The 41345-nt window shown below is 50.4% G+C and carries 36 protein-coding genes, 5 tRNA genes, 1 other RNA gene and 1 pseudogene; 26 read left to right on the top strand and 17 right to left on the bottom strand.

The features are described from left to right. From AUK29_05200 to AUK29_05180, 5 genes and pseudogenes are all read left to right on the top strand, one after another. A pseudogene (locus tag AUK29_05200) lies at nucleotides 1–533 on the top strand (hypothetical protein). Next, nucleotides 530–1261, top strand: coding sequence for a 1-(5-phosphoribosyl)-5-[(5-phosphoribosylamino)methylideneamino]imidazole-4-carboxamide isomerase (locus AUK29_05195; GenBank protein OIP64253.1), 732 nt, complete (start codon nucleotides 530–532; stop codon nucleotides 1259–1261). Before AUK29_05200 ends, AUK29_05195 begins: the two are co-directional and overlap by 4 nt. 4 nt (nucleotides 1262–1265) lie before the next feature. Continuing rightward, nucleotides 1266–2030 carry an imidazole glycerol phosphate synthase subunit HisF gene (locus AUK29_05190; protein OIP64252.1) on the top strand — a complete coding sequence of 255 codons (765 nt, stop codon included), beginning with the start codon at nucleotides 1266–1268 and terminating at the stop codon, nucleotides 2028–2030. Between the two features lie 397 nt (nucleotides 2031–2427). Further along, the gene (locus tag AUK29_05185) at nucleotides 2428–2625 is read left to right on the top strand and encodes a hypothetical protein (protein ID OIP64251.1); all 198 of its coding nucleotides are present in this window, start codon (nucleotides 2428–2430) and stop codon (nucleotides 2623–2625) included. A 180-nt stretch (nucleotides 2626–2805) separates the two neighbouring features. Continuing rightward, complete coding sequence (locus AUK29_05180) at nucleotides 2806–3717, top strand: hypothetical protein (protein OIP64250.1); 912 nt, start codon at nucleotides 2806–2808, stop codon at nucleotides 3715–3717. A 10-nt stretch (nucleotides 3718–3727) separates the two neighbouring features. Here AUK29_05180 and AUK29_05175 read toward each other — a convergent pair whose 3' ends face one another. Both AUK29_05175 and AUK29_05170 read right to left on the bottom strand, forming a co-directional pair. After that, nucleotides 3728–5170 carry a hypothetical protein gene (locus AUK29_05175; protein ID OIP64249.1) on the bottom strand — a complete coding sequence of 481 codons (1443 nt, stop codon included), beginning with the start codon at nucleotides 5168–5170 and terminating at the stop codon, nucleotides 3728–3730. After that, nucleotides 5167–7101 (bottom strand): hypothetical protein, encoded by a 1935-nt coding sequence (locus AUK29_05170; GenBank protein ID OIP64248.1) that lies wholly within the window; start codon nucleotides 7099–7101, stop codon nucleotides 5167–5169. Before AUK29_05170 ends, AUK29_05175 begins: the two co-directional genes overlap by 4 nt. Before the next feature lie 251 nt (nucleotides 7102–7352). Here AUK29_05170 and AUK29_05165 point away from each other — a divergent pair, with 251 nt between their 5' ends. Continuing rightward, nucleotides 7353–7715, top strand: a complete 363-nt coding sequence (locus AUK29_05165; protein OIP64247.1) for a hypothetical protein — start codon at nucleotides 7353–7355, stop codon at nucleotides 7713–7715. A gap of 93 nt (nucleotides 7716–7808) precedes the next feature. Here AUK29_05165 and AUK29_05160 read toward each other — a convergent pair whose 3' ends face one another. The 15 genes from AUK29_05160 to AUK29_05090 all read right to left on the bottom strand — a co-directional run bounded on the left by AUK29_05160 (nucleotide 7809) and on the right by AUK29_05090 (nucleotide 22763). Further along, nucleotides 7809–8435: a hypothetical protein gene (locus tag AUK29_05160; GenBank protein ID OIP64246.1), complete on the bottom strand. Its 627-nt coding sequence runs from the start codon at nucleotides 8433–8435 to the stop codon at nucleotides 7809–7811. A gap of 281 nt (nucleotides 8436–8716) precedes the next feature. Further along, nucleotides 8717–9937, bottom strand: coding sequence for a hypothetical protein (locus tag AUK29_05155; protein ID OIP64245.1), 1221 nt, complete (start codon nucleotides 9935–9937; stop codon nucleotides 8717–8719). Next, nucleotides 9934–12306 (bottom strand): hypothetical protein, encoded by a 2373-nt coding sequence (locus AUK29_05150; protein OIP64244.1) that lies wholly within the window; start codon nucleotides 12304–12306, stop codon nucleotides 9934–9936. The genes AUK29_05155 and AUK29_05150 overlap by 4 nt, the downstream gene beginning before the upstream one ends. Before the next feature lie 3 nt (nucleotides 12307–12309). Beyond that, a complete protein-coding gene (locus AUK29_05145) occupies nucleotides 12310–12972 on the bottom strand; it encodes a hypothetical protein (protein OIP64243.1) in 663 nt (220 codons plus the stop codon). 61 nt (nucleotides 12973–13033) lie between these two features. Beyond that, nucleotides 13034–13450, bottom strand: a complete 417-nt coding sequence (locus tag AUK29_05140) for a hypothetical protein (GenBank protein ID OIP64259.1) — start codon at nucleotides 13448–13450, stop codon at nucleotides 13034–13036. A gap of 70 nt (nucleotides 13451–13520) precedes the next feature. Continuing rightward, complete coding sequence (locus AUK29_05135) at nucleotides 13521–14387, bottom strand: hypothetical protein (GenBank protein ID OIP64242.1); 867 nt, start codon at nucleotides 14385–14387, stop codon at nucleotides 13521–13523. Beyond that, the gene (locus AUK29_05130) at nucleotides 14323–15135 is read right to left on the bottom strand and encodes a hypothetical protein (protein ID OIP64241.1); all 813 of its coding nucleotides are present in this window, start codon (nucleotides 15133–15135) and stop codon (nucleotides 14323–14325) included. Before AUK29_05130 ends, AUK29_05135 begins: the two co-directional genes overlap by 65 nt. Before the next feature lie 372 nt (nucleotides 15136–15507). After that, nucleotides 15508–16170, bottom strand: coding sequence for a 16S rRNA (guanine(527)-N(7))-methyltransferase RsmG (locus tag AUK29_05125; GenBank protein OIP64240.1), 663 nt, complete (start codon nucleotides 16168–16170; stop codon nucleotides 15508–15510). Beyond that, on the bottom strand, nucleotides 16163–18046 hold the full coding sequence (locus AUK29_05120; protein ID OIP64258.1) for a tRNA uridine-5-carboxymethylaminomethyl(34) synthesis enzyme MnmG: 1884 nt from the start codon (nucleotides 18044–18046) through the stop codon (nucleotides 16163–16165). Before AUK29_05120 ends, AUK29_05125 begins: the two co-directional genes overlap by 8 nt. A 99-nt stretch (nucleotides 18047–18145) precedes the next feature. Continuing rightward, nucleotides 18146–19537 carry a tRNA uridine-5-carboxymethylaminomethyl(34) synthesis GTPase MnmE gene (locus tag AUK29_05115; protein OIP64257.1) on the bottom strand — a complete coding sequence of 464 codons (1392 nt, stop codon included), beginning with the start codon at nucleotides 19535–19537 and terminating at the stop codon, nucleotides 18146–18148. Nucleotides 19538–19638: 101 nt separating this feature from the next. Then, complete coding sequence (locus AUK29_05110; protein OIP64239.1) at nucleotides 19639–20358, bottom strand: hypothetical protein; 720 nt, start codon at nucleotides 20356–20358, stop codon at nucleotides 19639–19641. A gap of 31 nt (nucleotides 20359–20389) precedes the next feature. After that, complete coding sequence (locus AUK29_05105; GenBank protein OIP64238.1) at nucleotides 20390–21964, bottom strand: hypothetical protein; 1575 nt, start codon at nucleotides 21962–21964, stop codon at nucleotides 20390–20392. A gap of 47 nt (nucleotides 21965–22011) precedes the next feature. Then, the gene (locus AUK29_05100) at nucleotides 22012–22251 is read right to left on the bottom strand and encodes a membrane protein insertion efficiency factor YidD (GenBank protein OIP64237.1); all 240 of its coding nucleotides are present in this window, start codon (nucleotides 22249–22251) and stop codon (nucleotides 22012–22014) included. Nucleotides 22252–22265: 14 nt separating this feature from the next. Then, entirely contained in the window at nucleotides 22266–22604 is a 339-nt protein-coding gene (locus tag AUK29_05095; GenBank protein ID OIP64236.1) for a ribonuclease P protein component, read from the bottom strand. A 24-nt stretch (nucleotides 22605–22628) separates the two neighbouring features. Continuing rightward, the gene (locus AUK29_05090; protein OIP64235.1) at nucleotides 22629–22763 is read right to left on the bottom strand and encodes a 50S ribosomal protein L34; all 135 of its coding nucleotides are present in this window, start codon (nucleotides 22761–22763) and stop codon (nucleotides 22629–22631) included. Nucleotides 22764–23396: 633 nt separating this feature from the next. Here AUK29_05090 and AUK29_05085 point away from each other — a divergent pair. The 20 genes from AUK29_05085 to porA all read left to right on the top strand — a co-directional run bounded on the left by AUK29_05085 (nucleotide 23397) and on the right by porA (nucleotide 41316). After that, nucleotides 23397–24755, top strand: coding sequence for a chromosomal replication initiation protein DnaA (locus tag AUK29_05085; GenBank protein ID OIP64234.1), 1359 nt, complete (start codon nucleotides 23397–23399; stop codon nucleotides 24753–24755). Nucleotides 24756–24771: 16 nt separating this feature from the next. Continuing rightward, a complete protein-coding gene (locus AUK29_05080) occupies nucleotides 24772–25890 on the top strand; it encodes a DNA polymerase III subunit beta (protein ID OIP64233.1) in 1119 nt (372 codons plus the stop codon). A 216-nt stretch (nucleotides 25891–26106) separates the two neighbouring features. Then, complete coding sequence (locus AUK29_05075; protein ID OIP64232.1) at nucleotides 26107–27234, top strand: hypothetical protein; 1128 nt, start codon at nucleotides 26107–26109, stop codon at nucleotides 27232–27234. A 95-nt stretch (nucleotides 27235–27329) separates the two neighbouring features. Next, complete coding sequence (locus AUK29_05070) at nucleotides 27330–29735, top strand: DNA gyrase subunit B (GenBank protein OIP64231.1); 2406 nt, start codon at nucleotides 27330–27332, stop codon at nucleotides 29733–29735. 54 nt (nucleotides 29736–29789) lie between these two features. Continuing rightward, complete coding sequence (locus AUK29_05065; protein OIP64230.1) at nucleotides 29790–32240, top strand: DNA gyrase subunit A; 2451 nt, start codon at nucleotides 29790–29792, stop codon at nucleotides 32238–32240. Next, nucleotides 32218–33036: a hypothetical protein gene (locus AUK29_05060; GenBank protein ID OIP64229.1), complete on the top strand. Its 819-nt coding sequence runs from the start codon at nucleotides 32218–32220 to the stop codon at nucleotides 33034–33036. The genes AUK29_05065 and AUK29_05060 overlap by 23 nt, the downstream gene beginning before the upstream one ends. 176 nt (nucleotides 33037–33212) lie before the next feature. Then, on the top strand, nucleotides 33213–34517 hold the full coding sequence (locus AUK29_05055; protein OIP64228.1) for a serine--tRNA ligase: 1305 nt from the start codon (nucleotides 33213–33215) through the stop codon (nucleotides 34515–34517). A gap of 8 nt (nucleotides 34518–34525) precedes the next feature. Beyond that, nucleotides 34526–34611 (top strand) — tRNA-Ser (locus AUK29_05050). Between the two features lie 77 nt (nucleotides 34612–34688). Next, nucleotides 34689–34783, top strand: a tRNA-Ser gene (locus tag AUK29_05045). Between the two features lie 76 nt (nucleotides 34784–34859). Then, a tRNA-Arg gene (locus tag AUK29_05040) sits at nucleotides 34860–34936 on the top strand. Between the two features lie 269 nt (nucleotides 34937–35205). Beyond that, nucleotides 35206–35709 carry a tRNA-specific adenosine deaminase gene (locus tag AUK29_05035; protein ID OIP64227.1) on the top strand — a complete coding sequence of 168 codons (504 nt, stop codon included), beginning with the start codon at nucleotides 35206–35208 and terminating at the stop codon, nucleotides 35707–35709. A gap of 38 nt (nucleotides 35710–35747) precedes the next feature. Beyond that, nucleotides 35748–35837: transfer RNA gene (locus AUK29_05030), tRNA-Ser, on the top strand. 281 nt (nucleotides 35838–36118) lie between these two features. After that, nucleotides 36119–36206 (top strand) — tRNA-Ser (locus AUK29_05025). A 27-nt stretch (nucleotides 36207–36233) separates the two neighbouring features. Continuing rightward, nucleotides 36234–36434: signal recognition particle sRNA large type (gene ffs / locus AUK29_05020), an RNA gene on the top strand. A 27-nt stretch (nucleotides 36435–36461) separates the two neighbouring features. After that, nucleotides 36462–38114, top strand: a complete 1653-nt coding sequence (locus AUK29_05015) for a DNA polymerase III, subunit gamma and tau (protein ID OIP64226.1) — start codon at nucleotides 36462–36464, stop codon at nucleotides 38112–38114. Nucleotides 38115–38128: 14 nt separating this feature from the next. Then, complete coding sequence (locus tag AUK29_05010; GenBank protein OIP64225.1) at nucleotides 38129–38452, top strand: YbaB/EbfC family nucleoid-associated protein; 324 nt, start codon at nucleotides 38129–38131, stop codon at nucleotides 38450–38452. Between the two features lie 105 nt (nucleotides 38453–38557). Then, the gene (locus tag AUK29_05005) at nucleotides 38558–39154 is read left to right on the top strand and encodes a recombination protein RecR (GenBank protein ID OIP64256.1); all 597 of its coding nucleotides are present in this window, start codon (nucleotides 38558–38560) and stop codon (nucleotides 39152–39154) included. Between the two features lie 83 nt (nucleotides 39155–39237). Next, nucleotides 39238–39801: a pyruvate synthase gene (locus tag AUK29_05000; GenBank protein OIP64255.1), complete on the top strand. Its 564-nt coding sequence runs from the start codon at nucleotides 39238–39240 to the stop codon at nucleotides 39799–39801. Beyond that, nucleotides 39798–40088 (top strand): ferredoxin, encoded by a 291-nt coding sequence (locus tag AUK29_04995; GenBank protein ID OIP64224.1) that lies wholly within the window; start codon nucleotides 39798–39800, stop codon nucleotides 40086–40088. Before AUK29_05000 ends, AUK29_04995 begins: the two co-directional genes overlap by 4 nt. Nucleotides 40089–40134: 46 nt before the next feature. Then, on the top strand, nucleotides 40135–41316 hold the full coding sequence (gene porA / locus AUK29_04990; protein ID OIP64254.1) for a pyruvate ferredoxin oxidoreductase: 1182 nt from the start codon (nucleotides 40135–40137) through the stop codon (nucleotides 41314–41316). The last annotated feature ends 29 nt before the right edge of the window (nucleotides 41317–41345 follow it).

Below are 41345 nucleotides of genomic sequence, written 5' to 3'. Positions count from 1 at the left end.
CCAAAGGGGTCGGGTTTTTATATGTTCGTACGGGCACGAGCCTCTCCCCACTGCTTTTAGGCGGAGGGCAGGAACGAGGGCTCCGTTCTGGTACCGAAAACCTTCCTGGCATCGCCGGACTGGCCAAGGCCCTTGAGACCGCTAAGACGGGAATTCAAAAAGAGGCGGTTGATCTCGCAAAACTCCGGGACTCCCTGTGGGATGCGCTTTTCCATTCCCTGGACGGCCTTCACCTCAACGGACATGCGACGTCAAGGCTTCCCGGCACACTGAACCTCTCGATCGATGGGGTTAAAAGTTCGGATCTGATTCCCTTGCTGAATCAAAAGGGGATCTTTGTCTCGGCGTCGGCCGCCTGTACCACGTCAAGCATCCGCCCCTCTCATGTGCTTTCGGCCATGGGTGTTTCGCTTCGCCACGCCGCGGGGACGCTGAGAATATCCCTTGGCCGCTCAACCCGGGAAGAGGATCTCCCCTATATCGTGAATGCCCTATCTTCCTCTGTAAACCAGTTGCGAAGGAGCCGAACATGATCGTGATTCCGGCCATTGACCTCAAGAACGGTAAATGTGTCCGCCTGGTCCAGGGGAACATGGATCAGGAGACGGTTTATTCGGACAACCCTTTACAGATGGCCAGGCGCTGGGAGAAGCTCGGCGCCGAGCTTCTGCATCTGGTGGACCTCGACGGAGCGGTTGAAGGGACGCCTAAAAATCTGGATCTGATCCAGGAAATGGTCAAGGGGCTTTTCATGCCGGTCGAGGTGGGAGGGGGCATCCGCAGCCTGGAGACGATCGACTCTTATATCCGTGCGGGCGCCATGCGTGTGGTGATCGGAACACGCGCCGTGGAAGATCCTGATTTTCTCACCGAGGCCTGCCGGAGATTTCCCGGAAAGATCCTCGCAGGCATCGATGCCAGGAACGGATACGTGGCCGTACACGGATGGACAAAGGTCACCGAACGGCCGGCCACGGATCTTGCCCGAGAGATCCAGGGACAGGGGGTCTCAGCCGTGATTTTTACGGACATTCATCGTGACGGGATGCAGACCGGCCCGAACATCGAAAGCACCCGGGCCCTCGCCGAGTCCATTTCCATCCCGGTCATCGCCTCCGGGGGGATCTCCTCTCTTGAGGACGTCCGGGCCTTAATGCGGATTGAGCCCTGCGGGGTCATCGGCGCCATTACAGGAAGGGCGCTCTACACCGGCGCTCTGGATTTGAGAGAGGCCATGGCCTTGACCAAGAGAGGAGGATAGACCCGTGCTGGCTAAACGCATCATCCCATGTCTCGATGTCAAAGAGGGCCGGGTGGTCAAGGGAATCAAATTCTTAGGCCTTAAGGACGCGGGAGATCCTGTGGAAACAGCCCGCCTGTATGACAAACAGGGGGCCGACGAGCTGGCGTTCCTCGACATCACGGCCTCCCATGAAAAAAGGGGGATCATCCTCGACGTGGTCGCGCGTACCGCCGAGGAGGTCTTTATGCCGTTAACCGTAGGCGGCGGAATCTCAACGCTGGATCATATCCGAGCGCTTTTAAACGCCGGGGCCGACAAGGTCTCGATCAATACAGCCGCTGTAAAACGTCCGGAATTCATCCGCGAGGCCTCCAAGCGTTTCGGCAGTCAATGTATCGTCGTGGCCATTGATGCCAAGAGGGTTACGGATACTCCTGCGGCATGGGAGATCTACACCCACGGCGGGAGAAATCCCACGGGAATCGATGCCCTGGAGTGGGCAGGCAAGATGGAGGCCATGGGGGCCGGGGAATTCCTGGTCACCAGTATGGACCGGGACGGGACAAGAGACGGATACGATAATGAACTGAACCGGGCCATCGCAGAGAGGACCGGAATCCCGCTCATCGCTTCGGGCGGAGTGGGCGCCCTTGAGCATCTCTACGACGGAATCAAAGAGGGGATGGCCGATGCCGTACTCGCCGCTTCGATCTTTCATTACCGTGAATATACAGTAAGAGCGGTCAAGGAATATCTTCGATCCCGGGGGGTTGCAGTAAGACTTTGAAGAGGATCCATCCCTGACCGACGAGTCTAAGTGGTCCTGTTCGTAAATATGGTGACGTACCGAGAGGGTCGTAGGGCGGTCTCATCAAGGCGCGCGACTCAGCGCGTACCCCTCTGGTACGCCGCAAGGAGCGGAACTTTGATCCGACCGCCCTACGACCCTCGAATGCCACCGTATTTACGAATAGGGCCACTAAGGGAGTCTTCAACCATCATCCCGTCAAAGCGGAGGCATCCATGAAATACCGTTTGTGGCTGATCCTGTTCCTGTTGATCATGATTGCGGCCTGCTGCCTGAAACCGAACGTTCCCTGTATCCCGATCTTGTAACCTGCCGGATTCTTCAGACAGGAAACCATCTTGTCTCCCTGGGGAGGGGTTGGTCTGTTCGGGCCTGCATGCAAAATGAGCAGGCGTACGGCTTCATCCTGCCTAAAAAAAAACATGATTTCACTTGCAAACAGAAAACATTATGGTATATTAATGAAAATAATTACAAAGAACTACCCTTCAATTTAAAACTTCAGGGCGGTGTTTTAAATTTCAAGAACATCTGCCTTGTAAAAAAACGCTATGTTTTTCATTACTTGGGCTAAGAGGCCCTCTTGGGTTTTTAGATACGGCATGCAGCATGGATCCATCAGGCATCTTTCCACTGCGGGACGCAGGAACCATGATTCAGGACGAAAAAAACATCTCTCTGGTACTCAATGGTTTATATGGAAGAGAACCGATTCTCAGACAAACCGTTGCACTCTGCCAAAGGAGGGGTCGACATGGGGAATACCATTCTTTTCGTGGACGATGAAGCGGTCATCTTAAAAGCCCTGCAGGCGGTTTTTTCTCGAGAAGGATTCCAGACCCTCACCGCCTTAAGCGGTGAGGATGCCATCAAGATCCTTTCCCGGGAAGATGTGGATGTCGTAGTTTCCGATGAAAGGATGCCCGGCATATCCGGGATAGAACTCCTTTCCATGGTCAAGGAGAAATACCCTGATAAAATCCGCATTGTCCTGACCGCTTACGCCGAACTGAACACCATCCTCTCGGCCATCAACCAAGTGGAGGCACACCGGTTGATCATCAAACCTTATAAAAATGAGGACTTTGTACAAACCGTAAGAACCCTGCTGGAAAGAAAAAAAACCTGCCAGGAAAAAGAAAATGCCTTAAAGCGCGCTGAACGCGAGGCGGCTTTTGCCTTCCAGGCCGCCAAAATCATGTGCAACAGGCAATTATCCGAGCATGAAAAATACACTCAAATCGTCGACATCCTTAAAAACTATATCCGCGCCTCAACCCTTTCCCTGATGCTTCTCAATCCCGAGAGAAACGAGATCGTGGTCAAGGCCGCGACCAATAAAAAAATTGTCGGCTTAAGGCGCCCCCTCAGCGACCATTCCATCTCTTCATGGGTCGCTCGAGAGGGGCGGGCTTATCTATGCAATGGAACCGTTGATCAGGATCAACCATCGGCTTTTGTCCCGCACGACCAGACCTTGACGCGTTATCAAACCAAGGCCTTTCTTTGTATTCCGGTAAAAGATGATACCAGGACCGTCGGCGTCTTTAACGTCACAGACCATGAGGAAGGAACCATCTCATCTTCTACGGAAAAAACCGTGTCCCACCTGATGAGATGGGTCGGCGCGATGATCCAGACTGCAAGTTCGAGTGGATCTGGTTGAGAGGTCCTGTTCAGGAAAGTCCGGCGGTCTCTTCTGCTGAGAGGCTTGAGGTAATGGAGGAGATGAACCGGTTTTTATTCTTGTCGTAATTTGCCAGGTTTAAAATCCTCTGTGTTTCGATCTGGTTCCCCTCTTGATCATAAAGGATTCTGACCTTAGGCCGGAGGGCGTTCCTTGGATGGATCTCGTGAACCACTCCGATCTCACCGGTATCGAGTCTGACATAGTCCCCTACAGGGTAGAGGTTGGATATCCTGGCAAATACGTTAAACAGGAAAGGATCGATCTGCATCACAGACATCCTCCGCAGGGTCTCTTCTTTAGAGACTTCGGTCCTGTAGGCCCGGTTCGTTCGGAGGGCATCAAAAATATCCGCTATGGAAGTCATTCTTGAATACAGGTGGGGACTGCCCTCTTTGTGAATAAGTGGATATCCGCCACCTCCGTTATACCACATATGATGTTCAAAGGCCACAATGGGGACCATATCCGGCATCCCCGGGACCTTCATCAGCATGCCGGCGCCATGGACCGGATGTTCCTTGATGACGGCAAACTCTTCATCCGTGAGTTCTCCTTCTTTCTGCAGGATCTCCAGGGGAATCAAAAGCTTGCCGGTATCGTGAAGCAGGGCGGCCAATCCTAATTCTCTGAGCTGCTGCGGTGTAAAGCCGAGGATCCGGCCCATGGCCAGGGTCAAGGTGGATACATTTAAAATATGCGTATAGGTATATTCGTCGTGCTTTTTTATCCGGGCGACAATCGGGACAGCATCATCCTCCAAGATCATTCCGCTCAGAATATTCTCAATGATCTCCTTGGCCAGATCGAACTCGATCAGATTCTTCTCTCGAGCCTGTGAAACCAGCGCCTGGGAGGATGCCAGGAACTCTTTAACCACGCTGACCCCGTCGAGGTCAAGGCAGGCGCCGCTTTGACCAAAATCCGCAACCGATGCCTCAAATTTGAACCTGCCCGACAGGATATGGGGCCATTCCCCCTGCCGGAGCCGGTTCTCCGGGCGTTTATCCTGCTCTTTCTCCTTGCCGGCAGAAAACACTGAAAAGAATTGAATGATTTCATGTTCATCAACACCGGAGAGAAAAACGATCTTTTCAATCCCCCGTTCCTGCACCAGCCGGTTCAGCCCCGGTATGGAACCTTCTATGTGGCGCAGTTGTTTTCCAAGGACCATCAGGTCGTTTCCCAAAAAACCCACGGTCACCCGGTCGGTCTCGGAAAGCAGCTCCCTCAGAATCTCAAGCAGCCTATGGGTTCCATCCTTAATCAGGGGATGGTTGGACGGATACAGGGTGAAGGAACGGCAGAGCGAGGAGAAGGCCTTCCCGAGATTCTCCGCAGGCTCTGAAGAAAAAGGGCTCTGCCCGGCTGCCTTTTGAGAGGCATCGACGCCTGCATCCTGTATGGTCATGGTTTTAGCCGTCGAGCTCATGTCAACCCTTTCAGGACCTGACAGCATATCTCTTGAACCCTTTTGTCCCTGTCCTCAAGCCCATCCTGCAGGACCTTTCTCGATTTCGGTGTGCCGATCCGCTTGAGCGCCTGTGCCGCGATGGTCCGAAGACGGGGTTCTGCCAGGTTATTCCGATTCAGGAGGATCTTGCGGATAGGATGAACCGCACGGTCACTCCCAAAAGACGATAGGGTATAAATAACCTCACGCTGGATCCTATAGTCCCTGCTGTATAAAAGCGGCACGAGATCCTCGATGCGGGAGGGATCCCCTATCTTGCCGAGAATCATGACCAGGTTGCGCACCAGAAACCAGCGGTCGTCACTTAAGGATGGAATAATGGCCGGAAGGGCATCCTGTCCGATATCAACAAGGAGGAGGGAAAGCCTTTTCCTTCCTGCAATACTGCGCTCTTCTCCAAGCTGTCGAACTAAAAAAACCGGCAGTCCCTGTCTGCAGTAGGAAAATATTTTTTTCAGCATCGAGAGATCATCACTCCCCATGTTCCCGATCTCGCGAATCAGGGGGGCGATCCAAGCGCTTTCTTCGTCTAAAGCAAGCGCTGCATCCATCTTTTTCTTTTTTAAAGGGGGAATCTGAACACCCTGATGAAAAACGGATTCAAGGGTCTTTAAAATCTGCTTCATATCCCGTTTTCGGGCGTATTCAGAAAGACAAGACCGAAGTTCGGCGAGGGGGCCGTCTATCAGGTCCTCGCGGGTCTCTTCTAAAATAAGGTCACAGAGCATCTCTCTTCGGATTTGTTTAAGAACGCCCGGATGGAGCGATGACTGAACCTCATGCAGATAGTCCATGCCGATGCTCTCCCTCAGGTCTTCAAGATGATACGCATGAAGATGATCGAGGACCTGATGATATTCATGCGACATGAATTGATCTTCCGATCCGGAAAGAATAAATTTTCTGATTTGTTCCCAGACCTCCGGGGAATAGACGGCAGAGGATTTCTTTTTGGCGTATTGATCGGCAATGCTTAGAAGGGACCCTTCTCTGGTTTTGTCTTTCAAAACATTTTGAAAGGTCGTGGAAATTCTGTTGTCTATCTTTCCTTTAAGGACCACTGCGCCGGCCAGGACATGGAGAAGCATCTCATCCGAATAATTCACCAAGGCCTCCTCCATGCCGCCGTTTGAACCTGAAGATGCAGGTTCTCCGGAAAGGGCCAGGCCGGCAAGGTTCTTTGAGAAGGTCTCCTGTTCTGAAGAAGGCAGTCTGCTGAATATCTCTTGTTGAATTTTAGACATGGTTTTCGAGATGTCGGGGGTCCCTTCCGCAGATGAACCTTCAAGGCTTTTCTGGATCCGGGTTCGAAATATCCTGTATTGGGAAGGATCTTGAAAGGATCCCGCCATTTTTCTTAGTGCGCCTTCATTGACTTCTTGCCCCTGTCTTATCAGGGCCATCCAGAGATCCGTGTGACTCTGATCGGGCGCTGCCGAGGGTTCCTGTTCCAATATCTTCCGGTAATCGACCATGGTCAGAGAAATTTTAGAGATGCCGGCCTCCTGCAAGGACTCCCGAATGCTCTGATCTCCTGAAATGGCCTGCTGTGCCCTGGACAAACACCTTAAAAACAGACCCAGGTCGTTCTGCGTGAGGCCGGAATCTATCTTGACGGTCAGGATCCCTTGCTGATGAAGCCTTCCGGCAAGATCCGTATCAAGCCGGTGTTCCTTTTCATCTTCCGTAAAGACGATGAGTTCCTCCTCGGAGACCCCGAAATAAACAGAACCTCGATCCTTTAAAAGGTCTTCTATTTTTTTATACGTTCGCTCGAGTGCCGGACCTCTTGCCGGATGCCCCTTCGGATAAAGGGCAAATATCCTCAGACAGGCGGAGGTCTCCCTTAAAAATCCCTGAATCTCATCAAGATACAACTGTTCATTCATGGTCGGTTTGTACACAGCGGATCTCTCCTGTTATTTAAAATTATAACATCCCTTCTTTGTTTTGTGCATTTTTTTACCGGGCTGCAAAAATCAACTTCATGATGAAATCTCCTTCACAAAGAAAGATATTGTGATCAAAAGAAAAATATGATACGTTTTGATTCCAAATGGCCTTTTAGGAGAGACATTTAGACCAGACGTCTTGCGATATCCATTGACTTATCTCTTATGGGAAAATTAAGCATTTTTTTATGAACCGAGAAAAAGAAAAGAGACGAACGCCTCGAGCTCCGGTTTCGATCCGGATTGATTATTCCACTGTTGAACAGTTTTTATGGAACTTTGCCGGCAACATCAACGAAGGCGGCCTATTTTTAGAATCCAGCAACCCTCTGGATATCGGCACCGTCGTTCAATTAAAATTTCATCTCCCCAACCTGGATTTACCCATTGAGACCACAGGCGAGGTGGTGTGGGTAGGAAAGAACCGGGAACAGGCCTTTGGAGAAGAGGCGGGTACAGAGAAGGAGGGGATGGGAATCCAGTTCAAAGACCTTGATGAGTCTTCCAAGGCCGCCATAAATCTCCTGGTCAAAGAACTCCGAAAAAAGTGACTCCCGTTTCTTAAAAAAATTCTTGTCCGATCTTTGTATTTCCGGCGCCACCCCGTGGAAATAACGCGCTTGGGGATGGCGCCGGAAAAATTCTTATCTTCTTCGTCTTGCAGCCAGCCAGACTATGAGCCCGGATCCGAACAGAACCACGGATGACGGTTCGGGAACAGCCGCCATATTTGGCGCCCCAGGTGTCCCGTAATTTCCAACCCCGTAGGTTATTCCGATGTCTCGGGCGCTGATCCAATTGGCCCCATCATGGTTATCTCCGATACCGGTAAAGCAGATGGATGCGCCGGTATCTGAGGGGAACCCTGTACCGGGTCCGTATGTGACACTGTTGATTGGAACACCGTTCGGATCCAGGATGGAGAGGGTATCTCCTGAATTGCCGAGACTGAAACTAACCGTATAATCCACGGGCACGCCTCCATTGCTACTGAGGTCGTTGTTTCGCCCAAACACAAGGTAACCTCCTGATCCGATCGCCAGGGGCGCAGTAATTATTTTTGAAGCTCCGCCATCGTCAATGAAATATCCCTGGAGATCAAGAGCGGCGCCGGAATTGAACACCTCAAACCATTCGCCGGAGGTATCCGATACAATCGATGGATCATACATAATTTCATTAATGATAAGGTCTGCGGAGGCAGGATAAATCCGGACCAGCAGCAAGCAAAACACAAGCGCACAGATCTGTCTTTTCAGAGAACCGTTCATAAGCATACTCCTCTTTGTTGGTTAAATTGGATGGATTACGCCCTATTGCGTCTTTGTATTCCCTTCTCCGGTGATCCTCGGGAACAAGGCAGGCAGATTCATTTTAGAAGGAGGAATGCAAGAAGATTATGCAATGTCATGAGAAGGATATTTCAGGAGATTCTAAAACAGAAAACAGGAAGAACAAAAACCTTGATCACCTCCTTTCTGAATGATCTTGATGCCGGCAACGTCCTTAATGGGTATAGTAACCAATTGTATTAAAAGGTCGCGAGATTTTTTCAACTTTTTTTCCTGACCGACTCCTGTAAAAGTCCCTTGAGAATTTTGAAATGATGGATCTCCGGATTCAATGCGCTCGAAGGTTTTTGAAGAAGTCGAGCATACTCATTTAACATGCGCTCGGCCATATTGGAAGACGAAAGCTCTTCGGCGTTTTTTAAGGCGGCCTTGGAAAAAGCGGCCCGTTTCTCCGGCGAAGAGAGAAGAAGAAGGATCTTTTCAGAAAACGCATCTGAATCCTCTGCCGCTAAAAATCCGTTCACGCCGTCTTCGACGATATCTCGAACGCCGGGGGCATCCACAGCCACTACCGGCGTTCCCGCCGCCATGGATTCCAGAAGCACGAGTCCCTGGGTTTCCGTTAAAGAGGAAAAAACAAAGAGGTCGCCTCCTGCATAGGCTTTGACCAATTCTTCAGGATTCATCTTTCCGTGAAAGATGACCCGATGGAGGATCCCAAACTGATCGGCTGCTTTTCTCAAATCTGTCTCAAGATCCCCAAGGCCTGCAATAAAAAAAATGAGGTTTTTGCGAATCCTCATGGCTTTGGCCACAGACTTGAAAAGAAACTCGAGATTTTTTTCTTTGGCCAACCGCCCGATATGGACCAGGATCATGTCATCCTCTTTTATGCCGAAGGTTTCTCTCAGCCATTGCCTGTCCGGATTCCGATACAAAGAAAGATCTATGCCCGTAGGAATGACCTCGATCCTTGTCTTGACCTCCCTGGAGATGAGCATCGTCCGGATATCATCACTCGGGGCCACAATGAGATCGCAGAGATTACAGAAAGAGGTGCATACATTGATGATCCATCGTTTGACCAGATCCGCGTCTATAGGGGCATAGTGAGAATACATTTCATACTGGGTGTGATAGGTCAGAACGATAGGGATCCCCCGATTCTTTCCCAGATGCATCCCCATCTCGCCTAAAAAAAAGGGATGCTGGACATGGACCAGATCCGGATTGAACTTTTCAAATATGGAGCGGACCTTGAAAGAAAAGGGAAGGGGAAGGGAAAAGTCCGTCTGGTTGAACCGGGGAATAGCGGCTACGCGGGTGATCCACGGCTCCTGATCTTTGTGCCCCTCAAAACTTGGGGCAAAGATATGGACCTGATGACCTCGGCCTATATACTCCCGGACAAAGGTCTCGATCGATCGGGTCACCCCCCCCACAAAAGGCCTGAACGTGTTTGTAAAGATGGCTATCTTCATGGTTTTTTCCCAACGCCTGCTGTTTTGACCTGCACCTTATGGGTCTTTGAAGAAAGAAAGAGCACATTTCCCCGAATTTCAACGGGGCCGGCATCCCCTTCGGCCCTTTGGATCTCAAATGGAAAATTCCATTCAAAACAGGCAGGGGCTTTCCGGAACCTCTCCTGAATCTCCAGAGAAACATCTCCACCGTGGAATTCGATCCTGAAATCCATGGGTCCAAAATAGGTTGGCGCCTGTTCCACCTGAATCACGGCGCCTTTCCAGGTCCATTCCCGTGGAAGGATGGGGGTCAAGACGATCCGGTCATCCTCTTCAAACAATAGAAGGTTTCGAATAAGAAGCAGCATTTCGGCAGCGGCCCAGCCGTGATGCCCGTCTCCCATGCACCCTCCCCCGGTCAGGGGATGGACCGCCTCGGGCCAGGTGAAGGTCGTGGTGGCGATCTTTAAAAGATAATCAATCAGAGGCCAGGCCTCCCGGCTCCTCCGGTAGATATAACATTGGGCGATCTGCGCCGTCAAATAGGGGTTCACACCCGAGTGGATCATATTCTGAAAAAAGCCGTCCTCAAAAAAGCTGTGCTGACGCAGATAATCCACCGTATTGACGATCCACTCGTCATCCGGTTTTAATAAACGGAGGGGATAAAGGGCCGATATGGATCCGATGGCGCCTGCATCCATTCTGCGATACGGAGAGGCCGGAAGGGTCTTTTTCCCGATCCGGTTCTCAACCATTTTCAATGACCTTTGTAAATCCTGCCAGAAATCCATGTAGATCTTTTTAAAAACCTCATGGTCTTTGTCTTCACCGAGAACGCGGGAGGCCTCCATACCGTCCCGGATTCCGGCTAAAGACCAGAAGTCGTCCCAGTAAAAATAATCATTGGGGCCCAAATGCTCTGCAGAAAACCCTGCAGGAAGCAATCCCTGTTCAGGCCCTGTTTTTTTATGAGTCTTCCTGCGCTTTCGTTTGATCCAAAAAATCCCTCTTCGAAGAGACGGATAGACGTCCCGGATCAGCTCTTGGTCCCCATAGAGTCTATAATGCTCCCATATCGTCCAGATGGCCTCGCCATTCCCGTCCCATTCACCATTTTGAGACATAAAGAACCCGTCCACTCTCTGCCGGCCGGGATAGGTTGCGAGTTTTTGCCGCGCGGCATCCCCGTAACCAAGTTTGTCCAGGGCATGGATCATAAATGCGGCGTCTCTGAACCAGAAGCGATGATAGGTTAAGGGTCCCGGCGTGATCTCATCCCCGTCATCAAAGAGGTGGAGGAAGCATTTATTGGCCTTAAAACATTCTTCAATCTTTGAGTCTGGAATGGAGATACACATGCCTCTTGATAAAATATTTTTCCACTTAAGGATGTTTTCATTTTTATTTTTTTTCGTATCGACTTTCTGAAGGACTTGCATCAGCTCTTGCGAATATCTAACCGGTTTTGTCGTACATATCGTCGAATATTCCTTTATCTCTCCTGGGTTCAACGAAAAAGAGTATTCGGACAGGGCCGTCGCCATGCCGGCTTCACATTCCAGGGATCGGCATAACTCGATGTCTGGGAGGACAATGGATACATCTCCCACCCTCTGATCCGAGCAGGTCACCCGATCGGGTTTCTGTTGCAAAACCTGCGCCATGGCATGGTTGACCTCCCATAGCCCCTCGTCATGGTATTGAAGGCGCCGAATCAGACTCAGCCCTTCCGGATTATAAGGCCGAATAGACCAGTAGGCCTTGACATCAGCCCGTTCGTTTAAGATGTTCTGGATCCGGATCTTTTCTATGAGGACCTCTTCCCCATGGATGAGATCCCCCCATGCCTCAAAACGGACACGAAGACCCTCCTCGGTAAACGTCGTGATCACGATGGGCAATGCCTCCCGAAGAGACTGCTTCACATGACCCAGACGGGATGGAGCGATCAGGCGTCCATTTCTGTACAGCCAAAAATCCAAAGACCAACCATCAAACCAGGGGGTCACGAGGCCCCTCGGATCCACAATAGGCTCCCTTTTCCCTCCTATGGCTCCTACGGCCGTCCAATTCCTGTGGGTCTGATTCACGTGGGTAAGATTCATGGCCCGGGGAATGAAGCTCCTGCTTTTTGGATCAAACTGCCGGACAATCCAGTATGGCCAGATCCAATCCAGGTTGATCTGGATGGAATGAAAATTCATAAAACCGCGCAGGTGCATCTTGACGCCGGAGGGGAGCATCTCCATGGGGAAGGCCACCTCTGACGAGTGCCCTACTTTTTCCATGGCATAAAGAAAATGGAGCGCTCCTTTCATGCGCAGCCGGGAGACGATTCGTTCAAGCAGAAACCGTTTGATACTCATAACCGGCCCTATGATCATGCATCAAATTTTCGATAGAAGATGGAGGTGTTCTTCTGCAAGGCGGTTCAACCGGATCAGGTCTTGTTCGACTTTCTGCCGGATGGACTCCATGGCCTCTGCGTCCGCATCACTTGGCACATGAACCGGCTCCCCAAAGACGATCACTGCACGGGTAAAGGGAAGAGGAATGGTATAGCGGTCCCACCTCTTCTTCATGATGACCCTCCAGCCAGAGGCGATCCCCACCCCAATAATCATATGCCCTGTTAGCTTGGCCAGGATCACCACTCCGTGTTTGACTTTGTGGTATGGCCCCATGGGGCCGTCGACAACGATCCCCGCGTGGCAACCTTTTTGAATTTCCCTGACCATCCAGTCCAAGACAGATTGATTTCCTCTTCTCCCCGGAATGATGCTGGGGTGGTACCCGAAAATTCTCATGATTTCGGCAATGAGATCCCCTCTCGGGGATTGCGTGGTAAATATACAGATCTCGTGACCTTGTAACCGAGGAAAAAGGAGGAGATAATCCCCATGAAACAAACAAAAAAGGATCTTTTTTCCCCCTGACAGGTATTCTCGGATTCGATCCTCTCCGATGGTCCGAATCCTTGCGGTCTTGTAGAGAATAAGAATGGCCATACTAAAGAGGCGGGAAACCAGCCGACGAAGGAACCGCTCCATACTCACCTCGGATCCCTGTTGTGGACTTAAAAAACAACGGGTTTTCTGGGGGTCAATGGCCTTACTCTCCGGTCTTGGCCTTCTCTTGATGAATGGGGGTTATCTTGAGTTCCGGCTTTTTATCGTGTTTAACGGCCGCCCCCATGTCGCACTTCCCGTCAAACGTCACCCCGTCTTCAATCACGATGATCGGGGTCTGGATATTACCCTGTACAACCGCAGGAGCGAGAAACTCTGCCCTTTCCTTGACAAAGATATTCCCTTTAATCTTCCCCCGTGAAATGAGCCGTCCGACCCTGATCTCAGCATGGATCTCCGCATCCTCGCCGATGATGAGGGTATCCTTTGCCATGATCTCCCCCTCCACATGCCCGTCTATCTTGACCGTTCCGTCATAGGTGAGAACACCCTTAAAGGAGGTTTCTTTTCCTAAAATAGTATTAATATCGCCTGAAATAGGAGGATAAACGGTTTTTATTTTGTTTCTTAGCCCTTTCCTCAATCTTTTTTCTATTTTGGCTCTAATATTCATAAAACCTCCCTGAATTTCAGATCGACACGGATCCTCGGAGCATGGAAATCAGCCGCTCCCGTTCCTTCTTGGAATAGTATTCAATCACGATTTTCCCTTTTTCCTTCCGGTCAACAATCTGCACCTTGGTGCCGAGAGACCGCCTCAGTTCATCCTCAACGGCCGTAAGATGAATCTCTTTTGCCTTGGTTTTCGGCCTGTTTCCCGGGCGGCCGGCGTTCATTCTTCGAGCCGCTTGTTCTGCCTGCCGGACGGAAAGGCCTTTCTTGATGATCTCACGGCCCAATGAAATCTGTTGGGGCTTTTTGCTCAACGAAAGGACGGCCTTGGCATGACCCATCGTGAGCTTGTTCTGCTTGACGGACGACTTGACTTCATCCGGAAGGCTGAGCAGTCTCAGGATATTGGTAATGGTGGAGCGCTGTTTTCCAACCTGAAGTGAGATCTCTTCCTGCGTAAGATGAAACTCTTTGATCAGGCGCTCATAGGCCTCTGCCGAATCCAAAGGGTTGAGGTCTTCCCGCTGAAGGTTCTCAATAAGAGCCATCTCCAGGGAATCCTGATCCGAAACATTGCGAACGATTGCAGGAATGTCTATGATTCCGGCACTTTTTGCTGCACGCCATCTTCTTTCTCCTGCAATCAGCTCAAATCCACCGCTTCCTTCCCGAACCAAAATCGGCTGGATCACCCCCTGTTTCTTGATGGATCTCACGAGGTCCGCCATGGCTTCCGGATCAAAGTCCTTTCTCGGCTGATGGGGGTTGGGTAAGATCTGATCCACAGGGATATCCCGGATCATACGATTTCCAACTTTGTTAATGATGGCCGGCTGATTCGGAATGAGGGCCGACAGTCCTTTGCCCAAGGCTTTTCTTTGCATATCGAATGATTTCCTTTGCTAAGTCCAGGTAGCTTTGCGCCCCCCTGGATCGGATATCGTACAGGAGAACGGGCATCCCGTAGCTCGGGGATTCACCCAATCTCACGTTTCGTGGGATCACCGTTTGAAAAACCAGTTCCCCGAAATGTCTCCTTGCCTCTTCCGCCACCTGAGAGGAGAGGCTATTGCGGATATCGAACATCGTCAACAGGATGCCAAGAATCAAAAGGTTCGGATTCAGATTTTGCCGAATCAATTCAATGGTATTTAAAAGATGGGAAAGCCCTTCCAACGCATAATATTCACACTGCAGCGGAATCAGGACGGCATCCGCCGCCGTGAGGGCATTGATCGTGAGAAGCCCCATCGAAGGAGGACAGTCTATGATAAGATAATCATAAGCGTCTTCCGGAATGGAGGATAAGACCCTTTTCAGCAGAAACTCCCGTTCCTCCAGATCCACCAGCTCCACCTCGGCCCCGGCCAGAGCCATCGAAGACGGAATCAGACTGACATGGGGAACCTGAGTGGAGACGAGGACCTCTTTCGGGTCTTTGTCCTGCAACAGGTCATAGACGCTGAACTTGACCGATGCCCGATCAATCCCATATCCGCTGGTGCTGTTTCCCTGCGGGTCCATGTCGACCAGGAGAACGCTCTTCTCGGCAGCGCCCAGAGAGGCGGCCAGATTGACGGCCGTGGTGGTCTTGCCCACCCCCCCTTTTTGATTGGCAATGGCTACGATCATCTCCGCTCAATAGGCTTTCATAGAATCCGGCGCCCGCGTCTTAGTGGCCCTATTCGTAAATACGGTGGCATTCGAGTGCCGTAGGGCAGCCGGATCAAAGTTGCGCTCCTTGCGGTGTACCAGAGGGGTACGCGCGGAGTCGCGCGCGGGGATGAGACCCCCCTACGACCCTCTCGGTACGTCACCATATTTACGAACAGGGCCCCTTAACCCACGCGATAAGAAAAACCAAAAAACCCCTTGTTTTAAGCACAGTTAAAGCAGGGCGGCATCTTTTTTCAGCCACGCGTATGTGAAGGTATCACAGAATGTTTCCGTTGAAAAGAGAAAAGTTTCCCATAATGCGGGATGTTCCACGTGGAACCTGTTGGATTATTTCTTTATTTTCTCAATAATTACGGCATAGCGAGGCCGGTCCAGATAGGGGACGGAAAGGGGGATGGCCTCTCGGACGGTCAACCCCAATCTCTGAAGGGCATTTTTATTTTCCTGAATCTCCGTATCCACCTTTCTTGACTTCTGAAACAGGAATAGACCGCCGGGTTTGAGAAGGGACACGGTCCAGGAGCAGACCTTGAACAGGCTCCCCACCGCCCTGCAGACGATCCTGTCAAAAGAGGCTTCTGTCTCCCGTGTAAAATCCTTGGCTTGGGCGATCTCTATCTTGACATCAGGGAGTTCAAGAATCCGGACCAGATAGCGAAGAAAAAACCCTTTTTTTCCCGAGGACTCGAGAAGGGTCATCTCAAGGGCGGGCTCAAAGATCCTGAGGGGGAGCCCTGGAAATCCGGCGCCGCTTCCCACGTCCAGCACCGATAAGCCGGGATGGATCTCCCCGGTTTCAAAGAGAGACAGGGAGTCCAGATAATGAAAAATTTCAATCCGTTCCTGGTCCCGATGCCCCGTGAGATTGATCCGATTGGACCATTCCAGCAGCGTCTGGGTATAAAGATCCAGTTTGGAAAGTTCCTTTTTCCCAATTTTCAAGCCGAGGCCATGAACCCCGCTGACCAAAAGACGTCTTTGCTCAATCAATTTGGCGCCTCTTATTTTTCAAATAAACCAACAAGATGGAAATCACCGCCGGCGTGATCCCGGAGATCCTCGCTGCCTGTCCGATTGAAAACGGACGGATCTTGTTCAATTTTTCCAGCGCCTCCCGGGATAGACCCTTGATCTTTTCATACTCGATCCCCCCCGGGATCCGGATACCTTCCATCTCCTCATACCGCATGACCTGGTCCATCGCCCTTTGAATAAACCCTTCATATTTCGCTTCGGTCTCGCAGATGGAACGGATTTCCTTCGGCCATGAAGGCCGCCCCGGATCCAGGACCGAGAGCATTTCATAATTCAGTTCCGGCCTCTTGACCAGATGAAACACCGATGTCCTGCTTTGAATGGGGGCGCTTCTCAGGCGGTCCAGGACCTTATTAACATCAGGAGAAGGAAAAACGGCCGTCTTTTTCATCCTGGACATCTCTTTTTGAATCTGCTCTTTTTTCAGCAGCATCCTTTCATAGGCATCCTTTGAAACCAGTCCCAATCGGTATCCTTTCTCCTGAAGGCGCAGGTCTGCATCGTCGTGACGAAGCAAAAGCCGGTACTCGGCCCGGGATGTAAACATCCGATAAGGTTCCTCCGTACCGCGGGTAACCAAATCATCAATTAAAACGCCGATATACGCCTCTCTTCGTTTCAGGACGACCGCCTCTTTTCCGCGAATCCGCTGGACGGCGTTTATCCCGGCCAACAGACCCTGGGCTGCAGCCTCCTCATACCCGGATGTCCCGTTGATCTGGCCGGCATGAAATAAACCGCTGACTTTTTTGGTCTCCAGGTTGGGTTTGAGCTGGGTAGGGAGGACAAAGTCATATTCCACGGCATATCCGGGCCTCATGATTCGGGCGCCTTCAAGACCGGGTATGGTATGGACGAACTCGATCTGCACGTCCAGCGGAAGGCTCGTGGAGATCCCGTTGGCATAAATCTCCACCGTATCCAACCCTTCGGGCTCCAAAAAGATCTGGTGTCTCTCCTTACCCGGGAACCGTACCACCTTATCCTCGATCGAGGGACAGTAACGCGGCCCGATCCCGGTAATTTTCCCGCTGTACAGGGGAGAGCGATCCAGATTTTTACGGATCATCCGATGGGTTTTTTCTTGGGTATAGGTGATATAGCAGGGAACCTGCTTCCTCTCAATCGCTCCGGTGGAAAAGGAAAACGGCTGGGGCACAGGATCCCCCTCCAGGGGAGCGAGGGCGTCAAAATGGATGGTCCTCGCGTGAAGTCTCGGCGGGGTCCCTGTTTTTAATCTCCGGACCTCGAACCCATGGAGCATCAGATCTTCTGCCAAACCGATTGAAGGGGGTTCTCCCGCCCTCCCGCCGGGGAAGTTCGCCAGGCCCACGTGTATCAATCCTCTTAAAAACGTCCCCGTAGTCAGGATCACGGCCCGGGCCGGGTATCGGTTCCCAATCACGGTCTCCACGCCGGTCACTTGATGGTCCTCGATCAGAAGCCTTCGGACTTCACCCTGACGGATGGCTAGGTTCGACTGTTTCTCCAGGGTTGATTTCATGCGTTCGCGATATTTTTTCTTGTCTGCCTGGGCCCTTGGCGCCTGAACGGCCGGCCCCTTACTGGTGTTCAGCATCCGAAACTGGATCCCGGTATCGTCGATGGCCCGCCCCATTTCACCCCCCAGGGCGTCAATCTCCCTGACCATGTGTCCCTTGGCGAGGCCTCCGATGGCCGGATTGCATGACATCTGGGCGATTTGATCGAGATTCTGGGTCAGAAGGAGTACCGTACACCCCATTCGGGCGGCGGAAAGCGCGGCCTCACATCCGGCGTGTCCCCCGCCGACCACGATCACATCAAACGCTTCTTCCCCTCTTTTGAGCATAGACCGGCATCCATGTTCCACGTGGAACATGGCCATCCTCCTTGTCATTCAAACATTCTCCGCCAAATGCCCTTGGACTGCAACCCTTTTTCGCCCCGTTCACTTTCCAACACAAAAGGACCTGAAGATCTCATTGAGAACATCCTCGGCGGTGGTCTCTCCGGTGATCTGCCCGAGGTCCGAAAGGGCATCCCTGAGGTCTAAACTGAGCAGATCCTCCAGCAGCCCCTCGCCCACCCCTTTCAATACCCGTTGCAAAGCCTCTTTGGCGGAGATCAGGGCGCTGACATGCCGGACGTTGGTCACGATAGGGGATTCATGGATGGTTTTACCCCCCTGCAAAAACAGATCGGCAATTCCGCTTTTTAGCTCGTTTATTCCAAAATTAGAAACCATAGAGGTTTTTATTGTAAATTTCGGTTTAATTAAATCGATAATAGATGAAAAACTCTTTTCCTTGCTATTTTTCTCAACCAGATCTCTCTTGTTTAGAACAAGAACCGTATCCTTGTTAACCAGCATTCGGGCGATCCGGATGTCTTCATCACCAACCGATTGAGATCCGTCTACAACCATCAGGACAAGATCCGCCTTTCTGATGCTCTCCTGACTCCTTTTAATCCCCTCTTGTTCGATGAGATCCTTGGCGTCTCGGATTCCTGCCGTATCCTGAATGCGCAGGGGAATTCCCTGTATATTGACCGTCTCCTCAATGACATCACGCGTCGTTCCCGGAAAGGGGGTGACAATAGCCCGATCTTCCATGAGCAACCGGTTTAAAAGACTCGATTTGCCGACATTGGCTTTTCCCACAATCGCTGTGGAAACCCCTTCCGTCAATATTTTTCCCTGTTCGGCCGATTCAATCAGCCGGCCGATCTCCTCGATAAGATCGAACAGAGCCTGCTTAAGCATCCCTGGAGGAATCGGGTCGAGATCCTCTTCAGGAAAATCAAGGGATGCCTCGATCTCGGAAATCATATGGATCAGATCAGACTTGATTCCATAGACCTTCTCTGAAAACTCGCCGCTCAACTGTCGGACGGCTGACTGCAGAGCGGCTTCGGTCTTAGCAGAGATCAGCGTCATCACGGCCTCAGCTTGGGCAAGATCGATCCGGCCGTTTAAAAAAGCCCTCAGGGTGAACTCCCCGGGATCCGCCAACCGGGCGCCGAGAGCAACAAGGGTCATCAGGATCTTTCTTAAAACGACCGGGCCGGAATGACAGTTGATCTCCACGACATCTTCTCGGGTGTATGTCTTCGGCGCCCGCATGACCGTCAGCAACACTTCGTCGATAATCTGCCCGTTTCCCGGATCTTTGACCTTCCCATATCGGATTTGATAACCCCGAATAGCCTCGTTTCCATTTTCCGAAGCAGAAATAAAAATTTTCCGCGCGATGTCTAGCGCTTCCGCCCCGCTCATTCGAACAATCCCGATTCCTCCCATTCCCATGGGTGTGGAGATAGCACAAATGGTATCATGCATTTTGTTTTTTGACATGTCTCAGACCTGATTTGAAAAAAGGCGAGGTCACGCCTCGCCTTTCATTTTCTCAGCCCCAGAATATCATATATAACGCACACGGCTTATTTGGGAATGACAACCACCTTTCGAAGACTCCCATCTCCTTTGCTTAAGGTCTTTACATACTCATCATTTTGTAATGTGACGTGGATAATTCTCCGGTCCTGCGCATCCATCGGAGCGATGGCAATCGGCTTTTTGGTCTGCCTGACTTTATCTCTGGCTTCCATGGCCATGGATTGAAGTCTTTTTACCCTTCGAACCTTATAATTCTCCACATCCACCACGATATGGGCCTTTTTCCTGGTGGATTTGCTGTACATCAGATTCAAAAGATATTGGATCGCATCCAGGGTCTGCCCCTTCTTCCCAATCAACAGGTTCGAATCCTCTCCGATCACATTTAAAATCCCTTGGCCATCCCTGACTTGTGATTTTATAGTCCCATTCATGTGCATTCTCTGAATCAGGTTCGATAGAAGCTCTCGGGCCTGTCCGAGATCAAAAATCTTTTCCTCGTCATGCATTTCTTGGGTCTGCCTTGCGTCTTCAGCCGGCAACGGTTCAGATTCCCCCTTTCCCACCTCTTTTTCTCCAAGCCCGGCTTCAACCTTGAGGGTTGCCCGCACCCTCGCACTTCTGGAGCCAAAGCCCAGAAAACCGGCCTTCCCGTCATCGAGCACCTCAATATCTACATCTTCTAATTTTGCGACCAGTTCTTTCAGGGCATTTCCCGTGGCTTCTTCCAGGGTTCTTCCTTCCTTTTCAATAGACCTATTCATATTCCAAACCTCCCATATCACTGCTCTTTTTTCAGGAAACCAGTTTTCGTTTGTTGATAAAGTATTGCTGAACGATGGTCAATATATTATTGACCAGCCAGTATAAGACCAGCCCGGAAGGAAAATTTAAAAACATGAATGTAAAAATCAAAGGCATGAATTGAAAAATTTTTGCCTGTTTGGGATCCATGGTGGTCGGCATCATCTTTTGTTGAATATACATGCTTACGCCCATCAGAAGGGGGAGGGGTCCGATTGAAAACCCGTAGACGTGTCCAAACAGCGTATCTGCGGCGGAAAGATCTTTTATGTAGAGAAAGGGTGAACCCCGAAGTTCAATGGCATTCAGTAGGACATTATACAGCGCAAAAAAAACAGGAATCTGAATTAAAAGGGGAAGGCATCCTGCCGCCGGATTAACCTTATATTTCTTATAGAGCGCCATGGTCTCCGTGGTTATTCGCTGTTGATCGTTTTTATGTCGTTCCCGGATCACATTGATCTCCGGCTGAATTTTTTGCATCTGCTGCATGGACTTTTGTTGCTTCTGGGTCAAGGGCCAAAAAATGATCTTGATAAACGTTGTTAAAAGAATAATGGCCAATCCATAGTTCCTGACATACCGGTAGGTTCCTTTAAGAATATAAAAGATCGGTTTTGCAAGCACACCGAACATCCCGAAGTTGATCACCTTTTCCAGGTCGCGCCCAAAAGATTTTAGAAGTTCATAATCTTTCGGACCCGCAAAAAAAACAAATGAAAGATCCTCATCGTCCCCCAAAAGCCCCAAAAACACGTTGGGGCCCTCTTTCTTTTCAAGCCGCTCCAATATTGCAACCGTATCCGTTTTTTCAGGAAGGAGCGCGGTCATAAAATATTTTTCTTCAAGCGCAATCCAGGGTATGTTACCGGAAAAGGTCTTGCTCTCTTTGATTTCCTTGGACGAAACCCTTTTGATCTCTCCTTGCAAATCAATGACCGGTCCGGCATGCGCCGTGCCACTGTCCGCTTTTTCTTTTGGTTTAATCAGATAGGATCCTGCCAGCAGATGGTATTTTTTCAGCAGGTTTTGGGTGATTTGAATATGAATCCCATAACTGTCCCGCTTAAACTCAAAGATCTTTTCGATTCTTTTCCCGTTGGGTTCTACAAAAGACATGACCAGGTTTTCCTTCTGGTCACCGACCTTGATTTCTTTTCTGGAAGGAGTAAAATTCAACCCTCCTTCTTCCTCTGAAATGATCTGCAGTGGATATAACGCCGTATCCTCAGGAACCAGGCGTACGGGTTCCCCCTTATCATCTTTATATTTTTTTAAAACAATCTCTTTTATAACGGCATCACGCGTTGAAATCCGGTATATGGCCAAATCTGTTTCAACAGAGACTATTTCTTCTTCGCCCTTCCAAGGCATATTCTCGCGTAGAGAAGGAATCTTCTCTTTTGTTTCCGGTTCTTCTATGGACTTTTTTCCCGGATCTTTTTTCTGAACTTCTTCCATCTGCGGGACAGGATTCTGTTTTTGTCCCTTTGGAAAGAACAGATACTGGTACGCTAAAAGGACGATTAGAGACAGGATAAAGGCCAGCATTGCCCTTTTTTCCATCCGTTTTTCTCCTATGACAAACCGCTTTCCGTAAATAAAAAAGGGGGCTACTTCAGTGGATCATACCCTCCGGCATGAAAAGGATGGCACTTTAAAATTCTCAGGATACCGATCAACCATCCTTTGCATACGCCATGTTTCAAGATGGCCTCAAGGGTATATTCTGAACATGAAGGGAAAAAACGGCATGCTCCAAAATGAAAAGGGGATATCCAGCGTTGATAGAGACGTATTAATTTTACGTTAAACATTTTGATAAAATCATGTTTCACGCTTTTCTGTTTCATTATCATTCACGGATTTACGGATCTTTCGGTCCCAGGGACTTTTTTAGAAGGTCCAATAGTTCATTTTCAATCTCTTGAAATGAGGATGAAATAATTTTCACCCTTGCCACCACTGCTGTATTAAAACCTCCTTGAAAATGGTTAAGATTCTTACGTATGATTTCCCTCAAAACTCTTTTGATTCTATTTCGAACGACGGCTTTTCCTATCCTGCGGGTTACTGCTATTCCGAAACGGGATTGCTCTCCCTCATGTTGATCAGCATAGATAATGACCCTTTTCCCTGTTTCTTTAATCCCCTCCCTGTATATTTTTTTATATTCCCATGTGCTTCTAATCCAGATATCTTTCATCAGTAGGCCGTACCATCCGGATTTTTATACCGTTAATTTTTTCTTTCCTTTAGCCCGGCGTCTCTGTATGATCTTGCGGCCCGCCTTGCTCTTCATGCGGATCATAAATCCGTGCGTTTTTTTCTTTTTACGATTGTTGGGTTTTAAAGTGACGGACATATCCTGCTCCTTTTGATATTATCAAAAAAAAAGTATATTCATTCATGGTTTTAATGTCAAGAATAAAAGGGGAAAATCCCTATTTAAACATGAGCCTTTTATTACTTAATAAATAGGTTAATCAAAGAAGTAGTAATAGTAACGGTTGGGAGTTTAGTGGAGAGAAACGATATTCTGAGGTCTGCTATACAACTTAGCATGAAGTTTGTTTGTGAAACATAAAGGGCATGCTTTCTTGTTTTACACATCGGATAATATCTTTCCACTTCTTATATAAAAAGTTCACACAGAAAATACAGATTATACACAGAGCCGCAAGTTTTATAAAAAATATAAAAATCATTTAATGAAAAAAGTGCTTGCTATCAAAAAAGCCTTTTGCTATTTTAGATGCCCTATCTTTCAACGAAGACATTAAGAAAAAGAAGCAGACAACAGGAGACCCAGAAAATGGGGAAAAGAACGATCCTCACATAAAAATCTATTAAACATTAAGGGATTTTTCCATGATAACCCATTGAATTATAAATTAAATATCCATTATTCACAGGTGTGGATAAACCTGTTGATAAGTTTAGATTTGCAGTAAAATACAACTAATTTTTTATATTTTTCAATATAGGCTTGAACGTTATGAATACTTGGGATGAAATCACGCAAAGACTTAGCAAACAAATCCCAAGACAAGGTTTCGAAACGTGGCTCAAACCCACCCAACTCTTTCAAGAAAACGAAAATGAGATTATGGTTTCCGTTCCAAGCAAGTTTTCTAAGGAATGGATAGAGAAACATTATCTCGATATCATCAAGGATCTCCTCGCCGCCATGGATTTGAAAAAAACCCTTATATTTTCCGTGAACAAAAAATTAACGGGATCTATCGACCAAGAAAAAGAGCAAAACGTAAACGTCCAAGAGATTCCGGTTATAACCTTTCCTCAAAGACAGGATTACACCTCTACAAAAGAACGCTCATTTCTTAATCCAAGGTTTACATTTGAAAATTTTGTGGTCGGCCCAAGCAACCAGTTTGCACATGCCGCCGCACGCGCGGTCGCCGAAGTGCTCTATAAGGCCTATAATCCACTTTTCATATATGGAGGTGTCGGACTCGGAAAGACGCACCTGATGCATGCGATCGGACATCACATCCTGGCCAAGAATGCAAATATTCGGGTTACGTTTGTCAGTACGGAACACTTCATGAACGAAATGATCAGCTGTATTCGTTATGATCGCATGTCCCAGTTCAGAAACAAATACCGGAACATGGATGTCCTGATGGTAGATGATATCCAGTTCCTGTCCGATAAGGAAAGAACTCAAGAGGAGTTTTTTCATACGTTTAATGCCTTATATGACTCCAGAAAACAGCTTGTTTTTTCCAGTGACCGCTACCCGAAAGAGATTCAAAATCTTGAGGAGAGGCTGCGTTCCCGTTTTGAATGGGGGCTCCTTGCCGACATCCACCCCCCTGATCTTGAGACCAAGGTTGCCATCCTTCGCAAAAAAGCGGAAATTGAAAGGATCAACCTTCCCAATGATGTGGGTCTGTTTTTAGCGAAAAAAATTCGATCCAACGTGCGTGAACTGGAAGGATCCCTGATCAAATTAGGTGCCTTCTCATCCTTGTCTGGCCAGGAAGTGACCATAGACTTGGCCAAGACGGTCCTAAAAGATTTTCTCAATGAGAAGGAAGATATCGTCACCATAGAAAAGATACAAAAAAAAGTTTCTGAACATTTCAATGTACGAGTGGCCGATCTCCGATCCAAAAAAAGAACGCAAACCATTGTCTTACCCAGACAGGTGTCTATGTACCTATGCCGGAAGTTGACGGACAAATCCCTTCCTGAAATAGGCAAATCCTTTGGCGGCAAAGACCATACGACGGTCATTCATGCATGCCGTAACATTGAGAGCAAGATGAAAAAGAAGGAAGACTTCGCGGCCATGGTCCAAAAACTAATGGAAGAAACTCAATCTCAATAACAGAGGAGCGCGTTGGATGAAACTCAAAGCCAACAAGAACGACCTTGTTTCCGGATTGCATAAAATTCAGGGGATTGTGCAGACCCGCAACACCATGCCGATTCTTTCAAACGTCAGGATGGAGACCCAAAAGAAGGGAATACAACTCTTCGCGACGGATCTGGAGATCGGCCTCCTCGATTTCGTATCTGCGGAGGTCTTGAATCCGGGCAAGACCACCGTATCGGCGCGCAAATTTTATGAAATTGTGAAGGAACTAAAAGAGGAAACGATCCATGTCGAATCCGACGAGCATCAGCAGATCATCATCCATTCCGGCAAGTCGAGTTTCAAGCTTCGTTCACTTTCAGCGGAGGAATACCCCTCTTTTCCTGAGATCAAGGAAACCGCAAAATTATCTATTCCGGCCGCGATACTTCAGGAAATGATCAAAAAAACATCTTATGCCGTCTCCTCGGATCTGACTCGGATCTCCCTGAACGGCATCCTGTTTCATGTTTTCGAAAGCAAAAGAAAATCTGTTGAGATGGTGGCGACAGACGGCCATCGTCTCTCCCTGGCCTCAAGGGAGATCCCATCTTCCGGCCGCCAAGATTCCGAAATCAAAGTGATCATCCCCAGAAAGGCCATCCTCGAATTGAAGAAGTTTTTGGACGAAGGGGAACACAAGGGGGTTGAGATCGCAGTTTCAGAAAACCACATTGTTTTTCAGGAAGGAAATTATACCCTCCTTTCACGTCTCATTGATGCCAAGTTTCCTAATTATGAAGAGGTCATTCCAAAGGAGAACGAAAACCTTCTGATCATTAATCGAGAGTTGTTTCAAGGGGCCATCCGGCGGGTCTCTATCCTCTCGGATGAGAAGACCAATTCCATAAAACTTTCGCTTAGACGCGGGGAACTTCAGGTCTCATCCAACAATCCGGAAGTGGGAGAGGCAAAAGAAAACCTTTCCACGGACTATCAGAACTCCGATTTGGACGTGGGGTTCAATGTTCGATATATACAAGACATCCTTTCTTCCTTGCAGGGAGAGGAGGTCCGGATTCTTTTCCGTGATTCACTCAGTCCTTCCCGGATAGAAGATCCTTTGGACCCTGGATTTATAGGCGTCATTATGCCTATGCGGGTCTAAGTGGTCCTGTTCGTAAATAGGGTGACGCACCGAGAGGGTCGTAGGGCGGTCTCATCCCCGCGCGCGACTGAGGCGTACCCTCTGGTACACCGCAAGGAGCACAACGCCGAGGAGACCGCCCTACGGCACTCGAATGCCACCGTATTTACGAATAGGGCCACTAAGTGGAAATCCCTTTTTACCCGGTCCGCCCCGGACTGCGAACAACCTCAATTCATGAATATTCAGAGACTCATCCTCCGTGACTTTAGAAATCTACATGCCTGCGATCTTGAACTGACCGAAGGGGTCCATATCCTGTGCGGTGAGAACGGCCAGGGCAAAACCAATCTACTGGAATCCATCTATATCCTTTCCAATCTTTCCTCCTTCCGTTCGGCCCATTTAAAAGACCTGATTCTGTACGGAGCAACCTATGGCCGGATCCTGGGGCGGATCCGCTCCGGCGGCGTTCAAAAGGAACTCATGGTCTTTATCCGGGAAGGGGGGAAGATCGTCAAGGTAAACGGGCATGCCGTCGGGAGAGGGGTTGATTATTTCGGAGAGTTTGCCGCCCTCCTTTTTTCCCCGGATAGTCTCAAATGGGTTCAAGGAGGGCCGGAATTCAGGCGGCGCTTTATGGACACCGCCATCTCGAGAATCGATCGGAACTATCTGCTCCAACTCAAAGAATATAAGAGGGTCCTGTATCAGCGCAACCGATTATTGCGCTTGATCCATGAGTCCAAGGCGCCCAGGGAGACCCTGAAAGCCTGGAATGAACAACTGGTTCAGACCGGGAGCCGGATCCTGGAAAAACGGCTTGATTATCTCCGCGATCTTGCGCCGGTCTTAAGGGAAGTCTTTAAAGCATTCTTTCAAAAAGCGGCGGAGATTCGAATCCAATATCATTCTTCATGGTTTCGAATTCCCAAGCTCAATGGGGCGATGGCGGATCTTTCCGTATGGACCGGCCGTTTTCGTCAGGGCATCGAACAAAAGGAGGATGAAGAGGTCCGTCAGAGAACCGGTCTGATCGGTCCGCACCTGGATGATCTTGACTTTTTAGTGGACGGCCGGCCGCTCAAGCCGGGTTCATCCCGGGGTGAAATGCGCATGTTTGCCATTTCCCTGACGCTCAGTGAGGCCAAACTCTACCGCAATAAAAAGGGACGCTTTCCGGTTCTTTTGCTCGATGATGTCACTTCGGAACTGGATCGCAAGAGGCAGGAGATTCTGTGTAAACAGATCGAGAGTCTCGGTCAGGTTTTCTTGACGACGACAGACGACAGCTTTGTCGGAAAAATGAAGTCCTGCGCCAGGATCTTTCAGGTACAAAAAGGAGAGATAATTCTTGTAACATAGAGAGAAAAAATGTAAAATGTTTCGACTTAGAAAAATAAAAGAGAGGTTTCTGTTTCAGGCTGGAAGGGCCGTTTTTAATAGGATGGAGTTCCTCTATGGAATATGATGCACAGAGCATTAAAGTCTTGGAAGGACTGGATGCGGTGCGGAAGAGGCCGGGTATGTACATTGGAGATACCGGTACGTACGGCCTCCACCATATTGCCTATGAAGTCATTGACAACAGTGTGGACGAGGCCATGGGAGGATTCTGTACCGCAATAGATGTGGTCGTCCACATGGAAAACAGCCTGACGGTTACGGACGACGGGCGGGGAATTCCGGTCAAAATTCACCCCACGGAAAAGATATCGGCTGCGGAAGTTGTCATGACCAAACTTCATGCCGGAGGAAAATTCGACAGTGATTCCTATAAGGTTTCCGGAGGTCTTCACGGCGTAGGGGTATCCGTGACCAATGCCCTTTCAGAATGGCTGGAACTCGAGATCAAACGGGATGGCGCCGTTTATCATCAGCGGTATGAAAACGGCGTGCCCGCAGCGCCCTTGGAGAAATTGGGCAAGACCCAAAAGACCGGAACCAAGATCACCTTCCGGCCCAATCAGGCAATCTTCGAGGTGACCGAGTTTAGTTTTGACCTTCTCTCCAAGAGACTTCGGGAGCTTTCGTTTCTCAACAAGGGACTGAAGATTTCTCTGGTCGACGAGCGAAGCGGGGAAGAAAAGATCTTTCTCTATAAAGGCGGGATCACTTCGTTTGTGCAGCACTTGAACAAGAATAAAACCGCTCTTCATAACAAACCGATCTATTTCGAACAACAAAGGGAAGGCGTCAGCGTAGAGATTGCCATGCAGTATAACGACGGATATGCTGAGAATATCTACGCCTTTGCAAACAATATCCACACCGTGGATGGCGGGACACATTTGATCGGGTTCAAGTCGGCCTTGACGCGCACCTTGAACACCTATGCCGCTCAGAACAACCTCCTGAAGAAAATGGATAAACCTCTGAGCGGGGATGATGTGCGGGAAGGTCTGACCGCCGTCATCAGCGTGAAGGTCTCGGATCCTCAGTTTGAAGGGCAGACCAAGACCAAACTGGGAAACAGCAATGTCAAGGGAATCGTGGAGTCCGTGGTGAACGAAGCCCTGAATATCTTTCTTGAAGAGAACCCGCCCATAGCAAAAAAGATCGTCTTGAAGTCGCTCAATGCGCTTATGGCTCGGGAGGCGGCCCGCAAGGCCCGAGATTTGACGCGTCGGAAAGGCGTCTTGGAAGGGAATTCACTTCCTGGTAAACTCGCGGACTGTTCGGAAAAGGATCCTGCGTTCAGCGAAATTTTTATCGTGGAAGGGGATTCAGCAGGCGGCTCGGCCAAGATGGGGAGAGACCGGAAAACTCAGGCCATCCTTCCGCTCAAGGGTAAGATCCTGAATGTGGAGAAGGCCCGGTACGAGAAGATGCTTTCCTCACAGGAGATCCGGGTTCTCATTACGGCCCTCGGGACCGGCATCGGCAAGGAGGATTTTGATATTTCCAAGATCCGATACCACAAGGTCATCATCATGACGGATGCGGATGTGGACGGCGCCCATATCGCCACGCTTCTTTTGACCTTTTTTTACCGGCAGATGCTTCCGGTCATCGAGAAAGGGTATCTCTATCTTGCCCAGCCGCCCTTATACAAGGTGAAACGGGGGAAAGAGGAGAAGTACATTCCTGACGAGGCCACCATGGAGGATTATCTTCTGAACTCCGGGATCACCGGGTTGAAGGTCATAAAAGAAAACGGAGGAGGGGCCTTTACGAACCAGAAGGGGATTCAGGTTCTAAAAAACCTGGTCCGGTATGAGAAAATTTTGGAGCGTTTTGAGAGGAAGCGGATCCACGCAAATGTTCTGCGGGCCATGGTTTTGGAAGGCGGGCTCAAAGAGGAGACCCTGAAGACCCGGGAGGGGTTGAAAGAAGGGATGAATCGGGCCATCAAATATTTACAGATTTTTTTTCCGGAAATCTCCAAATCCTCGGTGCAGATTGAAACGGACGAGGAATACGAATGTTTCAAGGCCATCTTTGTGATTAAAAAGAACGGGGGGGCCCAGAATGTCGAGATCGGGAAGGAGCTTCTCGAGTCCCCCGAATACAAGGAACTCCTCCAACTGAACCCTCGAACCCAGGGGCTTGGTCTGCCCCCGTATCATGTTGAAGAAGACGGCGAGCCCATAAAGTTCAACACCTCCAAGGAACTGGTGAATTTCATCCTGGAGCGGGGGAAGAAGGGCCTCAGCATACAACGGTATAAAGGGCTTGGTGAAATGAATCCGGAACAACTCTGGGAAACGACCATGAATGTGGAGAAGAGAAGGCTTTTGCAGATTAAAATTGAAGATGCCGTGGAGGCGGACGAGATCTTTACGATCCTCATGGGGGACCAGGTGGAACCCAGAAGGGCCTTTATCGAAGAGAATTCCCTGAAGGTGAAGAACTTGGATATTTAAATCACTTAACCCCCGACAAAGCCGGGGGTTGAGTGATTTAAAAAGAGGAAGAAGATGGAACAACAAGGCGTCATCCTACCCATGAATATTGAAGAAACCATGAAACGGTCCTACCTGGACTATTCCATGAGCGTCATCGTAGGGAGGGCCCTGCCGGATATCCGGGACGGCCTCAAGCCTGTTCATCGGCGAATCCTGTATGCCATGTTTCGGGAGGGCCTTCTTTCCAACAAAAAACACTCCAAGTCGGCCGGGGTGGTCGGAGAGGTTCTCAAAAAATTTCATCCCCATGGCGACTCCGCGGTCTATGACAGCATGGTGCGCATGGCCCAGGAATGGAACCTGCGTTATCCGCTCATTGACGGTCAGGGGAATTTCGGTTCGGTCGATGGGGATTCTGCAGCGGCCTATCGGTACACCGAAGCCCGGCTGACCCGGATCGCCGAAGAGATGCTGGCCGATATTGACAAGGAAACCATCGATTACATGCCGAATTTTGATGGTTCCCATCAGGAGCCGGCGGTCCTCCCGACTCAAATACCCAATCTCCTGATCAATGGGTCTTCAGGAATCGCCGTGGGAATGGCCACCAACATTCCGCCGCACAATCTTAATGAAATCGTGGATGCCCTGAACCTCCTGATCGACCATCCTGCGGCCGGGATCAATGAGATCTTAACCGTTCTCCATGGCCCGGATTTTCCCACCGGGGGGTTTATCCTCGGGCAGGAAGGAATTCGGGAGGCCTATACCACCGGCCGGGGCAAACTGACCCTTCAAGCCAGGACCCTGGTCGAGAGGTCTCAGAGAAAAGGGGCCAAGGACGCCATTGTGATTACCGAGATTCCGTATGGATTGAACAAAGCTAAACTCATCGAGGATATCGCACATCTGGTGCAGGATAAAAAGGTTGAAGGGATTACGGATATCCGGGATGAATCCGACCGTGACGGCATGCGGATCGTCCTGGAACTGCGCAAATACGAAGTAGCAGAGGTCCTTCTGAACCGGCTTTTCAAACATACCAATCTCAGGACCACGTTCGGCGTGATCATGCTGGCCCTGGTCAACAATCAGCCTCGGGTCCTGACCCTCATGGAGATGCTTCGGCTCTTTTTAGACCACCGGAAGGAGGTCGTGACTCGGAGGAGTCTTTTCGACCTTAAACGCGCCCAGGACCGGGCGCATATCCTGGAGGGGTTTAAGATCGTTCTCGACAACCTGGATGCGGTGATCCGGCTGATCAGAAACTCCTCGGATCCCGAGGCCGCCAGATTCGCCCTGATCAAGGAATATGCCCTATCAGAGGCACAAGCCAGAGCCGTCCTGGACATGAGGCTTCAGCGCCTGACCGGCATGGAGAGGAACAAGATCCTGTCTGAACTCAAAGAGACCTATGAGCTGATCAAAAAACTTCAGTATATCCTGGCCCATGACGAAGAGGTTCTGAAAATCATCAGGGAGGAGTTGAAGGAGATCCGGGAAAGATATGGAGATCCGAGAAGAACCGAGATCGTCGCTCAAAAATCGGAAATCAAGCTGGAGGATCTGATCGCCGAAGAGGATATGGTGATCACCATTTCCCATTCCGGATATATCAAAAGAAACGCCGTGAGCCTTTACCGTGCACAGCGGCGGGGAGGCCGGGGTGTCACCGGCATGGACACCAAAGAGGAGGATTTTGTCGAGCGGCTTTTCGTAGCCAGGACGCACGACTACCTCCTTTTCTTTACGGACGGCGGGAAGGTCTATTGGCTGAAGGTTCATGAGATCCCTCAGGCCGGGCGTGCCGCCCGCGGCAAGGCCATGGTCAATCTCCTGCAGATCGGGTCCGAGCAGAAGATCACGAATACGCTTCCGGTCAAGGATTTTGAAGAAAATAAGTTTATCATCATGGCCACGAAGAAAGGGATCGTCAAGAAGACCGCTCTTTCCGCTTATAGCCGCCCGCGCGCGAACGGAATTACGGCCCTGACCTTGGACTCCGGCGATGAGTTGATCCGTACCGCCATCACCAACAATGAACAGGATATCCTTTTGGGGACCAGAGACGGATTCGCTATCCGGTTCCATGAGTCCCAGGTCAGATCCATGGGGAGAGTCTCCAGGGGGGTGAAGGGGATCTCCCTTCGCAAGGGCGACGAAGTGGTCGGCATGGAAGTGGTGAATCCGGCGGCCACCCTCCTTGCGGTAGCCGAAAACGGATATGGAAAGCGGACCAGTGTTTCCGAGTATCCCGTTCAAAGCCGGGGAGGAAAAGGGGTGATCACCATCAAGACCACAGAGAGAAACGGCAAGGTTGTCGGCATCTGGCAGGTCACGGACGAAGACGATCTGATGATGATCACCCGGAACGGACAGGTCATTCGAATGAAGGTCAGCGGGGTTTCTGTGATCGGCCGGAACACCCAGGGAGTGAAACTCATCGGGATAGAAAAAAATGACAAGGTTACAGGTATTGCCACACTGGCGGAGAAAGAGGATGAGGAGGAACCGGCCGGTTAAAGTCAATGGCATTTTGTTTTTTATTCTGATCTTGTTTACAGCCTGCCGGAATACCTCCTCGTCGGAATTCCTTCTCAAAGCCGGAGATGCCCTGCGGGAAGGGAAGGTGGAAGAAGCCCTTTCCTATTATAACAGGGCAGCCGAACGATCTCCAAACTCGCCAACCTCACAAGAAGCCCTGTATTTCATCGGAAGGGTTCACCGGCTCTTTAAAAAACAGCCCAAAGAGGCCCTGTTTTTTTTTAGAGGAGCGGTTTCTCAGGGGAATATTACCCCCTATTGTGAAAAGGCACAGGAAACCATTGCGGACATCTATTACTCGGATCTAAAAGATTACAAAAAGGCCATTGTCGAATTCCAGAAGTTGGTCAACCAGTTTCCCGGATCCAAGCTTTTGGCAGAGGCGCAGTTCCAGATCGCCCAGTGTTACATGGCTCTCGGCGATGATGAACAGGCAGAGATGGAATACTCCGCGCTTCTCGATCGTTACGGCGCCGGCGAATACCGGGATGCCGCCGCTTACTGGATCTGTGTGATCCATTTCAGGCAGGGAAAATTTGCAGAGGCCAGAAAGGGATTTGAAAACTTTATTGCCCTGTACGGTGACAGCCCCTTGGCTGCGAATGCAAAACTTGGTTTGGCGGACACCCTCGAAGAGATGGGTGAAACCGAAGAGGCCGTCAGCGTGCTGGGGTCTTTGGAGAAAGACTATCCCAACAAAGAGATTATTCTTCGAAAGGTCGACAATCTGCTGAAGAAGAAGGCCGTAAGACCAGGCGTCAAATCGAAAGGGTAACCCCCTGCAACCCGCACGTCCGTGAGGCCATGCGGAGCCGGGGAAGCCCGGGACTTTCGGGTGTCATGGGATAAAATCGGTTTTCAAGAAGGCATACCTGAAAATAATTTGACTTCATTTCATCAGGATGATAACGTACAATTTCCCATTTTTTTCATCTTGAGACAGGTTTCCGCATGTTTGATGCAAAGTTTGTGAGAAACAATATTGAAGCCATTGAGCAGATGACAGCTCGTCGGGGAGAGCCGTTTTCTCTGGACCAGTTCGTCCAACTGGACCAGGAAAACAGCCGCATTAGGACCCGACTTGAGGAAATACAGCACAAGATCAATGTGGTTTCAAAAAAAATCGGCCGGCTCAAGAGGGAGAACAAAGAATCTTCCTCGCTGCAGGAGGAGATGAAGGATGTCTCGGCGGAGATTAAGGATCTGAAGAAAAAAAAGGTGGAAGTCGAGGCCTCCACACAGGAAATCCTGCTTAGGATACCGAATTTCCCGCACCCCTCGGTTCCGGAAGGGAAGGGCGAAGAAGACAATCCGGAAGTGAAAAGATGGGGAAAGCCGCCGGAATTTGATTTTCCTCCCCAGGCCCATTGGGATATTGGTGAAAAACTGGATATCCTGGATTTTAAACGGGGGAGCAAACTGGCCGGCGCCAGGTTTACATTGTACAAAGGCGAAGGCGCCCTTCTGGAGCGGGCGCTGATCAATCTTATGCTGGATATCCATACCAGGGAAAAAGGGTATCAGGAAATCCTTCCCCCTTTTATGGTCAACCGGGCGACCATGACCGGAACCGGACAACTGCCTAAGTTTGAAGAGGATCTTTTTCGTGTATTCAAGGATGAGAACGAGGATTTTTTTCTGATTCCTACGGCGGAAGTCCCGGTGACAAACATTTATAGCCAGGAGATCCTGGAGCCGGGCCGGCTCCCCATCTATTTTACCGCTTATACTCCATGTTTTCGGCGGGAAGCCGGATCCTACGGGAAAGACACCCGGGGCCTGATTCGACAGCACCAGTTTAACAAGGTTGAATTGGTCAAACTGGTGGAGCCCGAGAATTCCTATCAGGAGCTGGAAAGGCTTCTTGAGGATGCAGAGGATATCCTGAAACGTCTTGGCCTGCACTACCGCGTCGTGACCCTCTGCACAGGAGACATCGGATTTGCTGCTTCTAAGACCTATGACATCGAGGTTTGGCTGCCGGGGCAGAATGCCTACCGGGAGATCTCTTCATGCAGCAATTATGAGGACTTTCAAGCCCGCAGGGCATCGATCCGTTATCGGCCGGTTTCCGGCGCAAAGCCGGAGCTGGTCCATACCCTGAACGGCTCCGGATTGGCCGTAGGGAGAACATTGGTCGCTATTCTTGAAAATTACCAGCAAAAGGATGGCAGCGTCATCATACCCGATCTGCTCCGTCCTTATATGAACGGCCTTGAGAGGATTGAATCGAAGAATTCTGATCGTGCCGTATAGAAAAGAGAGGAGGAGTGGCCGAGAGGTCGAAGGCGGCGGTCTTGAAAACCGTTGTGCGAAAGCACCGTGGGTTCGAATCCTACCTCCTCCGCCATTTTTTCGCTTCACGAAAAAAGAGGCCATTTGCTGAAGCAAATTGCGTTTTAAAATTTTTACGCAGGAAAAATTTTAGGAGAGATGGCCGAGTCGGCTGAAGGCGCTCGCCTGCTAAGCGAGTGTAGGGTCTTAAAGCTCTACCGAGGGTTCGAATCCCTCTCTCTCCGCCATTTTTTCGCTTCGCGAAAAAAGAGGCCATTTGCCTACGCAAATGGCAATTAAAATTCTTATGTGGTAAGAATTTCAGCGCCCATAGCTCAATTGGATAGAGCGTTGGACTACGAATCCAAAGGTCGCAGGTTCGAATCCTGCTGGGCGCACCATGTTTGATTAATAAATATGGATCATCCCCAAAAGAGCGGGTGAAAACATCAGGGGTCAAGGGGTCAAGGATTCCAGGGGTCAAGTGAAGTGCTCAAAAACTACAAGGAATTAAAGGTTTGACAGAAGTCTTATCAATTATGCTTGGAGATTTACAAAATAACAAACTGATAAAATCACTGGAAAACAAACACTTGACCCCTCGAACCCTGGAATCCTCGAACCCTTTTTACCCACTAAATGGGAGAAGAACCATAAATATAAACTCCTTATGGAAAAGCAGGACTCCTTAGATCGGTACTATATGTCGTTAGCGCTGGAACAGGCGCACAAGGCATCGGCCTGCCAGGAGATTCCTATCGGCGCTGTAGCCGTGTTCGGCGATCAGGTCGTCGGAAGAGGGTACAATCTGAAAGAAACCTTAAAGGATCCGACGGCACACGCCGAAGTCATTGCGCTTCGCGACGCGGCAGCTATGCTGAATCGGTGGCGGCTTACCGATGTAACCCTGTATGTCACGGTTGAGCCTTGTGTCATGTGCGCAGGGGCCATGATTCAGTCCCGTCTCGGCCGGCTGGTTTATGCCGCGAGAGACCCAAAGGGAGGAGCCTCTGGATCTGAATACCATATCCTGCAGGATTTTCGCCTGAACCATCAGGTCCCTGTGACAGGTGGGGTTTTGGAAAAAGAAGCGAGTTTATTGTTAAAAGATTTTTTTTCACGAATCAGATCTACGCCATTTTTTCGCTTCGCGAAAAAAGAAGCCATTGGCTGAAACCAATTGCAATGAATATTTTTCGAAGAAAAATTTTAGGAGAGATGGCCGAGCTGGTCGAAGGCGCCTGACTCGAAATCAGGTGTGGGTTCATCCCACCGGGGGTTCGAATCCCTCTCTCTCCGCCAGCAGCTCACTTTGGTATAACGCAGAGACGCAATGAGCGATGAAACCCTGACAGGATTGGTGGGATTCGAAGCCCCGGGGTCGGGGGTTCGACCCCAAGATACCTTAATGTTGTAGCCGCCGGAGGCGGCAAGGATATGAGAAGCGGGGCGTGCGGCGCTCCGGAACTTCGTTCCGGAGCGGTAAAGCACAATCCCTCTCTCTCCGCCATTTTTTCGTTTCACGAAAAAAGAGGCAATTTGCTTCAGCAAATTGCGGCTAAAATTTTTGAAGAAAAATTTTAGGAGAGGTGACCGAGTGGCCGAAGGTGCACGACTGGAAATCGTGTGTAGCGAAAGTTACCGGGGGTTCGACTCCCCCCCTCTCCGCCATTTTTTCGCTTTGCGAAAAAAGAGGCAATCTGCTAAGGCAAATTGTAATTAAATTTTTTGAAGAAAAATTTTACGGTCGTTGTGCGGGCGAAGCGGTTCAGGTCCTGCGCAACGAGTACATGTGAACCGGGTCAGGCCGTGACAGGAGCAGCCCTAAGCGTGGAGTCTTGTGTGCCGCAGGGAAACCTGAAAGCGCTTCGTCCGCACAACGACCGTAAAAAAACAGGTTCCTAAATAAAATCAAAGGATGACGTGATGTCCTACAAAGTCCTGGCAAGAAAATATCGGCCGCAGTCTTTTGAAGACGTGATCGGACAAGAGCATATCACACGGACGTTGAGGAATGCCGTGGAATCCAAGAGAATCGCCCACGGCTTTCTTTTTTCCGGGATGAGGGGCGTGGGGAAGACCACCATGGCCAGGATTCTGGCCAAGGCCTTAAATTGCGAGAAAGGCCCGACGGTCTCGCCTTGCAACATCTGCTCTCATTGCACGGAGATCACGCAGGGGAATTCCATCGATGTGATCGAGATCGACGGGGCATCCAATACCGGCGTGGACGATATCCGGGAACTCAGGGAGAATGTTCTGTATGCGCCGGCAAGCGCCCGGTACAAGATTTATATCATTGATGAAGTGCACATGTTATCCAAAAGCGCTTTTAATGCCCTTCTCAAAACTTTGGAGGAGCCGCCGCCCCATGTGATCTTTGTTTTTGCAACCACGGATCCGCACAAGGTCCCCGTGACCATACAATCACGCTGTCAGTGTTTTCATTTTCGAAGCATCCCTGTTCAGAAGATTACCGAGGCCCTCCTCCGGATTGCTGAACAGGAAGGTTTTGCAATAGACCAGGAGTCGGCGCGTCTGATTGCCCGTGCATCCGAAGGGAGCATGCGGGATGCGCAGAGCCTGCTGGATCAGATCCTTTCTTTTTGCGGAGACAAGATAACGGTTGCGGATATTAAACTCGTTCTGGGGATCATCGACCCGGAGGTTTTGGACGAATGCAGTATCGGCCTGATTGAACAGGATGCTGAGCGCGTATTGAATCTGGTGGAAAAACTGAATTCTCTCGGTGTGGATCTGGTCGAGTTTTGCAGGGAACTTCAACTCTATTTCAGAAACCTTCTGATGATCAAGATCCTGAAGAGCCCGAAGACCGTGATTCATATCGAAGGGGAAGAGATCGACAAACTCCGCCCGATTTCCGAATCGGTGGAAGAGGGCCGGCTTCTTGCTTTTATTGAATACCTGAACAAGACCGAAGAGGAGCTCCGTCGTTCAGCACATCCGAGGACCATATTAGAGGTGGCGCTGGTCAAGATGACGCGCATTCAGCCCCTGCAGGAGTTCAAGGAGATCCTGGGAACGCTGGAAGCCCTGGAGCAGAAATTCCATGGAGGGGATTTAAGCGGCGGCCGGCCGCCGGCCCAAAACCCGGCGGTCAAAAAAACGGGTTCAGCCGGATCTGTTCCTGAACAGGGTCATCAATCCGGCAAGGAGGCGCCGGCCCCGTTCGATTGGGAAAAAATCGTGAATCATGCGAATACGGTCAACCCTCTGATCGGGTCTATTCTGGAACATGGATTTCTTGAAAAAGCAGAACCTCATAAGATGGTCATCGGGTTTAAAAAGAAGATCCACTACGACATGGCCAAGGGAAAAGAGCAAAAGATTAACGAAATAATCAAAGGACGGATGCAAGGGGGGTTTGCCCTAACCTTTTGCCTGCAAAACGGCGCAGAAACCGGGAAAAAAACACTGACAGAGAAAAAGGAAGACTTAAAGAGGGAGAAAAAGAACGAGCTTCTACAGGAGCACCTTGGAAACCATGTGGTTCAGGAGGCCTTAAGGATCTTCAAGGGTCAAGTTCAGGATGTGCGGGATTTTGGCGCCGACCACTAAGGAGGAAATCGATCATGTCATCCAATATGATCAATGAATTGATGCGGCAGGCCCAGCAGATGCAGGAGAGAATGAAACAGGTTCAGGAAGAGGCCGAGAAAAAAGTGATCGAGGCCTCATCCGGGGGCGGCATGGTGACGGTCAAGGTCAATGGACGGCAGGAAATCCTTTCCATACAGATTGAGCCTGAGATCGTGGATGCCGAGGATATAGAGATGCTGCAGGACCTCATCGTGGCGGCGGTGAACGAGGGAATCCGGCAATCCAAGGAGATGCTGCAGGATGAGATGAAGAAGCTGACGGGCGGTCTCAACATCAAGATTCCGGGACTCTTTTAATGAGAAATACGATTTCTGTATAGCGGACGCCCCCCTTTGGGGGGCATCCTGATGCCACCCGCTATGCGGGTTGAGAATCACCGGCTTAAACAAGGCGTGGGCGTGATGGAATCTTCCTCATTGAACAGGCTGATCGAGGAATTGAAACGGCTTCCCGGCATCGGGTCCAAGACCGCCCAGAGGCTTGCCTTTTTTCTAATGAAGATGCCGAAAGAGCGCGCCTTGGGGCTGGCCCGCGCCATTGAGGAACTCAAGGAGAAGACCCGCTTCTGTTCCAGATGCGGGAATCTCGCGGAATCGGAGCTTTGCAGTATCTGTAAAGATCCCAAGCGGGACCCCTCGATAATCTGCGTGGTGCAGGAGGCCATGGATGTAATGGCCATCGAAAAGACAGGAGAATACCGGGGGCAGTATCATGTGCTAAACGGCGCGCTTTCCCCTATCGATGCCGTTGGGCCTGAGGATCTGAACATACAGAACCTTGTCCGCCGTCTTGAAATCGAGCCGGTCAAGGAAGTGATCCTGGCGACGAACCCAACGATTGAAGGCGAGGCTACGGTCATGTACTTAGTCCAGCTTCTTCGATCGAATTACCGGTATAAAATAAGCCGGATCGCACACGGGATTCCCATGGGCGGGCATCTCGAATATGCGGATGAGGTGACCCTCTCCAAGGCCATGGAATGGAGGAGAGAACTCTGATACAGGGGGAATTTTAATTTCTCAAATAGTTTGTGAAATGAGCGGCAAATTTTCTATAAGGAAAGGAGATAAGGACTATGGGTATGACTGAAATACGCTGGCATGCACGAGCCGGGCAAGGGGCCGTAACCGCGGCCAAGGTCCTGGCCGAGGCCGCTATGGCCGAGGGCGGATATGTGCAGGCCTTTCCGGAGTATGGACCGGAGCGGATGGGCGCCCCCCTTCGCGCCTATAACCGGATCAGCGACGCTCCACTCACCATGCACTGCCAGGTGACCAACCCCAATGTGGTGATAGTCGTGGACAGCTCCCTGCTTGACACACTGGATGTCACCGAAGGGACTCCCGAGGACGCGGTCTTTCTGATCAACACCACCCATCCGCCCAAGGAACTCGCGAAAAAACTTGGCCGGCCGGAGGACAAGGTCTTCACCGTAGATGCAACGCAGATTTCCATGGACTGTCTGGGAAGGCCCATTCCCAACACCCCCTTGCTGGGGGCGCTGGCCCGCGTTACCGGGCTGGTGACGCTCGAGACCATGCTCAAGGATATGAAGAAGACCCTCGGCAAAAAGTTTCCGGAAAAAATCATCCAGGGGAACACCGAGTCCGTGGAACGGGCCTACAAGGAGGTAAAAGGAATATGAGCGAACTTAAAAGCTGGAAAGAAATCCCCATGGGAGGGGTCATCGAAGAGGCCGGAAACGCCGACCAATATACCACCGGCGGGTGGCGGACCTTCAAACCGGTCCTGGACGAAAACAAGTGCATACACTGCCTGATCTGCTGGATCTCCTGTCCGGACTCGGCCATCATTGTCAAAGACGAAAAGATGACCGGCTTCAACTACAAACACTGCAAGGGATGCGGAGCCTGTGCCGATGTTTGTCCAAAGAAGGTTCAGGCCATCACCATGGCGCAGGAAGGGAAATAGGGTAGAACGTTAGATAACGATGAATAAGGAAGACAAAGGAGAACCCATGGGACAGAAAGTAGCAATGACAGGAAACATCGCCGTGGCCAACGCGATGCGGCAGATCAACCCCGACGTCTGTGCCGCCTACCCGATTACCCCGTCCACGGAGATCATGCAGCAGTTTTCCAGCTTTGTAGCCGACGGTGAGGTCAAAACCGTTCTGGTGCCGGCCGAGAGCGAGCACAGCGCCATGAGCGCATGCATCGGTGCGGCCGCGGCAGGAGGCCGGGTCATGACCGCCACCTCTTCGCAGGGGCTCGCCCTCATGTGGGAGATGCTCTTCATCGCTGCAGGGAACCGCCTCCCTATCGTGCTTGCTATGGCCAACCGGGCTTTGTCTGCGCCCATCAACATCCACGGCGACACATCGGATGCCATGGGGGCCAGGGATTCCGGATGGATCCAGCTATTTTCTGAAAACGCGCAGGAGGCCTACGACAATGTGATTCAGGCCGTCCGTATCTCCGAACATATGGATGTCCGCCTCCCGGTCATGGTCGGCATGGACGGTTTCATCATCAGCCACTCCATCGAGAGCATGGAACTTCTCGATGACAAGGTGGTCCGGGATTTCATCGGGGAATATATCCCCAACCGTCCTCTCCTTGACGTGGATAACCCCATGACCTACGGTCCTCTGGACCTTCAGGACTACTATATCGAGCACAAACGGCAGGAGTATGAGGCCATGAAGAACGCCAAGCCCGTCATCCTGGAGATCGCCGAAAGGTTCGGCAAGATCTCGGGAAGGCAATACGGTCTATTTGAGGCCTACCGCCTGGATGATGCGGAAGTCGCCGTCGTGGTGTTGAACTCCGCAGCCGGCACGGTCAAGGCCGTGGTGGATGAACTGCGCGTCAAGGGGATCAAGGCAGGACTTTTGAAGCCCAGGGTTTTTCGTCCCTTCCCGGCAGACGAGATCGCCCAGGCGCTCTCAGGCTTGAAAGCGGTCTGCGTGATGGACCGCGCCGACGGCGTCAATGGTTTGAGCGGTCCGCTCTTTTCTGAGTTCCGATCGGCCCTCTATGACGCAGCCGCGCGGCCTCTGATGATCAACAAGATCTTCGGACTTGGAGGAAGAGACCTGGGACTCCAGCATGTCAGGGACGTCTTTCAGGAACTTCTGAAGATATCCGAGACCGGGAAGATCGAAACATTGGCCGAGTATATGACGGTACGAAACTGAACAAGGAGCCTATCATGACCAAGCTGACC

This window comes from Nitrospirae bacterium CG2_30_53_67 (assembly GCA_001873285.1).
GTDB lineage: Bacteria > CG2-30-53-67 > CG2-30-53-67 > CG2-30-53-67 > CG2-30-53-67 > CG2-30-53-67.
The sequence above is the reverse complement of the archived record's forward strand: the minus strand, read 5'-3'. Positions and strand labels throughout refer to the sequence as shown.

Bases quoted from the DNA above. Each gene is read 5' to 3' on its own strand.
- AUK29_05150 (OIP64244.1), bottom strand. From the start codon at position 12,306: ATGATCATAGGGCCGGTTATGAGTATCAAACGGTTTCTGCTTGAACGA.
- AUK29_05060 (OIP64229.1), top strand. From the start codon at position 32,218: ATGAGGAGGAACCGGCCGGTTAAAGTCAATGGCATTTTGTTTTTTATT.
- AUK29_05000 (OIP64255.1), top strand. From the start codon at position 39,238: ATGACTGAAATACGCTGGCATGCACGAGCCGGGCAAGGGGCCGTAACC.
- AUK29_05095 (OIP64236.1), bottom strand. From the start codon at position 22,604: ATGAAAGATATCTGGATTAGAAGCACATGGGAATATAAAAAAATATAC.
- AUK29_04995 (OIP64224.1), top strand. From the start codon at position 39,798: ATGAGCGAACTTAAAAGCTGGAAAGAAATCCCCATGGGAGGGGTCATC.
- AUK29_05175 (OIP64249.1), bottom strand. From the start codon at position 5,170: ATGAGCTCGACGGCTAAAACCATGACCATACAGGATGCAGGCGTCGAT.
- AUK29_05090 (OIP64235.1), bottom strand. From the start codon at position 22,763: ATGTCCGTCACTTTAAAACCCAACAATCGTAAAAAGAAAAAAACGCAC.
- AUK29_05115 (OIP64257.1), bottom strand. From the start codon at position 19,537: ATGCATGATACCATTTGTGCTATCTCCACACCCATGGGAATGGGAGGA.
- AUK29_05065 (OIP64230.1), top strand. From the start codon at position 29,790: ATGGAACAACAAGGCGTCATCCTACCCATGAATATTGAAGAAACCATG.
- AUK29_05105 (OIP64238.1), bottom strand. From the start codon at position 21,964: ATGGAAAAAAGGGCAATGCTGGCCTTTATCCTGTCTCTAATCGTCCTT.
- AUK29_05155 (OIP64245.1), bottom strand. From the start codon at position 9,937: ATGAAGATAGCCATCTTTACAAACACGTTCAGGCCTTTTGTGGGGGGG.
- AUK29_05145 (OIP64243.1), bottom strand. From the start codon at position 12,972: ATGGAGCGGTTCCTTCGTCGGCTGGTTTCCCGCCTCTTTAGTATGGCC.
- AUK29_05100 (OIP64237.1), bottom strand. From the start codon at position 22,251: ATGAAACAGAAAAGCGTGAAACATGATTTTATCAAAATGTTTAACGTA.
- AUK29_05170 (OIP64248.1), bottom strand. From the start codon at position 7,101: ATGAATGAACAGTTGTATCTTGATGAGATTCAGGGATTTTTAAGGGAG.
- AUK29_05035 (OIP64227.1), top strand. From the start codon at position 35,206: ATGGAAAAGCAGGACTCCTTAGATCGGTACTATATGTCGTTAGCGCTG.
- AUK29_05185 (OIP64251.1), top strand. From the start codon at position 2,428: ATGCAAAATGAGCAGGCGTACGGCTTCATCCTGCCTAAAAAAAAACAT.
- AUK29_05180 (OIP64250.1), top strand. From the start codon at position 2,806: ATGGGGAATACCATTCTTTTCGTGGACGATGAAGCGGTCATCTTAAAA.
- AUK29_05055 (OIP64228.1), top strand. From the start codon at position 33,213: ATGTTTGATGCAAAGTTTGTGAGAAACAATATTGAAGCCATTGAGCAG.
- porA (OIP64254.1), top strand. From the start codon at position 40,135: ATGGGACAGAAAGTAGCAATGACAGGAAACATCGCCGTGGCCAACGCG.
- AUK29_05120 (OIP64258.1), bottom strand. From the start codon at position 18,046: ATGCTCAAAAGAGGGGAAGAAGCGTTTGATGTGATCGTGGTCGGCGGG.
- AUK29_05005 (OIP64256.1), top strand. From the start codon at position 38,558: ATGGAATCTTCCTCATTGAACAGGCTGATCGAGGAATTGAAACGGCTT.
- AUK29_05075 (OIP64232.1), top strand. From the start codon at position 26,107: ATGAATATTCAGAGACTCATCCTCCGTGACTTTAGAAATCTACATGCC.
- AUK29_05080 (OIP64233.1), top strand. From the start codon at position 24,772: ATGAAACTCAAAGCCAACAAGAACGACCTTGTTTCCGGATTGCATAAA.
- AUK29_05110 (OIP64239.1), bottom strand. From the start codon at position 20,358: ATGAATAGGTCTATTGAAAAGGAAGGAAGAACCCTGGAAGAAGCCACG.
- AUK29_05010 (OIP64225.1), top strand. From the start codon at position 38,129: ATGTCATCCAATATGATCAATGAATTGATGCGGCAGGCCCAGCAGATG.
- AUK29_05195 (OIP64253.1), top strand. From the start codon at position 530: ATGATCGTGATTCCGGCCATTGACCTCAAGAACGGTAAATGTGTCCGC.
- AUK29_05160 (OIP64246.1), bottom strand. From the start codon at position 8,435: ATGAACGGTTCTCTGAAAAGACAGATCTGTGCGCTTGTGTTTTGCTTG.
- AUK29_05015 (OIP64226.1), top strand. From the start codon at position 36,462: ATGTCCTACAAAGTCCTGGCAAGAAAATATCGGCCGCAGTCTTTTGAA.
- AUK29_05085 (OIP64234.1), top strand. From the start codon at position 23,397: ATGAATACTTGGGATGAAATCACGCAAAGACTTAGCAAACAAATCCCA.
- AUK29_05165 (OIP64247.1), top strand. From the start codon at position 7,353: ATGAACCGAGAAAAAGAAAAGAGACGAACGCCTCGAGCTCCGGTTTCG.
- AUK29_05135 (OIP64242.1), bottom strand. From the start codon at position 14,387: ATGCAAAGAAAAGCCTTGGGCAAAGGACTGTCGGCCCTCATTCCGAAT.
- AUK29_05130 (OIP64241.1), bottom strand. From the start codon at position 15,135: ATGATCGTAGCCATTGCCAATCAAAAAGGGGGGGTGGGCAAGACCACC.
- AUK29_05070 (OIP64231.1), top strand. From the start codon at position 27,330: ATGGAATATGATGCACAGAGCATTAAAGTCTTGGAAGGACTGGATGCG.